The 57,281-nt window shown below is 51.0% G+C and carries 64 protein-coding genes and 1 riboswitch (2 of these 65 cut by a window edge); of the genes, 59 read left to right on the top strand and 5 right to left on the bottom strand.

Features of this window, described 5'->3' with window-relative positions; genetic code table 11:
* On the bottom strand, positions 1–552 hold the 5' portion of the coding sequence (locus tag BLW29_RS05545; protein ID WP_090976927.1) for a 2-phosphosulfolactate phosphatase. Its footprint begins 159 nt before the window's first position; the window shows 552 of its 711 coding nt (coding positions 1–552); it begins with the start codon at positions 550–552; the stop codon falls past the left edge of the window.
* A 29-nt stretch (positions 553–581) separates the two neighbouring features.
* Positions 582–1,421: a phosphosulfolactate synthase gene (locus tag BLW29_RS05540; protein ID WP_090976925.1), complete on the bottom strand. Its 840-nt coding sequence runs from the start codon at positions 1,419–1,421 to the stop codon at positions 582–584.
* Between the two features lie 204 nt (positions 1,422–1,625).
* On the opposite strand from BLW29_RS05540, the gene BLW29_RS05535 reads away from it, so the two are divergent.
* From BLW29_RS05535 to clpP, 29 genes are all read left to right on the top strand, one after another.
* Positions 1,626–1,892 (top strand): YqhV family protein, encoded by a 267-nt coding sequence (locus tag BLW29_RS05535; RefSeq protein ID WP_090976922.1) that lies wholly within the window; start codon positions 1,626–1,628, stop codon positions 1,890–1,892.
* A 149-nt stretch (positions 1,893–2,041) separates the two neighbouring features.
* Positions 2,042–3,052, top strand: a complete 1,011-nt coding sequence (spoIIIAA, locus tag BLW29_RS05530) for a stage III sporulation protein AA (RefSeq protein ID WP_090976920.1) — start codon at positions 2,042–2,044, stop codon at positions 3,050–3,052.
* Positions 3,045–3,563 carry a stage III sporulation protein SpoIIIAB gene (spoIIIAB, locus tag BLW29_RS05525; RefSeq protein WP_090976917.1) on the top strand — a complete coding sequence of 173 codons (519 nt, stop codon included), beginning with the start codon at positions 3,045–3,047 and terminating at the stop codon, positions 3,561–3,563. The genes spoIIIAA and spoIIIAB overlap by 8 nt, the downstream gene beginning before the upstream one ends.
* A 15-nt stretch (positions 3,564–3,578) precedes the next feature.
* Positions 3,579–3,782, top strand: coding sequence for a stage III sporulation protein AC (spoIIIAC, locus tag BLW29_RS05520; RefSeq protein WP_090976915.1), 204 nt, complete (start codon positions 3,579–3,581; stop codon positions 3,780–3,782).
* Between the two features lie 30 nt (positions 3,783–3,812).
* Positions 3,813–4,208 carry a stage III sporulation protein AD gene (spoIIIAD, locus tag BLW29_RS05515; protein ID WP_090976913.1) on the top strand — a complete coding sequence of 132 codons (396 nt, stop codon included), beginning with the start codon at positions 3,813–3,815 and terminating at the stop codon, positions 4,206–4,208.
* Between the two features lie 6 nt (positions 4,209–4,214).
* Complete coding sequence (gene spoIIIAE, locus BLW29_RS05510; RefSeq protein WP_090976910.1) at positions 4,215–5,498, top strand: stage III sporulation protein AE; 1,284 nt, start codon at positions 4,215–4,217, stop codon at positions 5,496–5,498.
* Positions 5,499–5,521: 23 nt separating this feature from the next.
* Positions 5,522–6,247 carry a stage III sporulation protein AF gene (gene spoIIIAF / locus BLW29_RS05505; RefSeq protein ID WP_143044353.1) on the top strand — a complete coding sequence of 242 codons (726 nt, stop codon included), beginning with the start codon at positions 5,522–5,524 and terminating at the stop codon, positions 6,245–6,247.
* Between the two features lie 18 nt (positions 6,248–6,265).
* Positions 6,266–6,904 carry a stage III sporulation protein AG gene (spoIIIAG, locus tag BLW29_RS05500; RefSeq protein ID WP_090976908.1) on the top strand — a complete coding sequence of 213 codons (639 nt, stop codon included), beginning with the start codon at positions 6,266–6,268 and terminating at the stop codon, positions 6,902–6,904.
* A 36-nt stretch (positions 6,905–6,940) separates the two neighbouring features.
* Positions 6,941–7,648 (top strand): SpoIIIAH-like family protein, encoded by a 708-nt coding sequence (locus BLW29_RS05495; protein WP_090976906.1) that lies wholly within the window; start codon positions 6,941–6,943, stop codon positions 7,646–7,648.
* A gap of 273 nt (positions 7,649–7,921) precedes the next feature.
* The gene (gene accB / locus BLW29_RS05490) at positions 7,922–8,419 is read left to right on the top strand and encodes an acetyl-CoA carboxylase biotin carboxyl carrier protein (protein WP_090976904.1); all 498 of its coding nucleotides are present in this window, start codon (positions 7,922–7,924) and stop codon (positions 8,417–8,419) included.
* Positions 8,420–8,474: 55 nt separating this feature from the next.
* Positions 8,475–9,833, top strand: coding sequence for an acetyl-CoA carboxylase biotin carboxylase subunit (gene accC, locus BLW29_RS05485; protein ID WP_090976901.1), 1,359 nt, complete (start codon positions 8,475–8,477; stop codon positions 9,831–9,833).
* Positions 9,834–9,972: 139 nt separating this feature from the next.
* The gene (locus BLW29_RS05480; protein WP_090976899.1) at positions 9,973–10,380 is read left to right on the top strand and encodes an Asp23/Gls24 family envelope stress response protein; all 408 of its coding nucleotides are present in this window, start codon (positions 9,973–9,975) and stop codon (positions 10,378–10,380) included.
* A 99-nt stretch (positions 10,381–10,479) separates the two neighbouring features.
* A complete protein-coding gene (gene amaP / locus BLW29_RS05475) occupies positions 10,480–11,043 on the top strand; it encodes an alkaline shock response membrane anchor protein AmaP (protein ID WP_090976897.1) in 564 nt (187 codons plus the stop codon).
* 11 nt (positions 11,044–11,054) lie between these two features.
* Positions 11,055–11,285 carry a DUF2273 domain-containing protein gene (locus BLW29_RS05470; RefSeq protein WP_371264674.1) on the top strand — a complete coding sequence of 77 codons (231 nt, stop codon included), beginning with the start codon at positions 11,055–11,057 and terminating at the stop codon, positions 11,283–11,285.
* A gap of 106 nt (positions 11,286–11,391) precedes the next feature.
* Positions 11,392–11,844, top strand: coding sequence for a transcription antitermination factor NusB (nusB, locus tag BLW29_RS05465; protein ID WP_090976893.1), 453 nt, complete (start codon positions 11,392–11,394; stop codon positions 11,842–11,844).
* A gap of 124 nt (positions 11,845–11,968) precedes the next feature.
* Positions 11,969–12,829 (top strand): bifunctional methylenetetrahydrofolate dehydrogenase/methenyltetrahydrofolate cyclohydrolase FolD, encoded by an 861-nt coding sequence (gene folD, locus BLW29_RS05460; RefSeq protein WP_090976891.1) that lies wholly within the window; start codon positions 11,969–11,971, stop codon positions 12,827–12,829.
* 11 nt (positions 12,830–12,840) lie between these two features.
* The gene (xseA, locus tag BLW29_RS05455; RefSeq protein ID WP_090976889.1) at positions 12,841–14,193 is read left to right on the top strand and encodes an exodeoxyribonuclease VII large subunit; all 1,353 of its coding nucleotides are present in this window, start codon (positions 12,841–12,843) and stop codon (positions 14,191–14,193) included.
* A 3-nt stretch (positions 14,194–14,196) separates the two neighbouring features.
* Positions 14,197–14,454, top strand: a complete 258-nt coding sequence (gene xseB / locus BLW29_RS05450) for an exodeoxyribonuclease VII small subunit (RefSeq protein ID WP_090976887.1) — start codon at positions 14,197–14,199, stop codon at positions 14,452–14,454.
* A 2-nt stretch (positions 14,455–14,456) separates the two neighbouring features.
* Positions 14,457–15,368: a polyprenyl synthetase family protein gene (locus BLW29_RS05445; RefSeq protein ID WP_371264673.1), complete on the top strand. Its 912-nt coding sequence runs from the start codon at positions 14,457–14,459 to the stop codon at positions 15,366–15,368.
* A 104-nt stretch (positions 15,369–15,472) separates the two neighbouring features.
* Positions 15,473–17,371 carry a 1-deoxy-D-xylulose-5-phosphate synthase gene (dxs, locus tag BLW29_RS05440; protein WP_090976885.1) on the top strand — a complete coding sequence of 633 codons (1,899 nt, stop codon included), beginning with the start codon at positions 15,473–15,475 and terminating at the stop codon, positions 17,369–17,371.
* Between the two features lie 17 nt (positions 17,372–17,388).
* Positions 17,389–18,222: a TlyA family RNA methyltransferase gene (locus BLW29_RS05435; RefSeq protein WP_090976883.1), complete on the top strand. Its 834-nt coding sequence runs from the start codon at positions 17,389–17,391 to the stop codon at positions 18,220–18,222.
* A gap of 232 nt (positions 18,223–18,454) precedes the next feature.
* Complete coding sequence (locus BLW29_RS05425; protein WP_090976879.1) at positions 18,455–18,916, top strand: hypothetical protein; 462 nt, start codon at positions 18,455–18,457, stop codon at positions 18,914–18,916.
* A gap of 63 nt (positions 18,917–18,979) precedes the next feature.
* On the top strand, positions 18,980–19,429 hold the full coding sequence (ahrC, locus tag BLW29_RS05420; RefSeq protein ID WP_090976878.1) for a transcriptional regulator AhrC/ArgR: 450 nt from the start codon (positions 18,980–18,982) through the stop codon (positions 19,427–19,429).
* Positions 19,430–19,491: 62 nt separating this feature from the next.
* A complete protein-coding gene (gene recN / locus BLW29_RS05415) occupies positions 19,492–21,192 on the top strand; it encodes a DNA repair protein RecN (protein WP_090976876.1) in 1,701 nt (566 codons plus the stop codon).
* Between the two features lie 123 nt (positions 21,193–21,315).
* Positions 21,316–22,641, top strand: coding sequence for a SpoIVB peptidase (spoIVB, locus tag BLW29_RS05410; RefSeq protein WP_177186492.1), 1,326 nt, complete (start codon positions 21,316–21,318; stop codon positions 22,639–22,641).
* A 229-nt stretch (positions 22,642–22,870) separates the two neighbouring features.
* Positions 22,871–23,689 carry a sporulation transcription factor Spo0A gene (spo0A, locus tag BLW29_RS05405; RefSeq protein WP_090976872.1) on the top strand — a complete coding sequence of 273 codons (819 nt, stop codon included), beginning with the start codon at positions 22,871–22,873 and terminating at the stop codon, positions 23,687–23,689.
* Positions 23,690–23,815: 126 nt separating this feature from the next.
* Positions 23,816–25,006, top strand: coding sequence for an MFS transporter (locus BLW29_RS05400; RefSeq protein WP_371264672.1), 1,191 nt, complete (start codon positions 23,816–23,818; stop codon positions 25,004–25,006).
* A gap of 83 nt (positions 25,007–25,089) precedes the next feature.
* Positions 25,090–25,767: an RNA polymerase sigma factor gene (locus tag BLW29_RS05395; RefSeq protein ID WP_090976867.1), complete on the top strand. Its 678-nt coding sequence runs from the start codon at positions 25,090–25,092 to the stop codon at positions 25,765–25,767.
* Between the two features lie 27 nt (positions 25,768–25,794).
* Complete coding sequence (clpP, locus tag BLW29_RS05390) at positions 25,795–26,367, top strand: ATP-dependent Clp endopeptidase proteolytic subunit ClpP (protein WP_090976865.1); 573 nt, start codon at positions 25,795–25,797, stop codon at positions 26,365–26,367.
* Between the two features lie 70 nt (positions 26,368–26,437).
* Here clpP and BLW29_RS05385 read toward each other — a convergent pair whose 3' ends face one another.
* Complete coding sequence (locus BLW29_RS05385; RefSeq protein ID WP_090976863.1) at positions 26,438–26,731, bottom strand: DUF2627 domain-containing protein; 294 nt, start codon at positions 26,729–26,731, stop codon at positions 26,438–26,440.
* A gap of 163 nt (positions 26,732–26,894) precedes the next feature.
* Here BLW29_RS05385 and lpdA point away from each other — a divergent pair, with 163 nt between their 5' ends.
* The 6 genes from lpdA to BLW29_RS05355 all read left to right on the top strand — a co-directional run bounded on the left by lpdA (position 26,895) and on the right by BLW29_RS05355 (position 33,930).
* Positions 26,895–28,322: a dihydrolipoyl dehydrogenase gene (lpdA, locus tag BLW29_RS05380; RefSeq protein WP_090976861.1), complete on the top strand. Its 1,428-nt coding sequence runs from the start codon at positions 26,895–26,897 to the stop codon at positions 28,320–28,322.
* 146 nt (positions 28,323–28,468) lie between these two features.
* Positions 28,469–29,500, top strand: a complete 1,032-nt coding sequence (locus BLW29_RS05375) for a thiamine pyrophosphate-dependent dehydrogenase E1 component subunit alpha (protein ID WP_090976860.1) — start codon at positions 28,469–28,471, stop codon at positions 29,498–29,500.
* Between the two features lies 1 nt (position 29,501).
* Positions 29,502–30,485: an alpha-ketoacid dehydrogenase subunit beta gene (locus BLW29_RS05370; RefSeq protein ID WP_090976858.1), complete on the top strand. Its 984-nt coding sequence runs from the start codon at positions 29,502–29,504 to the stop codon at positions 30,483–30,485.
* Positions 30,486–30,524: 39 nt separating this feature from the next.
* Positions 30,525–31,910, top strand: a complete 1,386-nt coding sequence (locus BLW29_RS05365; protein WP_177186491.1) for a dihydrolipoamide acetyltransferase family protein — start codon at positions 30,525–30,527, stop codon at positions 31,908–31,910.
* Positions 31,911–31,927: 17 nt separating this feature from the next.
* Positions 31,928–32,650, top strand: coding sequence for a lipoyl(octanoyl) transferase LipB (lipB, locus tag BLW29_RS05360; protein ID WP_090976854.1), 723 nt, complete (start codon positions 31,928–31,930; stop codon positions 32,648–32,650).
* Between the two features lie 146 nt (positions 32,651–32,796).
* On the top strand, positions 32,797–33,930 hold the full coding sequence (locus BLW29_RS05355; RefSeq protein WP_090976851.1) for a M20/M25/M40 family metallo-hydrolase: 1,134 nt from the start codon (positions 32,797–32,799) through the stop codon (positions 33,928–33,930).
* 91 nt (positions 33,931–34,021) lie between these two features.
* Here the strand turns inward: BLW29_RS05355 and mciZ are convergent, their stop codons facing one another.
* Positions 34,022–34,180, bottom strand: coding sequence for a Z-ring formation inhibitor MciZ (gene mciZ, locus BLW29_RS05350; RefSeq protein ID WP_090976849.1), 159 nt, complete (start codon positions 34,178–34,180; stop codon positions 34,022–34,024).
* Positions 34,181–34,281: 101 nt separating this feature from the next.
* Between mciZ and BLW29_RS05345 the strand changes: the two genes are divergently transcribed.
* The 4 genes from BLW29_RS05345 to BLW29_RS05330 all read left to right on the top strand — a co-directional run bounded on the left by BLW29_RS05345 (position 34,282) and on the right by BLW29_RS05330 (position 37,339).
* Positions 34,282–34,839: an NUDIX domain-containing protein gene (locus BLW29_RS05345; protein WP_090976847.1), complete on the top strand. Its 558-nt coding sequence runs from the start codon at positions 34,282–34,284 to the stop codon at positions 34,837–34,839.
* A gap of 2 nt (positions 34,840–34,841) precedes the next feature.
* On the top strand, positions 34,842–36,065 hold the full coding sequence (locus tag BLW29_RS05340; protein ID WP_256208351.1) for an endonuclease Q family protein: 1,224 nt from the start codon (positions 34,842–34,844) through the stop codon (positions 36,063–36,065).
* Positions 36,066–36,130: 65 nt separating this feature from the next.
* On the top strand, positions 36,131–36,775 hold the full coding sequence (gene spoIIM / locus BLW29_RS05335; protein ID WP_090976845.1) for a stage II sporulation protein M: 645 nt from the start codon (positions 36,131–36,133) through the stop codon (positions 36,773–36,775).
* 99 nt (positions 36,776–36,874) lie between these two features.
* Complete coding sequence (locus tag BLW29_RS05330; protein ID WP_090976842.1) at positions 36,875–37,339, top strand: ferric iron uptake transcriptional regulator; 465 nt, start codon at positions 36,875–36,877, stop codon at positions 37,337–37,339.
* 98 nt (positions 37,340–37,437) lie between these two features.
* Here the strand turns inward: BLW29_RS05330 and BLW29_RS05325 are convergent, their stop codons facing one another.
* Positions 37,438–38,736 carry a S8 family peptidase gene (locus tag BLW29_RS05325; RefSeq protein WP_177186490.1) on the bottom strand — a complete coding sequence of 433 codons (1,299 nt, stop codon included), beginning with the start codon at positions 38,734–38,736 and terminating at the stop codon, positions 37,438–37,440.
* A 208-nt stretch (positions 38,737–38,944) separates the two neighbouring features.
* On the opposite strand from BLW29_RS05325, the gene ald reads away from it, so the two are divergent.
* From ald to ribE (BLW29_RS05225), 20 genes are all read left to right on the top strand, one after another.
* On the top strand, positions 38,945–40,087 hold the full coding sequence (ald, locus tag BLW29_RS05320) for an alanine dehydrogenase (protein WP_090977169.1): 1,143 nt from the start codon (positions 38,945–38,947) through the stop codon (positions 40,085–40,087).
* 119 nt (positions 40,088–40,206) lie between these two features.
* Positions 40,207–40,440, top strand: a complete 234-nt coding sequence (locus BLW29_RS05315) for a DUF4227 family protein (RefSeq protein WP_090976838.1) — start codon at positions 40,207–40,209, stop codon at positions 40,438–40,440.
* A 100-nt stretch (positions 40,441–40,540) separates the two neighbouring features.
* Positions 40,541–41,449: a site-specific tyrosine recombinase XerD gene (gene xerD, locus BLW29_RS05310; protein WP_090977167.1), complete on the top strand. Its 909-nt coding sequence runs from the start codon at positions 40,541–40,543 to the stop codon at positions 41,447–41,449.
* 7 nt (positions 41,450–41,456) lie between these two features.
* Positions 41,457–42,632, top strand: coding sequence for a phosphopentomutase (locus BLW29_RS05305; RefSeq protein ID WP_090976836.1), 1,176 nt, complete (start codon positions 41,457–41,459; stop codon positions 42,630–42,632).
* A gap of 48 nt (positions 42,633–42,680) precedes the next feature.
* Entirely contained in the window at positions 42,681–43,505 is an 825-nt protein-coding gene (locus BLW29_RS05300) for a purine-nucleoside phosphorylase (RefSeq protein WP_371264671.1), read from the top strand.
* Positions 43,506–43,617: 112 nt separating this feature from the next.
* Positions 43,618–43,791 (top strand): aspartyl-phosphate phosphatase Spo0E family protein, encoded by a 174-nt coding sequence (locus BLW29_RS05295; RefSeq protein WP_090976832.1) that lies wholly within the window; start codon positions 43,618–43,620, stop codon positions 43,789–43,791.
* A gap of 48 nt (positions 43,792–43,839) precedes the next feature.
* Positions 43,840–45,168 carry a pyrimidine-nucleoside phosphorylase gene (locus BLW29_RS05290; protein WP_090976831.1) on the top strand — a complete coding sequence of 443 codons (1,329 nt, stop codon included), beginning with the start codon at positions 43,840–43,842 and terminating at the stop codon, positions 45,166–45,168.
* Positions 45,169–45,362: 194 nt separating this feature from the next.
* Entirely contained in the window at positions 45,363–46,553 is a 1,191-nt protein-coding gene (locus tag BLW29_RS05285) for a D-alanyl-D-alanine carboxypeptidase family protein (protein WP_090976829.1), read from the top strand.
* A 209-nt stretch (positions 46,554–46,762) separates the two neighbouring features.
* A complete protein-coding gene (gene spoIIAA / locus BLW29_RS05280) occupies positions 46,763–47,116 on the top strand; it encodes an anti-sigma F factor antagonist (protein ID WP_090976827.1) in 354 nt (117 codons plus the stop codon).
* Entirely contained in the window at positions 47,113–47,559 is a 447-nt protein-coding gene (gene spoIIAB, locus BLW29_RS05275) for an anti-sigma F factor (RefSeq protein ID WP_090976825.1), read from the top strand. Before spoIIAA ends, spoIIAB begins: the two co-directional genes overlap by 4 nt.
* A 20-nt stretch (positions 47,560–47,579) precedes the next feature.
* Entirely contained in the window at positions 47,580–48,335 is a 756-nt protein-coding gene (gene sigF / locus BLW29_RS05270; protein WP_090976824.1) for an RNA polymerase sporulation sigma factor SigF, read from the top strand.
* A 128-nt stretch (positions 48,336–48,463) separates the two neighbouring features.
* On the top strand, positions 48,464–49,138 hold the full coding sequence (locus BLW29_RS05265; RefSeq protein ID WP_090976822.1) for a stage V sporulation protein AA: 675 nt from the start codon (positions 48,464–48,466) through the stop codon (positions 49,136–49,138).
* On the top strand, positions 49,131–49,574 hold the full coding sequence (locus BLW29_RS05260) for a stage V sporulation protein AB (protein WP_090976820.1): 444 nt from the start codon (positions 49,131–49,133) through the stop codon (positions 49,572–49,574). Before BLW29_RS05265 ends, BLW29_RS05260 begins: the two co-directional genes overlap by 8 nt.
* A 30-nt stretch (positions 49,575–49,604) precedes the next feature.
* Entirely contained in the window at positions 49,605–51,329 is a 1,725-nt protein-coding gene (locus tag BLW29_RS05255) for a spore germination protein (protein WP_090976818.1), read from the top strand.
* Between the two features lie 132 nt (positions 51,330–51,461).
* Entirely contained in the window at positions 51,462–52,793 is a 1,332-nt protein-coding gene (gene lysA / locus BLW29_RS05250) for a diaminopimelate decarboxylase (RefSeq protein ID WP_090976816.1), read from the top strand.
* 26 nt (positions 52,794–52,819) lie between these two features.
* Entirely contained in the window at positions 52,820–53,251 is a 432-nt protein-coding gene (locus BLW29_RS05245) for a peptidylprolyl isomerase (protein ID WP_090976814.1), read from the top strand.
* A gap of 132 nt (positions 53,252–53,383) precedes the next feature.
* Positions 53,384–53,586, top strand: a riboswitch (FMN riboswitch).
* Between the two features lie 151 nt (positions 53,587–53,737).
* A complete protein-coding gene (gene ribD, locus BLW29_RS05240) occupies positions 53,738–54,847 on the top strand; it encodes a bifunctional diaminohydroxyphosphoribosylaminopyrimidine deaminase/5-amino-6-(5-phosphoribosylamino)uracil reductase RibD (protein ID WP_090976812.1) in 1,110 nt (369 codons plus the stop codon).
* A 36-nt stretch (positions 54,848–54,883) separates the two neighbouring features.
* A complete protein-coding gene (ribE, locus tag BLW29_RS05235) occupies positions 54,884–55,570 on the top strand; it encodes a riboflavin synthase (protein WP_090976809.1) in 687 nt (228 codons plus the stop codon).
* 41 nt (positions 55,571–55,611) lie between these two features.
* On the top strand, positions 55,612–56,835 hold the full coding sequence (locus tag BLW29_RS05230) for a bifunctional 3,4-dihydroxy-2-butanone-4-phosphate synthase/GTP cyclohydrolase II (protein WP_090976807.1): 1,224 nt from the start codon (positions 55,612–55,614) through the stop codon (positions 56,833–56,835).
* Between the two features lie 86 nt (positions 56,836–56,921).
* A protein-coding gene (gene ribE / locus BLW29_RS05225; protein ID WP_090976805.1) for a 6,7-dimethyl-8-ribityllumazine synthase crosses the window boundary here: on the top strand, positions 56,922–57,281 show its 5' portion. Its footprint extends 111 nt past the window's final position; only the first 360 of its 471 coding nucleotides appear in the window; the start codon lies at positions 56,922–56,924; its stop codon lies off the right edge, out of view.

Raw genomic sequence — 57,281 nt, 5'->3', positions numbered from 1 at the left:
ATAGAGTCCGAGCATGGCAGAGCCGATATCGTTCATCTCAAGCGGAGCAGGGCTGAGCTGCTGTAGCTCGCTAATAAGCAAGCCTGCGCATAAGCCGTCCTCAAGCGCGAATTCATCGTGGCTTCCGGCGCACAGCAGCACAATATCGCGGCGCAGCTCCAGCGCCGTACGCGCACAGGCTGCTGCATTATTGAGGGAACCGACAAGCACATGATCGGCTCGCATCGCTTTATGGATGGCACGCGTGCCATTCGTTGTCGTTAATACAATTCGGCGGCCGAGTACGTTGTCGGCAGTGAACTCCTCTGGGGAATTTCCCAGATCAAAGCCGGGAATTTTGCGGCAGAAGCGTTCGCCCGCAATCAGATTGCCGCCGCTTTGCAGCGCCCTCGCTTCGAGGACGGTTTCGACAGGCACAATGCCGGCTGCCCCGGCTTCCAACGCAGCAACGATCGTACTCGTCGCGCGCAGCACATCAATGACGATAGCTGTCCGATGCGTGAAGCGTTCGGATTGCGCTTCGTTGACGTTGGAAATCACTTCGATATGCATACGTGAAACAACATCCTTCCCAAGCTTCCTTAAATCATATAAATAAACGGCTCAACGCGAGCGCCAAAATGAAACGTATCTGAGCGGAGTCCGCGGCGCATCGTCTCCAGCGCCATTACTTCCGTAGGTTGAATATTGCCTAAATTCACTTCTGAGCCGAACGTTTGCAGGAGCAGAACTTGCTGCTGCTTCAACGGCGTTTCCCACATGATGCGAGAAATATCGCCCAGGGAGTGGCTGACAGCTTCCAGCACACTTTGAGAGCAATCACCGTTACGATCGAATAATCCCACGTCCATCCCCGATTCTCTCGCTTCAATCGTGACCAATGCGGCACCGGCCTGCCAGTCTGCCTCGGCTGTTACAACTAATTCTTGGGCATCCACAAGTGAGCCGGACAGTTTCTTGCCGTATTCGGTAACGACATGCAGACCGTTGGCAAGACCTTCTTTAATGAGATCCGTACGGAGCTTGCGGCTGAGCTCGATGGTACCATCGGAAACCTCGATTCCATTAAATCCGAGTCGGCATACCGTTCGGAAGAAAGCAGGCACAACTTCCTGCTGCACGGCGGTCTCAAGCAGCGTTCCACCGGGCATGATCGTAAGTCCGCATCGTTTGGCCAGTTCGATCTTGCTCAAGAGCAGATCGGTTGGATAGAGGGGGGCTGTACCGAAACCCAGCTTGATGCAATCGATGTACCCAGCTGCTGTTTCGAGCAGATCTGAGAACGCATGACGTCCGAGTCCTTTGTCAATGACCATGGTTTTACCGCGTCCGGAAGTCCGGTGCGCATTCTGGGCGACCTCACGCTGGCCGCTTGGATCGTGTAAGGCCGAAGGCCAAGTAGCCTGTGTAATCGATCTCATGATATCTCCTCGCAATCGTTTCTTTTCCACAGCAATATATGCAGGGAGCCCAGAGCGTGTGCGAGGGGGAATGTGCCTCTTATTCGTAGTTTGCCAAAGTTGTGAGAATGAAAGAGAGACAGGCTTGCATAGGCTGTAGAAGAGCCGGGCGTTCTAGCATTACGTGCTGCGCGCTCCTGTTCACTAGGGAAAGAGGCGATAGAGATGCTTAACAAAATCGTGCTTAGTATGGCGTCGATTCGCATGTTCTCCGGCTCGCTGGAGATCATGGCCGCACTGCTGATGCTGCGTCTGAACCAAATTGATAAAGCGCTTGTTGTGAATTCATCACTTGCACTTGTAGGGCCGTTCGTGCTTATCTCGACGACAATGATCGGCCTCGTAGGTCTCTCGGATAAAATATCGTTTGCCAAAATGCTCTGGATCGTTTGCGGGGTCGCTTGCATTCTGATCGGTGTGCTCAAGAAATGAATGAAGAAGGCTACTGCAAAGGTTCACTATAGCGGGGAATCTAGTCATATTACGCGGTCTTGCGGAATAGAATGGGATACAAAGATGGACAATCACTCATCACTCACTCTATCAATCTAGTAGAAACGAAGAGTCGGGAGGGATGCCGGATGCTCAAAAAAGTGCAGCATTTGCTGCCTTCCGAGCTTACAGAGGTGCTCGGACGAATACCGGAGCGGCTGAAAGATGCCGTAGAAGAGATTCGCATCCGAGAGAACAGACCGCTTGAAATCAGCACAGGACTAGCCTTCTGGTTCGTCACTCCGCAAGGGATCCTCCAGCCGAATCCGGAGAATGCGTACAAGCCATCGCCGGAAACATGCCGCAAGCTGCTGGAGCGTGTAACGAATCACTCGCTCTACGCCATGGAAGAAGAACTGCGTCGCGGTTATATCACGGTAGCCGGCGGCCATCGAATCGGACTGGCTGGGCGCACGGTGCTGGAGCAAGGACAAGTTCGCGGCATCCGCGATATTGCCGCTTTTAACGTGCGGATTGCCAGAGAAGTCATCGGCGCCGCTGCATCGCTGCTGCCGAAGCTGCTGGATCATCAGAGACGCTCCTTGCAGTCAACGCTTGTAATCGCGCCGCCTCAGCAAGGCAAGACGACGCTCGTTCGCGATCTGGCTAGGGCGGTCAGCAGCGGCGCCTGGGGACATCCTTCCGCGATGGACTGGCCCGGCCGCAAGGTAGGCATTGTGGATGAGCGCTCCGAAATTGCTGCATGTGTCAGAGGTGTTCCTACCTTTAATGTTGGTCCTCGAACCGATGTGATGGATGCTTGTCCGAAAGCAGAGGGGATGATGATGATGCTTCGCTCGATGTCGCCGGAGATTATGATCGTCGATGAGATCGGCCGCGAAGAGGATGGCGATGCCATTCTGGATGCGAGCCATGCCGGCGTTACGGTCATCGCGACAGCGCATGCCAAGGATCTGGAGGATGCAAGAGGCCGGCCGGTTCTTGGGAGATTGCTCGCTGCCGGGGCATTCCAGCAATGCGTAGAGCTTAGGCGCAATGGCGGAAGCCTGATGAGCCGAGTGCTCCCGGCCGCGGCGGCTGGAAGAGCGCCGGCGGCTAGAGAGCCGACTGCGTGGAAGGGAGGCGATCACCATGGTTGAGTTGATCGGCGCTGCATTAATCTTGTTCGCCGGCACGATGATCGGCTTCCTCCAGGCGTCGCGCTATGCCGCGCGGCCAATCCAGATCAGGCAGCTCATCTACGCCTTGCAGCGGCTTGAGACCGAAATCGGCTATGGGTACACGCCGCTCCCGGAGGCCATCAGCCGCTGCGCAGCTTACTTGCCAGAGCCGATCGCATCCTTGCTCCAAGATGTTAACAGGCGGCTTGAGCAGTCAGATGAGCTGACCTTCCGCGAAAGCTGGGAAGGGGCAGCAAACGCGTTTTGGCCGCATACGGCCATGCGGCAGCCGGAGCAAGCTGCATTGATTCGACTCGGTTCTGCGCTTGGAATCAGCGACAGGGAAGATCAGATTAAGAACCTGAAGCTTGCCATGCAGCAGCTGCAGTCGGAGGAAGAAGCGGCACGGCACGATAGTGCGCGGTTTTCGAAAATGTGGAAGAGCCTCGGAGTTCTCACAGCCGCGCTAGTCGTCATTTTGATTTTGTAGCGGGGTGCCGGAAGAATGAACATTGATGTGAGCGCCATCTTTCAAATTGCCGGAATCGGCATTATCACGGCGATGATCCATACCGTACTCAAGCAGATGGGCAAAGAAGATATGGCGCACTGGGTAACGCTGATCGGCTTTGTCGTCGTCCTTTTTATGGTTGTGAGCCTCTTGAACGATCTGTTTCAAGAAATCAAGACGATCTTCCTGTTTCAATGACGCTACTGGGGCAAGGCGGGTGAACGAAACATGGAAATCATCCAAATCGTCGGGCTCGGTTTAGTTGCGACGGTGCTCGTCCTCGTCGTACGCGAACAGAAGCCGATGTTCGGTTTCTTGCTGGCAGCCTTTACGGGGCTCTTCATTTTCTTGTTTGTCATCGGCAAGATCGAAGCGGTCATCGCGGTGCTGGAGCAGCTGGCTGATCGTTCCGGCATACCATCCATCTACTTGAAGACCATTCTGAAAATTATCGGAATTGCCTACATTGCGGAGTTCGGTTCTCAAATTGTACGAGACGCCGGGCAGGAGAGCATCGCTTCCAAGATTGAATTTGCCGGTAAAATACTCATTCTCGTGCTGGCCGTCCCGATCATCAGCGTCATCGTAGAAACAGTACTCGGCCTTCTGCCGGTGGGGAGTTGAAGCATTATGCGGCGGCACTGGACCATCCGATTCGCGGTGCTGCAAGCATTGCTCTTACTGGGGCTGCTGACGATTCTGCCAATTGCCGCATTTGCGGATTCGCAAACGATCAGTCAGAACAACACGGCAGCCATCGTGGAACGGGCGGCTGCACCGGAAGCGGACGAACCCTCTTCTAACGACAATGCAGCTTCGGTCAATACCAATTTGGCCGGTGATCAGGTCAAGGAGATCAACACGGAAGATGTAGAGAAATATTGGAACAAGCTGATGTCGGAATACGGGGGATTCTTCCCGGATAACAATGTGCCAAGCTTCGCCGAAATGATCATGCCCGGCGGCGAAGGGTTGAAGCTGACAACGGTGCTTGCGGGACTGCTCAAGTATGTGCTGCACGAAATTTTGTATAACGGCAAGCTGCTGGTCACCATTGTCATTCTAACCGTGTTCAGCATGATGCTCGAGACGATGCAAACCGCCTTCGAACGCAATGCCGTCAGCAAAGTAGCCTACAGCATCACCTACATGGTCATGATTGTCCTAGCCGTAAACAGCTTCAATGTCGCCATCGGCTACGCGAAGGATGCCATCACCGGGATGATCCAGTTCATGCTTGCCATGGTGCCGCTGCTGCTCACGCTATTAGCCACAATGGGCAGCGTTGTAACGGTGTCGGTGCTTCATCCGCTGATTATTTTCATGATTAATGCCGTCGGCACAGTCATCTATACATTCGTATTCCCGCTGCTGTTCTTCTCGGCTGTCCTGCATATTGCGAGCGCGGTGTCGGATAAGTTCAAGGTGACTCAGCTGGCGAATGTGCTGCGCAACTTCAGTGTTGGTTTGCTCGGAGTCATGCTGACCGTGTTCCTTGGGGTTATCTCCGTGCAGGGAGCTACCGGTTCGGTGACCGACGGCGTTACGATGCGAACGGCCAAGTTTATTACGGGTAATTTCGTTCCTGTCATCGGTCGAACCTTCTCAGATGCGGCAGATACGGTCATGTCGGCTTCCCTGCTTGTGAAGAATGCGATTGGACTTGCAGGCGTGGTCATTATTTTGTTCCTGTGTGCGTTTCCTGCCCTCAAAATCATTACACTTGCGCTTATCTACAACGTATCGGCAGCCATCATGCAGCCACTTGGCGATAGTCCAATCGTGAGCTGTCTGCAAACCATAGGCAAAACGCTGATTTACGTGTTTGCCGCACTGGCTGCTGTCGGACTCATGTTCTTCCTGGCTATCACCATCATCCTTACGGCAGGCAACGCAGCAATCATGATTCGGTAATAAGTTAGGCGGTGGAATTCAACATGATGAACTGGCTGGCGGTTTGGCTGCAGCAAATCATCGCGGTAGTGCTGCTGGCGGGGTTTATCGATCTGCTTCTGCCGAACAAAGCGATGCAGCGTTATGTCAGACTTGTAGCGGGTTTAATCATTCTGCTGACGATCCTTACACCGATCATCCGGCTGCTGCAAGGTGATTTTAACGCCAAACTTGATGCGCAGGTGGAGAACTGGGTCCATAACACGAAGTCGGAGCAATTCCACATGCCAACACTTGAGGATATTCAGCAAAATGCCAAGGATCTGCAGCGCAAGCAGCAGTCAGCAGCAACAGCACTAACCGAGCAGAAGCTGGAGGCGGCGATGAAAACCGAACTGGCAGAGAACGCCGGGCTTCATGCAGCGGCTGTCGACGTCAAGCTGGAATTGAATCAAGACGGGCAATCTGCTCAGATTGCCGGTGTTACCGTAACGCTGCTGCCGCCAGAAGAGCAGGCTGCTGCCAATGCTGAGCAGTCAGACGATGCTAAAGCCGTGGATGAGGTCGAAGCAGTTGAAGTCACCGTGAAGCCGGAATCAACATCAGAAGGTGATCGTCAATCCGCACTTGATGATTCGGATACGGTTGAGAAAGAAGCGCCTGGTGCGGTGACGGATGCGGTGAAAGACGTACTCCGATTAGGCTGGGGCGTGGCGCCACGATTAATTGACGTGAAGGTACAGCAGACTGCTCCGGATGCGGCTTACTAATGAAAGGGGAGAACGACGTTGGCCAATTGGCTGAGCGGGTTGGAGTCAACCATCGGCAAAGGGCAGGGCGGACCTAAGCGGGTGAAGACGCTGCGCTGGCTGCTCATTATCGGCTTAATCGGAATAGGGCTAATGGTGGTCAACTCTTTTCTGTCCTATCAGAAGGTGCCTACCGCAGACCAAGCAGCATCCGGGAAGCCGCCGACCGAAGAAGTTTTCCTCGGTAACAACTCATCCGAGCAGCATTCTTCCTTTGACGGCATCGAGCAGCCGCTTGAGGCGAGGCTCAAAGATATTTTGGAGATGATCGTCGGTGTCGGTTTGGTGGATGTGTTCGTTACCATCGATTCGACGGAAGAAGTTACCGTTCATATCGATGAGAAGGAATCGCAGCAAATTACGAATGAAATCGATAAGAATGGCGGCAAGCGCAGCATTACTTCCATCACTAAGGAAGGCAAGGTCGTGCTCTACAATACGAACGGGGATACAGCTCCGATTATCGTCAAACGTATCCAGCCGAAGGTCCGCGGCGTGCTCATAGTAGCGAAAGGCGCGGAGAACGGCGTGGTCAGACGTTTAATTATAGACGCGGTGGAGAAAGGGCTCAATGTCGCGATTAACCGCATTTCGGTCGTTCCACGCAAGCATCAATAATACCAATTGGACAATGAAAAGGGAGGCTGTTCGTTCATGAACAACAAAAGGCAAACGATTTGGTTAGTATCCATGCTGAGCTTGATGGTCATTTTATCGGCCTATTATTTGTTTACGGAAGATGTAAACCCATCTCAGGTGGCAACTGACGGTACGCAGCAGGAACAAGTTAAGGGAGATGCGACTGAAGCATCCGGTACAACGGCGAACGATGAAGGAATTACTGTTACGGACGTAACGGACGGGACAAGCGCAAATGCAACAGATCCGAATGCAGCTGATTCCACTTCAAATGCTGCGCAGGATCAAGGAACGGCAACAGATCCGGCGGCAACGGCAGCCGCGAATCAGGAAGATCAAGCGGTGCTTGATCAACTCGAGAAAGCCGGCGGCTTCAGCGCCAGCGTATTCAGTCAAATGCAAGAGAAACGTGATCAGAAATTATACGATGAGTATAATAAACTGTATGGCACAATCTCAGATACGAAGCAAGACGACAAAGCAGCCGGTTCAGCAGTCGAACAGTTAAATCTGCTTGAAGACAAGAGCTCTAAGATCACGGGGCTTGAGGAAGAACTGGTGAAGCAGTTCAATAACGCCGCAGTTTATCCGGATGGAGATCGCTATAAAGTCGTTGTACAGAGCGACAAACTAGAGAAAAGCCAAGCGGACAGCATCCTTACAATGGTCATTACAGAGCTCGGTGTTTCGCCGGAGCAAGTCACCATTCAGTACGTCAAGTAAGGCAAATGCGGAAGGCCCCGATGCCAAAGTCAGTGGCAATGGGGCTTTTTCCCATCCGTGATGTATAAAAAATGGGTTCGTGTTCCGCGAGGTTTGTGCTATAATGGTTTCGGTATGTGCAGGTTTGGTAAATGTCACCTTTTTGCAGGGTGCCTATTTCGACCTCACAAAAGTAGAAGCAGGCTGATGCATGCAGTAAGTAAGTAAGTAAGCAGCAACGCAATTACGCAGCGTCTCCTTGCATGAGGCGCAAAAACTTATAGGAGTGAAACGATGTTTAAGCTGAGCGAGATTAAAGAATTGATCAAGCTGGTTGATGGGACTTCCGTACACGAACTTGAAATTGAAAACGATGGCGCCCGCCTGATGATCCGCAAGCCCGGCAAAGCGGAAGTGGTGAATGTACAAGCTGCGTCTCTCGTTCCTACATATACGCAGTCTTACCAGCCGCAAGTTCAACCGGCACAAGGTATGCCTGGCGGTGCTCCGGCAGCAGCGGCTCCACAAGCGCCTGCAGCCAAGGAAGAGAATTATCACCAAATCGTCTCTCCGATGGTCGGTACGTTCTACCGCGCATCGTCGCCTGAGAAAGGTCCTTTCGTCAACGTAGGCGACCGCATTAACGAGAAATCGATCGTATGTATTCTGGAAGCGATGAAGCTGATGAATGAACTGGAAGCGGAAGTTCGCGGCGAGATCGTAGATATTCTCGTTGAGAATGGCCAGCTTGTCGAGTTCGGGCAGCCATTGTTCCTGGTTAAACCGGAGTAGCAGAACACAGCTAAGGTGACACCAAGATACAATGCGCACGAGAGGAGCTTTTACCGTGAAATTCAATAAAATTTTGATTGCCAACCGGGGAGAAATTGCCGTTCGTATTATTCGCGCTTGCCGCGAGCTGGGCATTCAAACCGTTGCCGTCTACTCCGAGGCAGACCGTGAATCGCTTCATGTCCGTTTGGCGGACGAGGCATATTGCATCGGTCCTGTAGCTTCCAAGGACAGCTATCTCAATTTAACTAATATTATGAGCGTTGCAACGTTAACCGATTGCGATGCCATTCATCCCGGCTATGGATTCTTGGCGGAGAATGCGGATTTCGCAGAAATTTGCGAATCCTGCAATGTGACGTTTATCGGACCTTCTCCTCAAGCGATCAGCAAGATGGGCGATAAAGCAGTAGCGAAGCAAACGATGAAAGAAGCCGACGTGCCGATTATTCCGGGCTCCGACGGACTCATCGAGGATATGGACGATGCCATTCGCGTTGCACGCGAAATCGGCTATCCGGTTATTATCAAAGCGACTGCGGGCGGCGGCGGCAAAGGCATTCGGATCGCAGAAGATGAGGAAACCCTAATTTCCCAAATCTCGACAGCACAGAACGAAGCGCAGAAAGCCTTCGGCAATGCAGGCGTGTATTTGGAGAAATATTTGACGGGCATGAAGCACGTCGAAATTCAAATCATGGCCGATAAGCACGGCAATGCGGTTCACTTGTTCGAACGTGATTGTTCGGTGCAGCGTCGTCGGCAGAAGCTCGTAGAGGAAGCGCCATGCCCGGTGCTGAGTCCTGCCATGCGTGAACGCATGGGGCAAGCGGCAGTGCGCGCAGCTCTGGCTGTTCAATATTCAGGTGCCGGAACACTCGAGTTCTTGCTTGGTCCGGATGGTAATTTCTACTTCATGGAGATGAACACTCGTATTCAGGTTGAGCATCCGGTAACGGAAATGATTACCGGCGTAGATTTGATTAAAGAGATGATTTCCGTTGCGGAAGGCAATCCGTTGTCAATCAAACAAGAAGAGCTGAAAATCAACGGTTGGTCGATGGAATGTCGGATCAATGCGGAAGATTCGGAACGCGGCTTTATGCCTTCACCGGGTCAAATTTCGTTCTACTTGCCACCTGGCGGATTGGGCGTTCGCGTAGACAGCGGCGCATATCCGGGCTACACGATATCCCCTCATTATGACTCCATGATTGCGAAGTTGATTGTGTGGGGAGCAACACGCGAGGATGCGATTGCACGGATGAAACGAGCGCTCGCGGAGTTTGCCATCGACGGCATTCGCACGACGATTCCGTTCCACATGAAGCTGCTTAATCATCCAAAGTTTCTCAAAGGAAATTTCGACATCAAGTTCTTAGAGGAAAATGACGTCAACAATCCGGAGGAATAATCGGCTCTAATAGCCGTAAACTCCATCGCAACGGTTTGTCATATTTCCCTCAGAATGCTATAGTATAGGAATGAGAAGCGGATAAGCTATCGGTTTTTCGTTCGGTAGGAAGCTACTTTACGGGAGGTGTAGGATAACCATGAGTACGCTGGCAGCGGACTATGAGAAAACAGACATGGGCACTATTCAAATCGCACCCGAAGTCATTGAAGTGATTGCAGGACTTGCGACAATTGAGGTTCGTGGCGTGGCAGGGATGAGCGGCGGATTTGCCGGGGGCATCGCTGAGCTATTGGGCCGTAAAAATTTGTCCAAAGGCGTAAAGGTTGAGGTAGGTCAACGCGAGGCGGCAGTCGATGTGTCCATCATTGTTGAATATGGTCACAGGATTCCGGAAATTGCGGCAGACATCCAAAACAATGTCAAACGATCGATCGAAATGATGACAGGCTTGCATGTCGTTGAAGTGAATGTTCATATTCATGACGTTCATTTCAAAACGGTTGAGAAGCCGGAAGAAGAAGAGATCCAATTACGAGTCAAATAACGGATCAATCGTGAATGTATGACGACATACCCCTTAGTGGTTGGGCTTGCCGCTCGGCACTAGGGGGTTTTATCTAGTCCGCCCGAGGAGGAACTCTCGTTGATAAGAGTGTTGGACAAGCTTCTGCTGTTTCTATACAGCATCGCGATTGGCGCTGTAGCCGTTATCGCGTTTAGTGCAGGCGTATATTGGTTTCCGGAAGAATGGCTGAACAACCTGGTACATAATTTGTACGGCGGAGAGTACCGCTGGCTGCAAGCGACGGTTATTATTGTTTCCACGATTGTGTTATTGATCAGTCTTCGTTTCCTATACTTAGCGCTTCGTCGCAGCAATGCTTCGGCACCTTCGATTGACCAACGGACGGAATTCGGAGATATTCGCATTTCGCTGGAAACGGTGGAGAACTTGGCGCTTAAAGCGGCGAGCCGTCAGAAAGGTGTCAAGGATTTAAAGGCGCGGATCAGAATCAGTGAAGCGGGTATCGAGGTTTCGCTTCGTGCCATTGCAGATGGTGAGAGCTCTATTCCGACATTGACGGAAGAAATACAGCGTGCTGTCAAATCCCATGTGGAAGAGATTACAGGTATTCCTGTAGCAGGCGTGTCCGTATTTGTAGCTAACATCATCCAAACCGCGAACTTCAAAAGTCGCGTAGAATAGGGGTGATGCCGATGTGGAAGGAAATCTGGACAACCTATGGTGGACGGATCGCCGGTGTGTCTGTAGGTATCATTCTCGGACTCCTTTATTTTATCGTTGGATTTTGGGATATGTTGTTTTTCGGCTTGCTGCTTTGGGTCGGTTATACGATCGGGAAAGTGAAAGACGAGCAAAGCGGCCCTATTATTCCATGGCAACGGGTAACCGAATGGCTTATGGAGAGATGGCGGCCGTTCAAATAGTACTATGGTCTCCTCCGTACCCCGGACATCAGCATGATGTTTGTTCGGGGCAGGGAGGAGATCATATTTTGTAGATCGAATCTGTGCGAAATTGTCAGGAGGCCCCATGAAACGTAGGTTAGCGCGGGAGATTGTGGTACAGAGCTTGTACCAAATGGAAATGAATGAAGAAGCAACTGCAGCGTCAGCTGTCGATATGCTGGTTAGCGAAGTGAATGACGAGAACGAGATTGAGGCCGATGCGGCAGACGTGGAACGGATCGATGAGTATGTCCGTGAAATGGTTCAAGGTGTTATTGAACGCAAGACGGCTATTGATGACATGCTGCAGCATTATTTAACGGGCTGGCAGGTTGATCGTTTATCGCGCGTCGACCGTCAAATATTGCGTCTGGCTTGCTACGAGCTGGTGTTCCGCGATGATGTGCCGCCGAAGGCGATTATCAACGAGGCCATCGAGCTTGCGAAGCATTTTGGAACCGATGAATCCGGTAAGTTTGTCAACGGTGTTCTGGGAAGATTGCTTCAAGCATTGGACGAGCTGAAACCGAAGGCTTAAGTGAAATTGCACGAAGTCGATTAGCTCAATAACGAGTAGTACGAGCCCCTTAGAGCCCTCCATCAAGAGGGATTTAAGGGGCTTACAAAAATGTATATTTATAGACAGAAATGGGAGTGAGTACATGACTGCACAACGTATTGAGGGAAAAGTCATTTCAGATGCCATTCGTTCGGAGATTAGTGAAGCTGCGGCGAAGCTTGCTGCAATGGATATTAAACCCGGTCTGGCGGTAGTTCTGGTTGGTGAAGATCCGGCTTCCAAAGTTTATGTGGGAAGCAAAGAGAAAGCATGCCAGCAGCTTGGGTTCTACTCGGAAGTACATAGACTGGATGCAGCGACCTCGCAAGAACAGCTGCTCGCTTTAATCGATAAGTTGAACAATCAAACGAACATTCATGGCATTCTCGTGCAATTGCCGCTGCCTAAGCATATTGATGAGAAAGCGGTCATCGATGCAATCAGCACGGCTAAAGATGTTGATGGTTTCCACCCGGAAAGCGTGGGCAACCTCGTGATCGGCGATGACAGCTTGCTGCCATGTACGCCTGCCGGTGTAATCGAGATGATCAAACGGACAGGACTGCCAATTGCAGGCAAACATGCCGTTGTTATCGGTCGCAGTAATATTGTCGGCAAACCGGTTTCCATGCTGCTGCTTAGAGAACATGCAACCGTGACGATCTGTCATTCCAGAACGGCTAACATGGAAGAGATCGCACGTACTGCAGATATTCTTGTAGTGGCAATCGGCAAAGCCAAAGCAATCGGTCGCCAGTTCGTTAAGCCAGGCGCTATCGTAATCGATGTTGGCATTAACCGTCTGGAAGACGGCAAGCTTGCAGGCGACGTGGATTATGATGATGTTCTCGAAACAGCGGGCTATATTACGCCTGTGCCGGGCGGCGTTGGTCCTATGACAATTACCATGCTGATGCAAAACACACTTAAAGCGGCTAAACAACAACACGCAATTAAGGAGTGAGTAATCCGAAGATGGCTGAACCGGCGCGTATACTTTCGATTAAAGAAATAAACCGCTATATCGGGATGAAGCTGGAATCGGACGAGCTGCTCAGCGATGTTTGGCTGCGCGGGGAAATATCAAATTTTACGCATCATTCCAGCGGACATATGTATTTCACCCTAAAGGACAAAGACAGCCGGTTGAAATGCATTATGTTTGCTTCCTATAATCAGAAACTTCCGTTCATCCCGAAGGAAGGTGCCAAGGTACTGGCACGCGGTAATATTTCCGTCTATGAACGAGATGGCAATTATCAATTTTATTGTACGTCGATGCAGCCGGATGGAATCGGCAGTCTGTATCTGGCTTATGAACAGTTGAAACGGAAGCTTCAAGACGAGGGGCTGTTTGATGGGGCCAGAAAAAGGCCGATTCCTCGTTTTCCCAAAGCGATCGGAATTATTACTTCGCCAACCGGCGCTGCCGTGAGAGACATCATCATTACGCTGCAGCGCCGTCACCCTTCTGTGCCGGTGCTGCTTTTTCCCGTATTGGTTCAAGGGACTGGCGCAGCACCATCGATTGTAAAAGCGATCGAAACCATGAACCGATTAGCCGAAGTAGACGTATTAATAATTGGCCGGGGCGGAGGCTCTTTGGAAGAGCTTTGGGCCTTCAATGAAGAATCTGTGGCAAGAAGCATTGCGAGGTCAGCCATTCCGATTATTTCCGCTGTCGGTCACGAGACGGATTTTACGATAGCTGACTTTGTGGCGGATCTTCGCGCGGCTACGCCTACAGCTGCAGCTGAGCTGGCTGTTACGAGTATGCAAGAGATGAGAACACGACTCGCACAAGTGGAATCCAGACTCGTACAGAATCTTCGCATGACGCTGCAGAACCGGAAGGATCGACTTTCAAGGCTGCGCAAATCACCGCTTTTCTTGAACCCGCGCAAGTATCTGCTCCAGCATGCCGAACGGCTTGACCGAACGGAGGAGAGATTAAAGGCGAGAGCCATTCGTTTCGCGGAGAAACATCGAGAGCGGTACGATGCACTTAATCGAGCATTGACTCGTGTTCATCCCGGAGCTCAAGCCGTGCTTGCAGCCAAACAGCTGGAACGGTTAACCGCTCGATTAGACTCAACCATGCAGCAAGGCTTGAAGGCGCGGCGGGTGCAGCTACTGGCTTCCATTCGTCAGTTGGATGCACTTAGTCCCCTTAAGGTCATGTCCCGGGGATATAGTCTGGTTTACGATGACAAGGATCAGAAGCTCATTAAATCCGTTTCCGATGTACAGCTTGGCGATTTGCTCCACGTGAAGGTAGCCGATGGTCAGCTGGAATGTCAGGTTTGGGGAATGAAAGGGGAGGCCTAACAGATGGCAGCAGCTAAAGAACAAGAAGCGTTGAGCTTTGAGGCGGCAATGGAGCGCTTGGAGTCGATCGTAAATAAGCTCGAGAGCGGCGATGTTCCACTGGAAACGGCAATCGAGCTTTTTCAAGAAGGGATGAAGCTCTCTTCATTGTGCGGCTCCAAGCTCGAACAAGTAGAACGGAAGATCGAAGTTCTAATTGAATCCGAAAATGGCTTACATAAAAAACCGTTTGCGCAAGCAAACGAAGATAGAGGGGAATAACAGTGAAAACTTCGGTTTCTACTGCAGATTATTTAACACGCTCCGTTCTGGAAATCGAAGAAGCGCTGCAGTCATCCCTTCCGCTCGGATGGGATATTCCGTCTAAGCTTCGTGAAGCTATGATGTACTCCCTTCAAGCGGGCGGCAAGCGTCTTCGTCCGATTCTTGTGCTCACGGCTGCCGAAGCAGTCGGCCAAGATCCAAAGGCTCGTAAGCAAGCGATGCCAATTGCTTGCGCGATTGAGATGATTCATACGTATTCGCTCGTACATGATGATTTGCCTGCGATGGATAACGATGATTATCGCCGAGGCAAATTGACGAATCATAAAGTATTCGGCGAAGCAATGGCTATTCTGGCCGGCGACGGGCTGCTCACCCATGCTTTCTACGCTGTGACGCAGGCTTCTGCGCTTGGCGCATCGCCGGAGACAGCACTTGCGATTGTAGCAGACCTCGCTAAGCTTGCTGGTGCTGCGGGGATGGTCGGCGGACAAGTGGCTGATATTCTTGGAGAGCAAGGCGTTACTTCACTCGAAGAGCTGGAATATATCCACTTGCACAAAACAAGCGATTTGATCGTATTCTCTGTGCTGGCCGGTGCTCGAATCGGCGGAGCCAGCGATCAGCAGCTGGAATCGCTGCAGCAATTTGCACGAAAGCTCGGTCTGGCGTTTCAAATCCAGGACGATATTCTCGATTTGATCGGTGACGAGTCGAAGCTCGGCAAGCCGGTTCAAAGCGATGTGGAGCAGCAGAAGGTAACCTATCCTTTTCTGATCGGGATGGATGAAAGCCTTGCACTCGTAGAGCGGCTGACCCAAGATGCGAAGCAGGCGCTTGCAGAAGCAAAACTTGCAATGCCCGATTATTTGCTCGCAATTGCGGATTATTTAATGCGCAGAGATCATTAATATAGCGAGATTTGGGATTTTTGCATCGTTCTATGTTATAATTTAGCCACATTTGGAGTTCGTTGGACAACGGGGATTGCCCACCGGGAAAGCGAGGAAATACCGTGTTACTGGAACACATTCACGATCCTAAAGATTTGAAATCTCTCACGGTTGCACAATTAGAACAGCTCGCAGCTGAGATTCGTGCTTTTCTCATCGAGAAGCTATCGGAGACGGGAGGACATCTTGCGCCGAACTTAGGCGTCGTTGAGCTTACTTTAGCGCTGCATTATTTATTTGACAGCCCTAAGGATAAGTTTCTTTTTGACGTAGGCCATCAATCATACGTTCATAAAATGTTAACGGGTCGTATGGATCAATTCGATACACTTCGTAAATATAAGGGTCTTTGCGGTTTCATCAAACGCTCTGAAAGCCCGCACGATGTATGGGAAGCAGGACACAGCAGCACATCGCTGTCTGCTGCAATGGGAATGGCGCTCGCGCGCGATTTGAAGGGCGAGAAGAACAAGGTTGTCGCGATTATCGGCGATGGCGCGTTAACCGGCGGTATGGCGCTGGAAGCGCTCAACCATATCGGGCATGAGAAGAAGAATCTATTGGTCATTCTCAATGACAATGAAATGTCCATTGCGCCGAATGTAGGCGCTCTACATCATTATCTCGGCAAGATCAGAACCGATCGCCATTATCAGAAGGCGAAGGAAGAATTGAATCAACTGTTGAACAAAATTCCGGCAATCGGCGGCAAACTTGCTAAGACGGCGGAACGATTAAAGGACAGCGTGAAATATTTGCTCATGAGCGGTATTTTGTTTGAACAGTTCGGATTCACCTACTTCGGGCCTGTCGACGGTCACGATCTGGAGCAATTGACGGAGCTGCTGGAGCAGGCGAGCCATGTACCGGGTCCGGTTCTGGTACACGTTATTACGACTAAAGGCAAAGGCTATTCGCCGGCGGAAGCCGATTCTCATAAATGGCATGGCATCTCACCATACAAAATTGAGTCTGGTCAAGTGTTGAAGGCCGTTGGTCCGCCGATGTATACGGAAGTATTCAGCGATGCATTGATGGATCTGGCTGATGAAGATAACCGAATTGTAGCGGTGACGCCAGCGATGCCGGGCGGATCCGGGTTAATCAAATTCGCTGCCAAATATCCGAATCGTATGATTGATGTGGGTATTGCCGAGCAGCATGCGGCAACGATGTGCGCAGCGATGGCACTTGAAGGACTTAAACCGGTTTATGCGGTTTATTCGACTTTCCTGCAACGTGCGTATGACCAAGTCGTTCACGACATTTGCCGCCAGAATACGAATGTCGTATTTGCGATAGACCGTGCAGGCTTCGTCGGACCGGATGGCGAGACGCATCAAGGGGTTTACGACATTCCTTTCTTGCGCCACATTCCGAATATGGTGCTGATGATGCCTAAGGATGAGAACGAGCTGCGCCGCATGATGAAGACGGCGATCGATTATAATGAAGGGCCAATTGCGATTCGATATCCTCGAATTAACGGAGTTGGCGTACAAATTGATAAAGAAATGAAGCCGATTCCTTTTGGTACTTGGGAAACCGTGCGTGAAGGTGACTCAGCAGTCATCGCGGCGATCGGTCCAATGGTTCAAGTCGCGGAAGAAGCTGCCGAACTGTTGAAACGCGAAGGCCTCAATGTACGCGTGGTTAACGCGAGATTTATTAAACCGATGGATGAAACGATGCTGCTGCAGATCGCTAAAGAAGGTTTGAATATGCTTGTCTTGGAGGAAGGTGCTGTACAAGGCGGCTTGGGCAGTGCGGTGTTGGAATTCTATTCATTGCATAATGAACATAATATTTCGGTTCGCATTATGGGCGTTCCGGATCTATTTGTGGAACATGGGTCAATTAAAGAACAGCGGCAGGAAGTCGGCCTTACTGCCGAACATGCGGCTGCTGAACTGAAGACACTGCTGCCGCGGCTTCGCAAACGCGTAACCGGCCAAGTGTAGAAGAGCAGGAGAAACCGATGACGATCGCGAAAGAACGAATTGATATTTTGTTAGTAGAGCAAGGCTTCTACGACAGCCGCGTGAAAGCGAAGGCGGCACTGATGGCAGGACTTGTCATCGTTGACGGTGAGCGTATCGAGAAGAGCGGCATGAAGGTGCCTAGGACGGCTTCTATCGTTGTTAAAGGTGCGCTGCATCCCTATGTCAGCCGCGGCGGTTTGAAGCTTGAGAAGGCGATCAAGCAATTCCAACTGGAGCTGGGTGGAGCGGTTATGCTCGATATCGGCGCTTCCACCGGCGGTTTTACGGATTGTGCACTGCAGAACGGAGCGGCGTATGTGTATGCTGTCGACGTCGGCTACAATCAATTGGATTGGTCTCTGCGCCAGGATGAACGCGTCAATGTAATGGAGCGTACCAACTTCAGATATACGGTTCCGGAAGATCTGCAGGGGCCTCAGCCGACATTTGCGACTATTGACGTTTCCTTCATCTCACTGAAGCTCATTCTGCCAACGCTTGGCACGCTGCTTAAACAAGGAGCGGGAATTGTAGCACTCATTAAACCGCAATTCGAGGCAGGTCGCGAGAAGGTGCCTAAATCCGGCGTCGTGCGAGAATCTGCCGTACACCGAGAAGTGCTTGGGCAAGTACTCGGAATGGCAGCTTCAGAAGGTTATGTGCTGGAGCAGCTCACTTACTCACCGATTACCGGCGGAGAAGGCAATATTGAATTTCTGGCTTATTGGCGATGGGAACCGGGCAGTCAATCGGAGCCTCCGGGCGAAGACGCTATTGCGGCCGTCGTGAAAGAAGCTGCTGGGACATTCTCGCAAGAGAGTAAAGTGTAAGGAATGAAAGCCTTTCTTCATGGCAGCAGCCGTGATGAAAGGCTTTTTATGTTTTTTTGGGCGGCCCCTCTTTGCAGGATGGATATAATTTGGTACACTAGGAACGAAACCAAACAAACGTTCGGTATTAGACCGAAACCTCTGGCAGATGGAGTCATCTTGTTAGAGGAAAACCTTCCGATAAAGCGAAATGAATAGGGGTATACCTTATCATCATGCTGGAGGGATCCTGATGGGAAACTACGGGGACTGGCTGGTTATGGTCGTCGCTGGCGGGCTGATCTTGTTCTGGCTCTATCGCATGTTTTACCGCTGGCTTCACGAACCGCCGGGAATGAATACGAAGCTTCTAATTAGCGATGCAGAAGATGTACGCGATGATGATATCAACGTACAGTTTCTGGAGAAAGCCGGTTATGAGGTCACGCATGGCAAGTACCGAATCCCGATCGAGATCGATTTAGACGGGACTAAATTGCACAGCCGATTATTTATCGATTTATTTGCAGAGAAAGATGGCAAACATTATATTGTAAAAACAGCGCGTGAACGGATGCCGATTGATTGGACAGGCAGCGGCGTTCGGGACCGATTGCTTGTCTACGCACTGCTATTGCCTGAGTGCGAAGGGGTGCTGTTTGTGGATCATAAGGAGCTTACCATTCGCATCATCACATTTCGATTCGGGTCCTAACAAAGTAATGGCACAAGTTCGAATGCATAGGTCGATTCAATCTTGTGACAACAGGAGGAAATTATGAAGAGTGTCCGTCAAATGAAAATACGCGAGTTAATCACAAGCCAAATCGTAGAGACGCAAGACGAGCTTGTCGATACATTACGTTTAGAAGGCTTACAGGTCACGCAAGCGACGATATCGAGGGATATTAAGGAAATGCAGCTGATCAAGGTTCCTATCGAGGATGGACGCTATAAATACTCACTGCCTCAGGAGACGAGATCCAATTCCATTCACAAGCTGAAGCGGACATTGTCCGATCACTTTCTTCATATCGATTACACGGATAATCTAGTCGTCATGAAGTGCTTGCCAGGTACGGCAAACGCGATTGGAGCGATGATTGACAATATGGAATGGCCTGAAGTAATGGGGACAATCTGCGGGGACGACACGATCCTGTTGATTTGCCGGACGAAACAACAGAGCGGGGAAATTGTAGAACGACTGCTTGGTCTGATGAATTAACATGAAGTAATTCATGCAGTATTTCCAGAAGGCGCGGAGAATCTTTAAGGAGGAGAGCAACTATGCTAAGCGAGCTGTCTATACGTAATTTGGCTGTTATTGAGAAGGTTTCGGTGAAATTCCATGATGGGTTTCACGTATTAACGGGTGAAACCGGAGCGGGGAAATCCATTCTAATTGATGCGCTGAGCCTTGTGGTAGGGGGAAGAGGCGCATCCGACATGGTCAGGTACGGCTGTGACAAGGCTGAAATCGAAGCCATGTTCGAGCTGCCGGCTTCGCATCCGGTTTGGTACACGCTGAAGACTTTCGGCATTCAAGCTTCGCCGGAAGAAGGACTCGTCATTAGACGGGAGCTCTCCTCTCAAGGCAAGAGCATCAGCCGCGTCAATGGACATATTGTAACCTTGTCGATGCTCCGTGAAACCGGAGAATGTTTAGTCAATATTCATGGTCAGCATGAACATCAGTCATTGCTTCGTACAGAGAAGCATTTGGAATGGCTGGATTTATATGCTGGCGGAGCAGTGGCTGAAACTTTGAATGCTTATCGAGCCGTTTACAGAGACTATGAGAAAGTCCGTATTCAACTTAAAGATCTGGAAGATACTTCGCGTCAGAATATGCAAATGCTGGACTTGTTCCGATTCCAAATCGAGGAGATCGCATCGGCTCGGCTCAAGGCAGGAGAAGATGAAGCATTGGCAGAAGAGAAGCAGAAGCTCATGTATGCGGTCAAACGCAGAGATTCGGCTTCCGAAGCGTACGCACTGCTGCACGGCAACAAAGGCTTGGATGCAATCAGTCGTGCGGTCAGCCGAGTATCCGACATTCGCGAGTATGATTCCGTCATTCTGGAACCGCTGCTCGAACAGCTGCAATCGGCCTTTTATCAGCTCGAGGATGCGGCATTCCAGCTTAGAGATTATCGTGATTCCGTTGAATCGGATCCGGAGCGGTTAACTTATATTGAAGATCGTCTAGACTTAATTCACAGCTTGAAACGGAAGTACGGGGAAACAATCCCTGATATTTTGTCCTATCTGAGCGGAATCAAATCGGAAGCCGACAAAATCGAGAATCGCGACGAGCATTTGGCGCGTTTGCAAGCAGAGCAATCCCGTTTGTTTGCTGAAGCTGTTGTTCTGGGTATTAACCTTTCGGAATACCGCAAGGAGGCCGCTGACAAGCTGTCAGGAGCGATCGAGAGTGAACTGCGTCAGCTCCAAATGGAACGCACCACCTTCCACGTTCAACTGCAGCAAAGTAAAGACGGAGAATCGTACAAGCTGCACGCAAACGGAATTGATGAAGCGGCATTCCTCATCGCACCGAACCCTGGTGAGCCGTTGAAGCCGATCAGCAAGATCGCCTCCGGCGGTGAAATGTCGCGTATCATGCTCGCACTTAAGACCATATTCGCTTCTATAGATGAAGTACCTGTACTTATATTCGACGAGGTCGACACAGGTGTCAGCGGCCGTGCTGCTCAAGCGATCGCCGAGAAGATGTCCAGATTGTCATCGCATTGTCAGGTATTCTCCATTACACATTTGCCTCAGGTTGCTTGTATGGCTGATCATCATTATGAGATCAAGAAAACGATCGTGTCCGAACGGACTTCAACCATGGTCACTGAGCTTAGCTCGCCGACACGAATTGAGGAACTTGCCCGAATGCTGGGTGGCGTGGAAGTAACGGAAAAGACCCGCCATCATGCACAAGAAATGCTTGACTTGGCAGATAGACAAAAGGGGGCGTAATGGAAGGCAATCAGGGAATGTTTTTGGCGACATAAAACTGTTGGGGCAGGGATACCTTAAAGGTACGCAAATGGCGAACCACCTTTCTCGTCAAGCGATTTTGCAACAGGGAGCGTGAAGTCATTGAATGCCAATCAGCGGAAGCGGTGGCTGGGTTTACTTCTCGTTATCATCGTTTGCATGCTTGGTCTATCCTCTCCAATTCAACATTTCGCCGCATTTCCGAACGAAGTTCGTTTGTTCTCCGGCCAGTTGAAGCAATTAGACTATGGTATGCCTGTACATGCTCAAGTTACCGTTGATCCGCAAATGCTGCAAGTCAACGGTTCATCTGACCGTTCACTGTCCATTAATTTGAACAAACCGCTCTCCATTCAGTCGTCGCACAGCGGAAAAACTACGATGAAATTGAAATTATTTGGAAAAATTCCGTTCAAGACTGTCAAAGTGAATGTTGTTCCTGATTTACGTGTCATTCCCGGTGGACAAACCATCGGCGTTAAAGTGAAATCAGCCGGTATTATGGTTGTTGGTCATCATCAAGTCACAGATGCTAAAGGCGCTCGGGTATCTCCCGGTGAGCAGGCTAATTTGCAACTTGGCGATCTTATTATCCGAATTAATGGCAAGTACATTAATGAGGTGCATAAAGTGGCTCAGATGGCAGAAGAAGCAGGCGGCGCTAAACAATCGCTGCAGCTCACAGTGAAACGAGGTACACGATTATTTGAAACGAAGCTTGCACCTGTATTTGACTCGGAGGACCGCGCTTGGCGGTTAGGACTGTACATTCGAGACTCAGCGGCAGGTGTTGGAACCTTAACCTTCTATGCGCCTGATCAAGGCGTTTACGGAGCTCTTGGACATGTGATTACTGATATGGATACTCAAACTCCGATTGAAGTTGGTGAAGGTCAGATTTTACAGTCCAATGTGACGTCCATCAACAAGAGCCAGAATGGCGAACCCGGAGAGAAAAGAGCACATTTCATTAAAGAAAGTAAAGTGCTTGGCAATATAGAGCGCAATACGTCGTTTGGCATCTTTGGCAAAATGAAGGAGCTGCCGTCGCACAGCTACAATCAGCAGTCACTTCCTGTAGCATTTGCGGAAGAAGTAAAGGAAGGTCCTGCTCAGCTTCTCACCGTAGTGAATGGTCAGAAAGTAGAGCGGTTTAATGTGGAAATCGTTCATGTCACCAAACAGCAATCCCCGGCAACCAAAGGTATGGTTATCAAAATTACGGACAAGCGTTTACTGGAACAAACAGGGGGTATCGTGCAGGGGATGAGCGGCAGTCCGATCATTCAAGACGGCAAGCTAATCGGCGCTGTTACTCATGTATTCGTTAATGATCCGACATCCGGTTATGGCTGTTTTATTGAATGGATGCTGCAAGATGCAGGTGTTCTTCTCAAACCAGCAAGCGTAAATCTTAAGGCGGCTTAGCCACCTTAAGATTTTTATTTTTTGTCGAATTATTGCGAATCCTGATAAATGTTGTAGTAAATTATCCATTATAAAACAGATCAAATTAATAATAAAGAAAAATATTATTCGACAGAAGGAATTTCATCCATCATGTCGAAAATGTTAGTTAGACAAGCAGGATCCACACAGAAGGCTTTTAAGCGTCAACTACAATAGAGTGAATTACTAGTCTAAGGAGGACTATACCTTGCAAAGAATTGAAGTATTGTTGGCTGATGACAATCGGGAATTTACGAATTTGTTGTCCGAGTATATTTCTGAACAAAACGATATGGTCGTTACCGGTGTCGCCTATAACGGCGAGGAAGTGCTTCGCTTATTGGAAGAAACGCGGGAAGTGCCGGACGTTCTGATTTTGGATATTATTATGCCGCATCTTGATGGACTTGGCGTATTGGAAAGGCTTCGTGAAATGAATTTGCCTCAAATGCCGAAGATCATCATGCTAACTGCATTTGGTCAAGAGAACATTACTCAAAAGGCTGTACAACTGGGCGCATCCTACTACATATTGAAGCCATTTGACATGGAAATACTCGCGAACCGCATTCGCCAGTTGGTTGGTAACCCAACTGTTATTTCATCTTCTTATTCGTCTTCAGCTTCTTCATCTATTTTGAATAAATCCAATGTTGTACCGATTGCCAAAGGCAAGAATTTGGATGCAAACATTACGAGCATCATTCATGAAATCGGAGTGCCTGCTCATATTAAAGGGTATCAATATTTGCGTGAAGCCATCACGATGGTGTACAACAATATTGAAATTCTAGGCGCGATTACAAAGACGCTTTATCCCGCGATTGCCGAGAAGTTTAAGACGACGCCTTCGCGTGTTGAGCGTGCTATCCGTCATGCGATTGAAGTGGCATGGACGCGCGGCAATATTGACAGCATCAGTCACCTCTTCGGTTATACTATCAATATCAGTAAATCAAAGCCGACAAACAGCGAGTTTATCGCGATGGTAGCCGACAAGCTGCGGATCGAGCATAAGGTTTCCTGAGAGCACCCGAAATGATGGTAAAGATGATGAATACATGATAAGCGCCACTTTCGTGCAAGCTGCGAATGTGGCGTTTTTCTTGGCCAGAATTAAACATGTCAGAGAAGTACATTCAGGAGGATTGTTTTGTCACCAATAGAATTAACTGCAGCTCCTTCACGGAAGCGACTATTTATTCTGCTCTCAGTCACACTCGTCTCAGGTTTTAATCAAGGATTGATTCTGCCGCTGTTGTCCATCTTATTGGATCGGCAGGGGGTATCGTCGGATGTAAACGGGATAAATTCCATGGCTCTATACATCGGTACCTTCAGTACGATGTTCTTTATCGAGAAACCGATCCGCAGCATGGGCTATAAGAAAGGCATTATTATCGGTATCATTCTCGCAGCAATTGGAACGCTGTTATTTCCCTTTCTTACATCCATTTGGGTATGGTTTGTACTTCGCATTATAGTCGGCGTTGGCGACAGTGCCCTTCATTATTGCACGCAGCTCTGGATCGTGAGCAGCAGTCCCGCAGAGAGCAGAGGCCGATATATTTCGCTCTACGGCATGGCTTACGGAATCGGGTTTAGCTTAGGGCCCACCGGAATCAATTTATTGCCGATGGGAGACTGGGTTCCATTCTGTTTAAATACGGCTCTATTCGCACTCATTCTTCTGTTTGTCAGAACGCTGCATCCGGAATATCCGGAACATTCGGAGAAGCTTGCATCGGCCACTTCGAATCGATATGCCAGGGTGTACCGCATTGCCTGGTTTGCGCTTCTGCCGGCTATTCTGTATGGATTAATGGAAGCAACGATGAATAGTAATTTCCCGTTGTACGGACTGCGCATTCATCTAAGTCAAGCATCTATCTCGCTGCTGCTGCCGGCTCTAGGCGTAGGAAGCTTGCTGCTCATGTTCCCGCTTGGGATGCTTAGCGACCGAATCGGACGAAAGCCGGTTCTGATGGGTTGTGCAGCCATTGCTGGTTTGCTGTTTCTGGCTGTTCCGCTGGCAGGAGACAATGTATTCGTATTATTCGTACTGCTGGCGATGATTGGCGGATTTATCGGTTCATTCTTCTCGCTTGGCCTTGCCTACGCGGCAGACTTGCTGCCTCGCGAATTGCTGCCGTCCGCGAATGTAACGGCATCTATTCACTTCAGCATCGGCAGCTTGCTCGGTCCCGGCATCAGCGGTTTCGGCATACAATATGTATCAACGAATAGTATGTTTATCATGCTCGGCGGTGCGTTTACTTTGTTTGCACTCATCGGACTTTTCACTCGAGAGGCGCGGCATCGTCAATTGCAATCTGATCTATAATTATTTATAAACAGCGCGTATCTTTTTGACGCTCTCATTCGTTTACGTCATGAATCTACGCTAACAGATGAGGAGGTGCCACGATGACAATCCAACCAACTGTCGATGAAATGCGGGTTACGCTTTACCGCTACTGCCTTTCGCTCACGCGTTCTACATGGGATGCAGACGATTTGGTTCAGGAAACCTGTTTACGAGCGCTGCCGGTCATGAACGGCGCGCTTGAACATCCGAATCCGACTGCTTATTTGCTGCGCATTGCGAAGAATATATCAGTCGATCAAGCACGGCGAATGAAACGCTCCAGACGTGTTCTGGAACAGCAGGAAGCGGTGCTCGACCGTTTGTTCGGGGAATCGCATGAGCTTGAATATGCGCTGCGGCTGCTGATTTATCATTTATCGCCGTTGCAGCGGACAGTGTTTCTTCTCAAAGAGGTATTCGGTTATAAAGGCCATGATGTAGCTGCTAAGCTGACCATGTCCGAAGGAGCGGTGAAAGCTGCGCTTCACAGAGCGAGAGCAGCTATTGCAAAGCTCAAAGAGCATTCGGATCTTGCGCAAATCTCAAACCTGGCGGAGCGTAAAGTGGAGGACAGCCAGTTATATGCCTATGTTCATGCCGTTCGCGCAGGCGATGCCCAGGCGTTAGTGCTGCTCGCTAACGTGGAGGAGCAGCTTATGGATCCGGTACAGGCAATTGGTCAGCTTCACGCGTCACAAGGCAACCGCTCATCCGTTAGCATGATGTATGCAGCCTAACGGCAGCGAATGAGGAGGTTTCCGGCTATGAGTTTAGTGCCTTATATTGTGGAATCCACGAATCGAGGCGAGCGCAGCTATGATATTTATTCCAGGCTGCTCAAAGACCGCATCGTCATGGTAAGCGGAGAAATTGAAGATCAAATGGCCAATGCGATTGTGGCCCAGCTGCTCTTCCTCGCTGCGGATGATCCGGATAAAGACATTCAGCTGTACATTAACAGTCCTGGCGGCTCGGTAACGGCGGGATTCTCGATCTTCGATACGATGCAATTTATTAAACCGGAGGTTTCGACGATTTGTACAGGGTTTGCGGCGAGCTTCGGTGCAATTCTGTTAGCCGGGGGAGCCAAAGGGAAACGATACGTTCTTCCCAACAGTGAAGTGATGATTCATCAGCCGCTGGGCGGTGCAAGAGGGCAGGCTTCCGACATTCAAATTCACGCCAGTTGGATCTTGAAGACGCGAGAGAAAATCAATGCATTGCTTGCGCTGCACACGGGACAGTCGAAAGAACAGATCGAACGAGATTCCGACAGAGACTGCTTCATGAGCGCTGAGGATGCGGTGGCGTACGGGATTGTAGATAAGATTCTATAACAGGAAAGGGCGAGCATCTCCATCACTGGAGGGCTCGCCCTTGCTACTTTATGATGCAGTTTGACTTCAATTAAACGCCCGGCCGAGGCGGACGAGGCCGCTTCTCACGAAAGCGGGACGAGACATAATTGCGTTTGCGGTCGCGGAAGAAGGTCCAGCCTCCGATAAACCCGACTCCAAGCAGGAACAGGACCATGCCAAGAATAAAGGTCCACCATTCAAAATTATGGACAGCGGCATCGTCGCCGAAGGATGAGAAATAATGAAAGATTGCATCCTTCATAAGAAGAAATCCATAAGTTGCGGCGATTCCCGGAATAACGAGCAATAAAACGGCAATTAAACGAATAGTAACTTGCTTCATGCGAATAAATCCTCCTGTACAGAAACAACGACAATAATGCTTTAATCATACCTTTTTCAAGGGAGGCTGTCCATTTCATCCCTTGTGGCAGTTTCAAGGAGCTTTGAAAAAAGGTACAATAGTCATATGTAACGGCTTTTAGATCTGGAGAGGAGCATCACCTATGACGATTCAATGCGATTTGGCCATAATCGGCGGTGGCATTGCAGGATATACAGCAGCGATCCGAGCAGCGCAAGCAGGGAAGAAAGTGATCGTGGTGGAGCGAGAGAAGCTGGGAGGAACCTGTTTACATAAAGGTTGTATTCCAAGTAAAGCGCTGCTTCGTAGTGCAGAAGTGTACGCTACGATGCGTAAGGCTGATACATATGGCATTCTTGTGACTGAGGGAGCCATCTCGCTGGATTTCCCTAAAGTACAACAGCGCAAAGAAAACACTGTTGAAGGACTGTACAAAGGGCTTCAATATCTGATGCGCAAGCATAACATCACCGTCATGCAGGGCAGCGGCAGAGTAATCGGTCCTTCCATCTTCTCGCCGAAGAGCGGAAGTGTAGCGGTGGAACTCCCGGATGGTGAAATGGAAACGATCGTTCCGACGAATCTGATTATCGCAACGGGCTCACGTCCGCGTTCGCTGCCGGGTCTGGAACCGAAACAAGGCGAGATCATGTCAAGCGATGAAGCATTGACGATGGACGAGCTTCCGCAATCCATCTTGATCGTGGGAGGCGGCGTCATTGGTGTGGAGTGGGCATCGATGCTCATCGACTTCGGAGTCGAGGTGACATTGATCGAAGCGGCATCCCGGCTGCTGCCAGGTGAAGATGTTGAAGCATCTGCAGAGCTTACGAAGCAGCTGCGCCGCAGAGGCGTACGTATATTGACAGGTATTCAACTGAAACTTGATACGTATACCTATAAGGACGGACAAGCCTCCATCACAGCAGATACAGCAGATGGCCCGGTAATCCTGAATGCAGAGCGGCTGCTTGTTTCCGTTGGTCGTCAAGCGAACGTAGAGGAGATCGGACTCGAAAATACAGACGTCCGCGTGGAGAAAGGCGTTATCCGCGTCAACGGGTTTTTTCAAACGAATGAACCTCATATTTATGCGATCGGCGATGTGAACGGCGGCTTGCAGCTGGCTCATGCGGCAGCCCATGAAGCTATTGTGGCTGTAGACCATATGCTTGGCGGCAAGGAGCTAGCGCCGGATCACTCCCGCGTGCCAAGAGCGATCTATTCCAAGCCGGAGCTGGCTTCCATCGGACTGACGGAAGACGAAGCACGCAAACAAGGGCATGATATCAAAGTCGGCAAAGTTCCGTTCCAAGCCATTGGCAAGGCGCATGTACTGGGTGAGACAGATGGATTCGCGAAAGTCATTGCAGATGCCAAAACCAATGACGTACTAGGCGTACATCTTATCGGACCTCATGCAACAGATTTATTGTCTGAAGCGTCGCTTGCTATGCTGCTTAATGCGACCCCTTGGGAAGTGGGCCAGGTCATTCATCCGCATCCAACGCTATCCGAAGTGCTGGGCGAAGCCATGCTGGCAGTTAATGGTAATTCATTGGCATTTTAGGTCGGAGCTGCATCTTTATATAGTAAGCAACAACGCTTTTGGCAGCAGTGGATGGAGCATTTCTTTTTCGGTAAAAGTCGGTTATAATGGGTATAGGCAAGTCTTAGTACCTGGTTATAATAGCAGCTAAAAGGAGGGCATCCCTCATGACACAATCCGAATCTGCCGTGCAGCAAACCAAACATGCCGCACTAGGGCTAACGGACGATCAAGCCATTGAAATGTACACGCTAATGACAACCGCTCGTCGGTATGATGAGCGCTGTCTGCTGCTTCAACGGGCAGGCAAAATCAAATTCCACGTATCCGGTATCGGTCAAGAAGCCGCACAGGTAGGCGCAGCTTTTGCACTCGATCGGAATCAAGATTACTATTTGCCTTATTATCGCGACTACGCATTTGTGCTTGCAGTAGGTATGACTTTGCGCGAGCTTATGCTTTCCCTATTCTCCAAAGCGGCAGATCCTAACAGCGGCGGTCGCCAAATGCCGGGACACTTCGGTTCGAAGCGTCTGCGCATCGTGACGGGCTCAAGCCCTGTTACAACGCAAGTCCCTCATGCAGTCGGTTTTGCACTGGCAGCCAAGATGAAGAAGCAAGATTTCGTATCTTTCGTTACCTTTGGAGACGGCTCCAGTAATCAAGGAGATTTCCACGAGGGTGCCAACTTTGCCGGAGTGCATAAGCTGCCGGTTATTTTCATGTGCGAGAACAATCAATATGCGATTTCGGTGCCGATTCATAAACAAATAGGCGGAAAAATCGCTGACCGTGCCCTTGGATACGGTTTCCCTGGTTATAGCGTAGACGGCAACGACCCGCTTGAAGTGTACCGTGTCGTTAAAGAAGCACGTGAACGTGCGGCTAACGGCGAAGGTCCAACTCTGGTAGAGGCCGTTATGTATCGCTTATCCCCGCATTCCACATCGGATGAGGATCTTGCTTACCGGACAAAGGAAGAAGTCGATTCGCATCGCGACAAAGACGGCTTGCCGAAGTTCAAGCAGTATTTGATCGACAGCGGAATATGGGATGAAGAGCGCGACGCGGCCTTAATGCAGCAGATTAAAGCGGCTCTGGATGATGCGACCTCCTATGGAGATCAATCAGCCTTCCCGGAACCTGAAGATATATTGAAACATGTATACGCCGAAGATCATGGCGAAGGAGGACGCTAACATGCCGAAAATGGACTATATTGATGCGATCCGCTTGGCCATGAAAGAAGAAATGGAACGCGACGAGGATGTGTTCGTGCTCGGCGAGGATGTTGGCCACAAAGGCGGCGTGTTCACGACGACGAAAGGGCTGATCGGCCAGTTCGGCGAAGAGCGCGTACTGGATACGCCGCTTGCGGAATCCGCCATTGTCGGCGCTGCTATTGGTGCGGCTATGTATGGCATGAAGCCTATTGCCGAGATGCAATATTCGGACTTTATGTTCCCGGCTACGAATCAAATTATTAGCGAAGCGGCCAAGATCCGTTATCGCTCCAATAATGACTGGACATGCCCGCTTGTCATCCGTGCGCCAATCGGCGGCGGTATCTTCGGCGGCTTGTATCACTCTCAATGTCCGGAGTCGGTGTTCTTCGGAACACCGGGTCTTAAGATTGTAGCGCCTTACACGGCGTACGATGCGAAAGGTCTTCTGAAAGCAGCTGTTCGCGATCCGGACCCGGTTATCTATTTTGAAAATAAGAAATGCTATAAGCTAGTAAACGGTGATGTTCCGGAAGGCGATTATATCGTGCCGATCGGAGAGTCCAACGTCCTTCGCGAAGGCGACGACATTACGGTCATTAGCTACAGTCTTCCGCTTCACTTCGTGCTCGAAGCAGCAGAGGAGCTTGCAGAAGAAGGCGTCTCCACTCATGTACTCGACTTGCGTACACTCCAGCCGCTTGATAAAGAAGGCGTTCTGGAAGCTGCCCGTCGTACTGGTAAAGTGCTCATTATTCATGAAGATAATAAATTCGGCGGCATTGGCGCAGAAGTATCAGCTATCATTGCAGAAGAAATGCTGTATGAGCTGGATGCTCCGATTATGCGTTTATGCGGGCCGGACGTTCCGGCAATGCCGATTAATCCACCGGGCGAGAAATTCTTTATGTTGAATAAAGATAAAGTGAAAGAAGCGATGAAGAAACTGGCGTTATTCTAGAATCGAAGTCGCTTCGCAAAACATTTAGGAGTGGTCGGAATGAAGAAATTGACGGAAGTCGTCATGCCACAGCTCGCAGAATCGCTTGTCTCCGCAACGATCGACAAATGGCTCAAGCAGCCTGGCGATTCAATCGAGATGTATGAGCCGATCTGTGAAATTCTTACGGACAAAGTAAATGCAGAACTACCCGCGACCATTCAAGGGACGCTGATTCGAATATTAGTCGGTGCAGGCGAAACCGTACCTGTGGGCACGCCACTTTGCCTGATCGAGGTTCATGAAGAGGGAGCGGGTACTGCTGCCCCAACTGCTACACCTAACGGAGGCAGCGTAAGTACCCCCGCAGCTCCTGCCCGAAACAACGATCGTGCCGCTGTTCGTGCTCAAGGCGCGGCGGCTGAAGCCGGAGCCGATGGCAATGATCATATGCGCTACCGTTACTCGCCTGCGGTTCAATCTCTTGCGGCTGAACATAACGTGAACCTGTCTGCGATTGAAGGAACAGGGCTTGGAGGACGGATCACACGCAAAGATGTGCTTGCTTTCGTGGAGTCTGGACGCGGTGCCAGAGCGACTGGAATGGCAGCCGGAATTGTAGGCAGTACCCAACAAACACCGCAGCCGAATAAGAGCGGCGGAGAGCAGGTTCGTTCTTCGGGACTTCATTTGTCCGAAACGCCGCGCATTCCCGGTGTTGAAGTGCAAGGGCAGCAAGTGCCGGGCAGAAGCGAATATTTTATCGATGTTACGCCTGTTCGTAATGCCATTGCCCGTAACATGCGCCAGAGCGTCACGGAAATTCCGCATGCTTGGATGATGATGGAAGTGGATGTGACCAACCTCGTCTCCCTGCGCAACAAGTTGAAGGATGACTTCAAGAAACGCGAAGGCGTGAACCTTACTTATCTCGCATTCTGGGTGAAAGCCGTCGTTAACGCGATCAAAGACTTCCCGATCATGAATTCGGTTTGGGCCGTTGACAAAATCATCGTGAAGCGCGATATTCATATCGGCCTTGCGGTGGGTACGGAAGATGCGGTTAAAGTACCTGTCATTAAGAATGCCGATCAGAAGAATATCGCCGGCCTCGCTCGGGAAATCGAAGATCTGGCTCGCAAAACGCGTGAAGGCAAGCTAACGCTTGCAGATATGGAAGGCGGAACGTTCACCGTTAATAATACGGGGTCGTTCGGATCGATCTTGTCCTACCCGATCATTAACTATCCGCAAGCCGCAATCGTAACCTGCGAATCCATCGTGAAACGTCCTGTCGTCATTAACGATATGATTGCCGTTCGTTCGATGGCGAATATTTGTTTGTCGTTGGATCACCGGATTCTGGACGGCGTCATTTGTGGACGGTTCTTACAGCGGGTGAAAGAAAATTTGGAAAGCTTCAATTTAGAAACGAAGCTGTATTGAAACGGGGCTTACATGTTATGACAACGAACGTGAAAGCGATCGATGTTCACTATACGCCCATGCTCGGCTATGCCGAAGCATGGGATTTACAGAAGGCATACGTCAAACAAATCGACAAGGAGGAGCGACGCGAAACGCTGCTCCTTCTTCAGCATCCGCCGACCTATACGATCGGCTCGCAGCGTCATCCCGAGCATTTGCTCTATTCGGAAGAAGAATTGGCTGCTCGCGGCATCGGCGTGTTTCAAATTGACCGCGGCGGGGATATTACGTATCATGGGCCGGGGCAACTTGTTGGTTACCCGCTGCTTTATCTGGATGGAGCAGGGCTTGATTTGCACGGTTACTTGCGACAGCTGGAGCAGGCAATCATGGACTGGCTCGCCGGTTATGGAATTGAAACGAATCGGAAGTCGGAATATACCGGTGTTTGGGTAGGCGATGCGAAGATCGCGGCAATCGGCGTGAAGTTTAACAAAGCAAGGACTCGCCGCGGTTTCGTGACGAGCCATGGGTTTGCGCTGAATATTAAAGCAGGCATTGCGCAGGATGGATTTCGAGGCATCATTCCTTGCGGCATTCAGGAATATGCGGTTACTTCCTTCGCTGATGTAACAGGCATTAACCTAAGTGTGGAACAAGCGGCAAGAGAACTGCTGCCGCATTTCTGCAAACAATTTGGTTGTGAAGTAGAAGAAGAAAACGGACTATTCGAAGATCCAGCCGATGCTAATCAGTAAAGTAGAGATCAGCATTGAAGCGATGAGCAGCCAGATGAATATTTTCATCAATCGGTTGGGACGCACGCGAGCATGCTCCTTTCGTATGGGGAATGTACAAGTCTAAGTCTATTGTAAACGAAATCAATGAACGGAGGAAAGCCGCGATGATTAATAACGAGCGAATAATTGATGAATTTATGGCGCTTGTCCAGGTAGACAGCGAAACGAAATATGAACGTGAAATTTGTGATGTACTTACAGGAAAACTGAAAGAGCTTGGCTTCTCTGTTGAAGAAGACGATGCGGCAAGCATCACCGGTCACGGAGCAGGCAATTTGTTCGCGATGCTTGAAGCAAACGGCAGTGAGCAGGCACCGACGATTTTCTTTACCTCCCACATGGATACGGTAGTGCCGGGCAAAGGCATTAAACCGCGCCTTGATGCAGACGGCTACATAAGAAGTGATGGAACGACGATTCTCGGAGCGGATGATAAGGCGGGACTTGCCGCGATGTTCGAAGCGATTCGTGTCATTAAGGAACAGAATCTTCCTCATGGTCCTATTCAGCTTGTCATTACGGTTGGAGAAGAGAGCGGACTTGTAGGAGCGGCTGCAATCGACAGCAAGAGGCTCAAAGCGAAGTTCGGCTATGCGCTGGATTCCAATGGTCCGATTGGCGATATTGCCGTTGCTGCGCCGTCACAAGCGAAGATCACGATCAAGATTCACGGTAAATCGGCACATGCCGGCGTTAATCCGGAGGATGGCATCAGCGCGATCCAAGTGGCGGGTAAAGCGATTTCGCGCATGTCCCTTGGTAGAATCGATCACGAAACCACGGCGAACATCGGACGTTTCGAAGGCGGCGGCGCAACGAATATCGTCTGTGATTTCGTGAAGCTGGACGCGGAAGCGCGCAGCATCGTGCAGGATAAGCTCGACAAGCAGGTTGAAGCGATGCGTGAAACCGTTCTGGCGGTAGCGAGCGAGTTCGGCGCGAAAGCGGAGTTTGAGAGCAAACTGATCTATCCGGCATTTAACTTTACGGACGGAGACCCGGTCGTGGAGCTTGCGAAGGCTGCAATTGTGAAGATCGGCAGAACGCCGAAGCTGTTTCACTCCGGCGGCGGAAGCGATGCGAATATATTCAACGGACATGGCGTGCCGACTGTGAATCTTGCAATCGGGTATGAGCATATCCATACGACCAATGAGCAAATTAAGGCAGAAGATTTAGTGAAAACGGCTGAGCTGGTCGTTTCGATTATCGAACAGGCTGCGGAGCTGAAGGAATAAGCTTTGCCTATATGAATAAGGGTTGCCGGCTGTAGAGTAATCTACGGCGGCAACCCTTTCTATTGTTAGTGAGCGTGTATTTGCCCTTATCTTATTGAGACGATTGCAAATATTCACCGAGCGTCCGTCCGGATTTGCCGTCCGATGGGCTTGTCTTCGTGCTCGCTTTGGCTAACAGCTTCAGCTGGTGACGGATTTCCCAAGCTTTGCCGACAAGTTTCATGGAGCTTTTACCCGTGTATTGTTTCATGAATGATCTCCCCTTTTGCTATACTGATAGATAGATATGAGAGAGTCATAGAACATATGCCAACTGATTTGCCGAATTGCCATTAAAGGAGCCGATGACAAATGTTAGAGAAAACCGATCAATTCCGCGAGAGAACAATCAAGACGGAACCGATTTTCGATGGGAAAATCATTTCGCTGCAGGTGGATACGATAGAGCTGCCTGACGGTAAAACGGCCACGCGCGAAATTGTCAGACATCCCGGTGCAGCGGCCGTTCTGGCGCTAATCGATGATAAAATGCTCGTCGTCGAGCAATATCGCAAGCCAATGGAGAAGTTCCAAATCGAGATTCCGGCGGGCAAGCTGGATGCCGGTGAAGATCCGATGGCAGCTGCAGCGCGGGAGCTGGAAGAGGAAACGGGGTATCGCGCAGGCAAGCTTCGCCCACTGAGCGCGTTCTATACTTCGCCGGGATTTGCCGATGAGAAGCTGTACGTGTATCTCGCAGAGGACCTTGTCAAAGGCGAAAGCGCGCCGGATGAGGATGAGTTTCTGGCGGTTGAAGCGATTACGTTCGAGCAGGCCCAGCAGTATATGAAAGAAGAGCGGATCAGCGATGCGAAGACGATTCTAGCCGTCTATGCATGGCATATCTACAGGCTTACAGGAGAGATTTAGAGGTGACCACTGTGAAAGCGGCCGGACAAGAAGGGAAGCTGAGCCGCGTATTTGCCGATCTTCATCTGCATATCGGGCGGACGGAGCAGGGAGAGCCGGTTAAGATTAGCGGTAGTAAAGATCTAACCTTCCGTAACATCGCCTATGAGGCGGCGGTTCGCAAAGGCATCGGACTGCTCGGCGTGATCGACTGCCACTCTCCCGGCGTTCAGCGTGATATCGAGTCCTTGCTGGACTCCGGAGAAATGACCCAAATTAGCGGTGGAGGCATTCGCTACCGGGATACGACCATTCTCCTTGGATCCGAAATCGAGGTTCGCGATGCCGGCTTCGGCACGGCTCATCATTTGATCTATCTGCCGGACTTTGCAGAAATGCAATCATTCACGAAGTGGATGTCCCGTTCGATGCGCAATGTGCAGCTCAGCTCCCAGCGGTTATATGTGCCATCCCGAGAGCTGCAAGCAGAAGTGAAGGGACGAGGAGGGCTGTTCATTCCTGCGCATATTTTCACGCCTCACAAGAGCTTATTCGGCAGCTGCTCCGATCAGCTTCAAGATACACTCGATCCGTTGCTTGTAGACGCCGTTGAGCTGGGATTAAGCTCAGACAGCGAGATGGCGGGACTTATTCCCGAGCTCGATACACTCCCGTTCCTGACGAATTCAGATGCACATTCCTTATCCAAGATCGGCCGCGAATATAATGAATTGCATCTTCAAGAGCCGTCCTTTCAGGAGCTGAAGCTTGCGCTCGAAGGCGCTGAAGGGCGGGCAATCAAGGCGAATTACGGGCTAAATCCCGTCCTCGGCAAATACCATCGCACGTATTGTATGAACTGCGGTTCCCTCGCCGAGGATACGCAGGATGCGCAGCGATGCTTGCAATGCGGCAGCCTGAAGCAAGTACGAGGTGTATGGGACCGGATCATGGAGCTTGGGGCAAAGGCGGGTCGAAGCGAACCGCATGTTCCCCAGTCTCGTCCTCGCTATATCTATCAAGTGCCGCTCGAATTTATCCCGGGCATCGGTCCGAAGACATTGTCCAAGCTGCTGGATCAGTTTGCTACGGAAATGAACATTCTTCATGATGCACCCATAGAGGCAATTGCTGTTATCGCAGGCGAATCGGCGGCAGCGATTATCGCGGAAGCACGCAATGGCTCATTGAAGCTGCAAGCGGGCGGTGGAGGGAATTACGGCAAAGTCGCAAACCGTAAGCAATAAGGGGACCGTCATAGCGGCGGAGGCTTGGACATACACTGAACCATCTGGGTTTAGGGGGATATGCCATGCGATCATCCGTGCTTCAGCCGAATATGAAGGACCAGCTGACGCTTTATGTGTTCGTGTCTGTTTTATTTGTCGTAGGGGTCGTGTTCGGCGCTCTGCTCGTAAATGCGTTGACCTTGGATCAACAGCAGAATTTAGCCGGGGATGTGCAGCAATTCATCCATCATATCCAAGAAGGCGTCTTACAGAGCGGCAATGACTCGTTCTGGGATCGGGCATGGTTCCATGCCAAGTGGATGATACTCATCTGGGTGCTGGGACTCACCGTCGTAGGGATGCCGCTTGTACTGGCGCTTGATTTTCTGAAAGGCGTGTTGGTTGGTTTTGCGATAGGAACGCTGGTGAGGCAGTTTGCGTGGAAAGGTCTGATCTTCTCGCTGGCATCCGTCGCACCGCCGAACTTGCTGGCAGTTCCTGCCTTTCTCATCCTGAGTGTGTCAGCCATTTCATTCGGTCTCTACGTGGTGAAGAACCGCCTCTTAGGTCGTTTCGGAACGTTAAGCCAGCCCTTGGTTACGTTTACGTCGAGCGCTGCCATGATGCTGCTGATCATTCTTGGAGCCGCGGCGATAGAGTGTTATGTCACGCCGATGCTGCTGAAATGGGCCGCTCCGCTAATCGTCGGCGTTAGCGCTGGATTGTAATGATTCTAAAAAGAATTGACTTTGTTCGTAATGTACACCTATAATAAAAGCAAACCGATTCCGTGATGATGGCACAAGTCAGGTATGAGGGGGGAAGCCATGGAATCCCGGATTGATAAGATTAAGCAACAGCTGCAGTCGCAGGGGTACAAGCTGACCCCACAGCGAGAAGCTACAGTTCGTGTGCTTCTGGAGAACGAAGAGGATCATCTTAGCGCGGAAGACGTGTTCATGCTCGTTAAGGACATCGCGCCTGAGATAGGATTAGCAACCGTATATCGGACATTGGAGCTGCTGAGCGAGCTGCATGTTGTGGAGAAGATGAATTTTGGGGATGGCGTTGCTCGTTACGATTTGCGGGCAGACAACAACAAACATCATCATCATCACCTTATCTGCGTGCAATGCGGCACCATGAGTGAAATATTGGAAGATTGGCTGGGGCCGCTCGAAGAGCGACTTGAGCGGGAATATGGGTTTACGGTTCTGGACCATCGCCTTGATTTTCAAGGCATATGCGTCAATTGCAAAGCGAAGAACGATGCGCTAAAGGTCGAAAACTAAACACTCCCTTCTGCAGTGTTCTCAGCACTCATGCTGAGCAACACTGTCAAAGGGAGTTTTTTGTGCGCGTTTCTATGATTACTTGATATCCGGACCTATTAGGATCTCTTCCTTCTGGACTTATGACCGGATTTGGATTTGCGAGCTGCCGCTTCAGTCGATTGATCGGTGGAGGAACTAGCAGCTGCTCCTGCGAGCTGCATAATCCCATACCCTTGCGCTTTATAGGAGTAGTTCGAGATTCGTTTCGCTGAAGCGCGCAGCCGCTTCGTGATCGTCGAAGGTCCAATAGAGGGATCAAGTGATTTCAGCAGCGCAACGCCGCCTGCCACGTGCGGGCTGGACATGCTCGTGCCGGATAACACTTGATAACCGCCGCCCAGTGATGTTGATTTAATATAGCTGCCCGGTGCGGTGACATCGATGCCGTAACCGCGGCTGCTATAATTGGCGACCTTCCCATTGCGTGTAGAAGCAGCAACTGCGAGTGCCGATGAATACCGGGCAGGCTGATCAATGCGGCCAGTGCTTGTTCCGCTGTTTCCCGCTGAGGCAACGACAATAATGCCGTTTTGTCTTGCCCGCTGTACGGCTTCCTTCAGCGCGCTGCTCGTTTCGCCTTCCAGTCCGAGGCTCATATTGATGATGGGAATCTTCTTGCTGATGCACCAGTCGATTCCTTTAATAATGTCGGACACATAGCCGGCGCCGCTGGCATCCAGAGCTTTGACGGCGTACAGCCTCGCACGTGGCGCTACGCCCTGAATGATCCCGTTCGCACCGATTGCCGCCGCGATGCCTGCTACATGCGTACCATGGCCATTGTCGTCTTTGTAGGAAGACCCGCCCATCGTATTGACGCCGCCGTAGATGCGGAGGTCGGAATGTTTGGCAATGCCTGTATCGATAATGGCGATTCCTGCGCCTTTGCCTTTCGTGGATGACCATACCTTATTCGCTTCAATTTGCGAGAGATTCCAGCCTAAATTGCTTGAGGACGTATCCGAGTGCAGCTTTGCTTTCCTTGCGGCATGCGTTCGCGAGTTAGTTCTCGTTCTCGTGGAGAGAGAAGCTTTGGCGCTAATGCGGACCTTCGAGTTCTTCAGCCTGGGCTTCGTCTCGAAACCATGTGCATGGAGCTTGAAATCGGGTTCGACGTAGCTGACATTCGGATGTTCGGCTAGCGATTGCAGCTGCTGGGTACGGCGGCTGTCGACGTGACAGCAAATGACGCGGTTGCGGCGAATGCTCTTCACCGGTCGTATGCCGTATTTGGCAAGCTCCTTAAGACATTGCGTATACTGCGATTGCGATTTAAATCCGATTAACTTACGCGTAGTATGGCCTGATGATCTGCCTTTTGAGCAGCTGAGCAGCAGCCGTTCAACATTTGGCAAAAGATGCTCCTCCTTTAACGATAGACTGAACTCCCAATCGGTGCAGGAACCAATACTCCAGTGTATGGAGACATTCGTACAAGGGCATGGGTAGATGCTGATACACGGGTACATATTTTCCGTTCCGCGAGAGAAAGTATCAGGGAGGACTGTCAACCCGTCCTCTGCCTGCATATGAAGAATCAAGGAGACGGAGAGGGAGATGCATATGATTATCGGCGTGCCGAAAGAAATCAAAGCAAGCGAGTATCGAGTTGCGCTTACCCCAGCAGGAGCGGGAATGCTGAAGGCTGCCGGACACGAGGTCGTGGTCGAAAGCGGTGCCGGTGAAGGAAGCAGCTTTACAGATGAAGCTTATGTAGCAGAAGGGGCCGCCATCTTGCCGACAGCAAAGGAAGTATGGGCAAAGGCCGGAATGATTATGAAAGTGAAGGAGCCGCTGCCGGAGGAATTCGGTTATTTCCGCGAAGGACTGCTGCTGTTCACCTACTTGCATTTAGCCGCAGCACCGGATCTGACGAAAGCGCTCATTGAAAAGGATGTTTCGGGGGTTGCTTATGAAACGATTCAGATGCCGAACGGCAGCTTGCCGCTGCTCACGCCGATGAGCGAGGTAGCAGGGAGGATGGCCGTACAAGTTGGGTCGCAATTCCTGGAAGCCTTCTACGGAGGCCGCGGCATATTGCTGGGCGGCGTACCGGGTGTTCCTCCTGCGGAAGTCATCATTCTTGGCGGCGGTATCGTGGGTACGAATGCTGCTCGGATTGCCCTTGGAATGGGAGCAAGCGTCGTGATCTTGGAGCGTAGCGCGGATCGGATGCGATATATCGATGAGGTGTTTGAAGGCCGCATTCGCACCTTAATGTCGAACCCCTACAATATTGCGAGCGCAGTGAAGAAGGCAGACCTCTTGATTGGAGCCGTTCTGATTCCAGGTGCCAGAGCACCTCATTTGGTCACCGAAGAAATGGTCAAGACGATGAAGAAAGGTGCCGTCATCGTGGATGTTGCCGTTGACCAAGGGGGAACGATTGCGACAATTGACCGTGTAACGACACATAAAGATCCTGTCTACGAGAAACATGGTGTTCTCCATTATGCGGTTGCCAATATGCCCGGAGCCGTTCCACGGACCTCTACACTAGCACTTACGAACGTAACTATGCCTTATGCGCTGGAGCTTGCCAGTAAGGGCTTAGAGGAAGCAGTGCGAGCTAACGAGCCGCTTCGTAAAGGTGTGAACACGTACAAAGGCCGCGTTACTCATCCACAAGTAGCCGAGGCTGTGAATATGCCGTATATCAGCATGAGTCAATTGCTCGAAAGCGTGCCTTTCGATAAACTAAGCTAGCTAGGCGCCTATGCATGATTCATCGTCCCGGCTCATAAGGTGTTGTAAAGGACAACCATTTGCCCGTATATAGAGGGAAAGGCTGCCCATTCTTCGTCTTAGGAAAAGGGGTTTTCGCGATGGTCGTGTCGGTTCGAAGGTGGCTGAGACGGATAATTTTTATGCTGCTGCTCTGTTTCCTCACAATTACGATGTATGGCGGCTGCAGGTTTATCGCCGTTTGGATAACGCCTGAGGACCCCTACCGCGTACCGCAGGGCCAGGCGTTGAAGGTGTTTAACGAGGAACCGTTTCAGGTGGATGCAAGCAGCATTTATGACAAGCTTCGGTTATTTTACTGGTATGGCGAATAGGATGCAGGTGATTTGGCTTCCTTTGGCAGGAGATTAAGCGGCTTTGTGGAATATAGCAGGGATACCTGTTGAAGCTGTTTATCCGGGAAAGGAACGACCCATGAGAGTGCATCTGCGAACATTTATTCAGTATTTACAGGAAGGGCGGAGGCTGTCTGCCAATACATTGTCATCCTATGAACGGGATTTGTCCTTATTTCTGGATTATGCGGAGAGTCAGGGCATCTCGGTTGTGGACGGCATACAGAAACACCACCTCTCTCTCTACATGCTTCAGCTGAAGCAGCAGGGACGGGCGGTTGCGACTGTTTCCAGACATATGGTCTCGATACGTGCTTTTTTTCACTATTTAATTATGCAGCGGCACATGCTGAGCGATCCGTCGATCCATTTGGAAATGCCGAAGCAAGAGAAACGGCTGCCCAAAATCGTCACGATCACGGATGTGGAGAGGCTGCTCGCCGCGCCGGATCCCGAAACGAATGCCGGCATTCGCGATCTTGCCATGCTGGAGGTACTCTATGCAACGGGGATCCGCGTATCTGAACTTATCTCTTTAGATGTTGAGCATATTAACCTGTCCATGGGCTTCATTCGTTGCATCGGTTCGGCAACCAAGGAGCGGATCATTCCGCTTGGCAGCGTGGCGACAGATGCTCTCACCCATTATCTGGAACAGGTGCGCGCGAAGCTGCTCAAGAATAATGAAACCGCTTTGTTTGTCAATCAACAAGGGGCCAGAATGACCCGGCAAGGCTTCTGGAAAATCCTGAAGAAATACGCTGCAGAAGCGGGCATCGAAGGCGAAATGACGCCGCATACGCTGCGGCATTCCTTCGCCGCTCATCTGCTGGAGAACGGCGCAGATTTACGTGCCGTGCAAGAAATGCTCGGCCATGCCGATATTACCACAACCCAGGTGTACGTGCAGGTGACCAAGCCGCGCATTAAAGAGGTGTACAACCTGGCACATCCGCGGGCTAGAAGTAAACAAACGAATTCGGAGTGATCACGCTATGAAGTTTGACCGTATTACAGTTATCGTGCTCGACAGCGTCGGGATCGGTGAGCTTCCGGATGCGCCGGCATTCGGCGATGCAGGCTCCCATACGCTGGGTCACATTTTGCAAGAGGTGCCGGCGCTTCAGATGCCCCATCTTCGCAGCTGGGGACTGGATCGAATCGCTCCCCTTGGCAGCTGGAAGACGGAAGCAGACGCATTAGCCTACTATGGCAAAATGGCCGAGGTTTCCGTGGGCAAAGATACGATGACCGGCCACTGGGAAATCGCAGGCTTGAAGGTGACCGTGCCATTCCGGACGTTCCCGGACGGTTTCCCTGATGATCTGCTGAGCGAGTTTGAGGCTCGTACAGGCCGCGGCGTGCTTGGCAACAAGTCGGCCAGCGGCACGGATATTATGGACGAGCTGGGCGAAGAGCAGCTGAACACTGGCAAATGGATCGTCTATACGAGTGCGGACAGCGTCTTCCAAATAGCAGCGAACGAAGACATTATTCCACTGGAGGAGCTGTACCGTGCCTGCGAAATCGCACGTGAACTCACGCTGGACGAGCGGTACGCCGTTGGGCGTGTGATTGCAAGGCCTTTCGTGGGCAAGCCGGGTTCCTTCAAACGAACGACGAATCGGCATGATTACGCGGTGAAGCCGCCGGCGCCTACCGTACTGAATGCGCTGAAGGACGGCGGATTCGACGTCATAGCCGTTGGCAAGATCGATGATATATTCGTCAGCGAAGGCATTACGGAGGCCCTTCATACGAAGAGCAACGAGGATGGCGTCAATAAGACGATCGCCGCGCTCGATAAGCCGTTCAAAGGCATGCTCTTCACGAATCTGGTCGATTTCGATTCGCTTTATGGCCATCGTCGCGACCCGCAAGGATACGCCGGTGCGCTTGAAGCGTTCGACCGCAGTGTGCCGGAGTTAACGAAGCGGCTTGGGGAGAGGGATTTGCTCATCGTGACCGCGGATCATGGCAACGATCCGACCTATTCCGGTACCGACCATACGAGAGAGTATGTGCCCTTGTTGGTATTCGGTCCGGCATTGAAGACGCCGGGTTCGCTTGGCATTCGTTCCACCTTCGCTGACATCGCAGCCACCATTGCCGACAATTTCGATGTGACGCGTCCTGATCATGGTGTGTCATTTTTGAATGAGCTTAACTAGAATACGCAACGACTGCAAGTCGACTACAACTATAGGAGGTTCATCAACGTGAACACACTCAATGCATCCCATATTCAAGAAGCGGCAGCCTACATTAACGCCAAAATTTCCATTAAACCTGAGGTTGGCCTTATCATGGGCTCAGGTCTTGGAATCCTGGGCGATTATATCGAAGAGGCTGTCGTGATTCCTTATCATGAAATCCCACATTTTCCGATCTCAACCGTAGAAGGACATGCAGGCGAGCTGATGATCGGGAAGCTTTGCAGTCGTCCGGTTGTCCTCATGCGTGGACGTTTCCACCTGTATGAAGGCTATGGTCCTGATCTGACCGCTTTCCCCGTACGCGTAATGAAAGCAATCGGCGCTTCGAAGCTTGTGGTTACGAATGCCGCAGGCGGCGTTAACACGACCTTCAATCCGGGCGATCTCATGCTTATCAGCGATCACATTAACTTCCAAGGACACAACCCGTTGGTGGGACCTAATGACAAGGAGCTCGGCGTTCGTTTCCCGGATATGTCGCAGCCTTACAGCAAACGTTTGCGCGAGCTGGCTAGAGATGTGGCCTTGGATCAAGGGTTCTCTCTGCAAGAAGGCGTGTATATTGCGGTGCTTGGACCCTCTTACGAGACGCCTGCAGAAATTCGCATGATGCGTATATTAGGAGCAGATGCTGTCGGCATGTCGACGGTATCCGAGGTTATTGCCGCAAGTCATTCCGGCATTGAAGTGCTCGGCATTTCCTGTATCAGCAACATGGCTTCGGGTATTTTGGATCAGCCGCTGTCGCATGATGAAGTCATGGAAACGACGGAACGTGTAAAATCCAGGTTTCTCGGCCTAGTAAACGGCATTATTCCACTGATGTAGGCTGTAACAAAAATGTAACAATGGCCTCGACTGATTATGACATTCTTTGTCCGCTTGTCGTCGTATAATGTCCGTGACAGATAGTACACAATAAAGCGGGGAATTGATTTCCATGGACAATCACAGTTATCAACGATTGGAACGACTGCGAGGACAATTGGTGGCGGCTGCAATGCGGAAGGAAACGTTTCTTCACCGTGATGTGATTCAGCTCAGCCAAACGCTTGACCAACTAATTGTCAAAGTGCAGGCAGAGAAATGTAAATCGTCGAGTGCCCAAAGATGAACCTAAGCAAGTAACGTACATGGTTAATACATAAGGAGGCTCATCCGCTTGCGAGCAGTCGATATTATTCAAAAAAAACGAAATGGCGGAGTGCTGTCTAAGGACGAGCTGTCATTTCTTATACAAGGCTATAGCCAAGGCGACATCCCGGATTATCAGCTTTCCGCCTGGGCTATGGCTGTTTTTTTTCGCGGTATGAACGCGGAAGAAACGGCTAACTTGACGATGGCTATGGCAGAATCGGGCGATCAAGTCGATCTGACTCCGATTCACGGCATTAAAGTAGATAAACACAGCACTGGCGGTGTTGGTGACAAAACAAGTCTGATCGTCGGCCCCCTTGTTGCATCATGCGGTGTTCCGGTAGCCAAGATGTCAGGTCGCGGACTTGGGCACACAGGCGGTACGATCGACAAAATGGAAGCGATGGCAGGGTTCCGCACGGAGCTGACGAGCGAGGAATTTATCGCGCAGATGAACGATATCGGTCTTGCGATTGTCGGTCAGAGCGGGAATATGACGCCTGCTGACAAGAAGCTCTATGCGCTGCGCGACGTAACGGCAACCGTCGAGTCCATACCGCTAATTGCGAGCTCGGTCATGAGCAAGAAGATCGCAGCCGGTGCGGATGCAATCGTGCTTGATGTAAAAACAGGCAGCGGCGCTTTCATGAAGACGCTGGAGGATTCCGAAGAATTAGCCAAAGCGATGGTTGCGATCGGAACCGAGGTCGGCAGAAAGACGGCGGCATTGATCAGCGATATGGATCAGCCGCTTGGTTATGCGATCGGCAATGCGCTTGAAGTACAGGAGGCCATTGATACGCTGCACGGCAGAGGGCCAGAGGATTTGACTGCCCTATGTTTGGCGCTCAGCTCTCATATGGTTGTACTCGGCGGACAAGCGAGCAATCTGGCGGAGGCGGAGTCGATGCTGCGGGATCGCCTGTCTTCCGGAGCAGCTCTGGAGAAGTTTAAGGTCTTCGTGGCCGCACAGGGCGGTAATCCGCAGGTGGCTGAAGATCGGTCATTGCTGCCGCAGGCACCGATTGTGCTTGAAGTGCCCGCTGAGCAGGATGGATATGTGTTGGCCATTCAAGCAGAAGAACTTGGACTTGCTGCGATGCTGCTTGGTGCAGGTCGTGCCACGAAAGAATCGGTCATCGATTATGCAGTGGGCGTCGTGATGCAGCGTAAAGTCGGCGATAAGGTGAAGCAAGGCGATGCGCTTGCACTGCTTCACGTACGTGAGGATAACGCTTCTGTCCGTGAGGTCGTCAAACGTGTACAGCAAGCGTACACGTTCAGCAGCGAGCAGGTAGCACCATCGCCGCTTCTGCTGTCCGTAGTGACAGAGCAGGGCGTACAGCGGTTGTAATGAGGAGCAAGTCGGAATACTAGAGCGGCTATTCGGGATTTTATCCTGAATAGCCGCTTTTTTGCATGATCATTTTGATTTTCACGCTATGAAATGGAATATTTTGCTGTTCACTCGTCCACACTAGGAAGGAGATATTAGCCGATTTGCGGCCATAGCTATGCCGCGGGCATCATTCAGGAGGAGAACAACCTATGATTATCAAATGGAAGAAATTGTTCGCCATCAGTTTAACGGCGATATTCGTTCTATCGGCACCTGCCGCAGCCTTCGCCAAAGAAGGAGCGGCGCCGAATGCGGCACCTGCTGCCGCTGCGGATCTGGCACCATCTGCCCGCTCCGCCATTCTTATGGACGCAGACAGCGGGACGATTATTTATGAGAAGAACAGCCATGCCGCTTTGCCGCCAGCCAGCATCACGAAGGTCATGACGATGCTGCTCATCATGGAGTCGCTGGACGAAGGCCGCATCAAGCTGACGGACAAAGTCGCCACGAGTGATTATGCCGCTTCGATGGGAGGCTCGCAAATTTTCCTAGAGCCGGGCGAGCAAATGAGTGTCGATGAGATGCTGAAGGGCATAGCGCTTGCATCTGGCAATGATGCTTCTGTTGCCATGGCAGAGAAAATCGCCGGAACGGAAGCCGCTTTTGTCGACATGATGAATAAACGCGCTGCCGAGCTTGGCCTGAAGAATACCCATTTTAACAATTGTAACGGGCTGCCAGCCACTGATCATTACTCATCTGCCCATGACATTGCGGTGATGTCGAGAGAGCTGCTGAAGCATTCCGAAATAACGAAATATACAGGGCTGTATCAGGATTACTTGCGTAAATCCAGCGAGAAACCGTTCTGGCTGGTCAATACCAATAAGCTTGTCCGTTTCTATACAGGAGCGGATGGCCTCAAAACCGGGTTTACCAGCGAAGCGAAATTCTGCTTAACTGCTACTGCCCGCCGTGACAATTTGCGTGTAATCGCAGTCGTGATGGGAGAGCCGAATACGAAAACGCGCAATGCCGAAGTTTCCCAAATGTTCGACTTCTCGTTCGCGCAATATATGAACCATACGATCTTCCAGAAAGGCGACGCGATGGGCGTTGTACCTGTCGAGAAAGGCGTAATGCCGGAATTGAAACTGACGGCGAAGCATTCCTATAGCGTGCTCCTGAAGAAAGGCAGCTCGGTGAAGGATATCCGTTACCAGCTGCAGCTTAATCCGCTTAAGGCGCCTGTGACCATTAACGACCCCATCGGGAAGTTGATCGTATTCCAAGGCGACCAAGTACTGACCGAGTTCGCTGTGGATTCCCCTGCTACTGTGGAGCGGGCCGGCTGGTGGACGTTGTTTAAACGGTCTTGCGGCAGTTTATTTAAGTAATTTTGTCGTTTGCAGACTGTGCTTCGGCGCGGTATTTGTCTGCTTCTAGCGCTCTGCTTCTAGTTTTGTCGGGGGGCAGGAAATGAAAGCTGAGGCGTAGAATTGCTTGTTCAACACTAACTTATCCATCGACGCTTGTCTTAGAGTCGCAGGTGGATAGCTTGTGCTCCGCAATAGCAGGGCAATAATCGTTAGGAGTGAACAACAGTATGAGCCTTCAGATTGAATTGGAGCATTATCGAAATGTACTGATCGTTAGACTGCGGGGCGAGCTTGATCACCATACCGCAGATGTTGTCCGGTTCAAGATGGAAGAAGCGATTCTGCATGGCAACAGCGCCCATATCATTCTCAGCCTGAAGGATCTGCAGTTCATGGACAGCTCAGGACTTGGCGTTATTCTCGGCCGGTATAAGCAGCTTAAGGCCAGAGGCGGCAAGATGGTCGTTTGCGACGTGAATCAGAGCGTCTATCGACTGTTCGAGCTGTCGGGATTGTTCAAAATATTGCCGATTCACGAGAACGAGCGGCTCGCGCTCACAAGTTTGGAGGTCGTTTCATGAACGGAAGAAATGAGATGACACTGTCGTTCTCCGCACGTTCGGAGAATGAAGCGTTCGCGCGTGTTGCGGTTGCGGCTTTCGTATCTCAACTGGACCCGACAATGGAAGAATTGAATGATCTGAAGACGGCTATCTCCGAAGCGGTAACCAATGCGATTATTCACGGCTATGACGGCGATCCAAACGGTGTCGTTACGATCGAAGGCTTCATTGACGGCGATATCGTGAAGCTTACCGTCCATGACAAGGGCAGAGGCATTGAAGATCTGGACCTTGCGCGCCAGCCTCTTTATACCTCCAAACCGGAAATGGAGCGCTCCGGAATGGGCTTTACGATTATGGAGAACTTCATGGATGGCTTCGATGTGTACAGCGAGCCGGGCAACGGAACGTCGATCGCGATGACAAAGCGCATTGAATCGAAAAAAGCGCTTTTTAATTAGGCGCATAGGGGTTGGACCGCATGGATGTCGATATGAAACAAACGGCGCAGCCTTATTTGGATGACTCCGAGGTCAAGCGGCTCATTGCGCTTAGTCAATCGGGAGACACGCTCGCGCGCGATACGCTCGTGCAATGCAACATCCGGCTCGTATGGTCCGTAGTTCAGCGGTTTATGGGGCGAGGCTATGAACCGGAAGATTTGTTCCAGATCGGCTGCATCGGCTTGCTTAAATCTGTCGATAAGTTCGATCTCTCCTATGAGGTGAAATTTTCCACCTATGCGGTGCCGATGATTATCGGCGAAATTCAGCGCTTCCTTCGGGATGACGGCACATTAAAGGTTAGCCGCTCGTTGAAAGAGACGGCCAATAAAGTGCGCAAGACCAAGGATGAGCTGTCTAAGGTGCTGGGTCGTCTTCCCACGATTAAGGAAGTGGCGGAACGGCTCGGGATCACGCCGGAGGATGTCGTCTTCGCACAGGAAGCGAATAAGCCGCCAACGTCTATTCACGAGACGGTATTCGAGAACGACGGTGATCCCATTACGCTGATGGATCAGATTGCTGACGAATCCCAAGAGCGATGGTTCGATAAGCTGGCGCTGAACGAAGCGATCGGCGGTTTGTCGGAGCGGGAGCGGCTCATCGTATTTCTCAGATACTATCGAGACCAAACCCAGTCGGAGGTCGCCTCGAGGCTCGGTATCTCGCAGGTGCAGGTATCCCGGCTTGAGAAAAAAATATTGCAGCTCATTCGCAATCAAATTGCGCAATGAATGCGGCTGACTAAAGTCAAATTGTCCAAAAGGGCAATTTGGCTTTTTTTGCTGTGTTTGTTCCGATTATCCTGCCCCTCCTTTAATCATACTAACAAGGAAATTCCGACTGGAAAGGGGGTGCCGGCATGAACGCTGACATGCAGCCCAACTTGTATTTGCGCCTACGCAAGCGGATTGGCATACGTCCGGGCGAGCACGTGACGCTGGGTCATGCCGCCCGCTTATTCTCAAGCGATGCTGAGCTGGAAAGCAGGCTTACGTCGCTCGTTCTTCACCGTCATTCAAGGAAGGACGGCAACCGCGTCGTCATTGATCTGCTCCAAATCGTCAAGCTGATCCGAGAAGCAGAACCAGGAACGCTGGTTGATTCGTACGGGGATCCGCAGGTGCTGGTCATCGTCGCAGACGCGCCGAGAAAGCCTCGTTATGTCATTCTCATCGTCACTTGGCTGCTGCTGTTCTTTGGCTCCGGTTTGGCGATTATGAATTTTCATACGGACGTCAGTATGAAGGAAGTCCATTCCCGTATCACGGAGATGGTCACAGGTACGAAATCGGAGCATCCGCTGTGGTTCCAAGTGCCATACTCCTTTGGGATTGGCATCGGGATGATGGTGTTCTTCAATCATCTGTTTCGCAAACGATTTAATGAAGAGCCTAATCCGCTCGAGGTGGAGCTCTATATGTATGAGGAGAATGTGAATGCATACGTCATAGCCGATGAAATGCGCAAGAAAAGCGAATCCGGTGAGGGCAGCTCTGCTTCAAAGCAGCCGGGAGCGGGGATTGACGATGGCTAGTGCAGCAGCGAATCTATTTGTCGCTATACTCGGTTTTGCTGGGGGACTTGGGGTAGGAAGTGCGCTTGTCGCATTGCTGATTGTTCTGGATGTGATCCCTAGGCTTGCTCAGCTGGCTTATGCGTACCGAAAGTCCATTTGGTTCGAAACGGCTGTCGTTTGCGGCGCCGTATTCTGGTCGCTTGCCGACTTCCTCGATTGGCGGATGATGCTGCCGAGGTCAGGGACATTGGTTGTTATTGGCAGTTTTGACGGCATATTTGTTGGGATGCTCGGTGCCGCGCTGACAGAAGTTATGAATGTGATTCCGATTTTGGCCAAACGAATGAGATTAAGCCGCTACATGGTTAGTTTGGTCATGGCCATGTTGCTTGGCAAAGTGACCGGATCCTTATTTGATTGGCTCGTATTTCAATGGATGGACGATGCATCGTAATACCGATTGGAAGGGAAGGAAGGGTTTGATATGAGTGGACGCGATACTGGCGACAGTGAAGAGCAAACAGGCTCTGGATTTAAGAAGCCCGTTCATGTTTTCTGGTATGACAACGAGGGCAAGTTGAACGAAAATGACGGGGAGAAGGAGGCGAGCGCGGATTCCCGTACCGGTGCTGATCAGCATGAGGATGACAGTGGCATCCAGTTCTCGGAGCCTCCGTTTGCGGAAGAAGATCAGCCGATTATCAGCCATCGCAAACGGCCGCAATTAAAGACCGAGAAACCTAAAGTCCCGATTCCTCTGAAGATGGACGAGTTCTTGCAGCAGCTGGAGGATGAAGTTGGCTTCAAAATGAGCTTCGATATTGTGGTCCGCGAAATGACCTTTGCAAACAAGAGGACCGCATTCTTCTTCATCAACGGCTTTGCGAAGGATACGGTGCTGACTGAAATTATTAAACGGTTGACCTACTTGGAATCGGAGGATCTCTCCACGGATGTCCTTCATGATTTTCTCGATCTCTATGTGTCGGCCGTACAAGTAGCGCAAGAGAATGACTGGGAATTGATGTTGAACAATGTACTCGCAGGCGGAACTGCGATGTACATAGAAGGTCAATCCACCGTACTGCTCATTGATGCCAAAGCCTTTCCGGCTCGGAATCCCGAGGAGCCATCGCTAGAGCGCGTCGTTCGCGGTGCACGGGACGGGTTCGTCGAAACGATGCTCGTAAACGTGACGCTTGTCCGCCGCCGGCTGCGGGATAAGAAGCTGCGCTATGAGATTATGCGAGTCGGGGAACGGACGCAGACGGATGTTTGTATCGCGTACATCGACGATATCGTTGATAAAGAGATGCTTAGCGCCATCAAGAAGAAAATCCAACAAATCAAGCTCGACGGATTACCGCTTGCAGACAAGCAGCTTGAGGAAGCCACGGTGAAGCGGGGCTGGAACCCGTTCCCGCTCGTGCGCTATTCGGAACGCCCGGATACGGTAGCTGTCCATCTGATGGAAGGGCATATCGCGCTATTCGTGGATACAACGCCGAGCGTGATGATTTTGCCGACGACGTTCTTTGATTTGACGCAGCATGCGGAAGAAAATCGGCAAACGCCGTTTATCGGCACCTATTTGCGCTGGGTCCGTTTCTTCGGGATTGCAGCCTCTTTGTTCCTGCTTCCGTTATGGTTTCTGTTCACGCTCAAGCCGGAGCTCAAACCGCCGGCGCTGGATTTCATCGGAGCGCAGAAGCCGGGCAAACTGCCGATGGTTGCGCAATTCCTCCTCGCAGAAGTCGGAGTCGATTTAATGCGGATGGCATCCATCCATACGCCGACTCCGCTTGCTACTGCGATGTCGTTGATCGCGGCTATCTTGATCGGCGATATCGCGGTCAAGACGGGATTGTTCGTCAATGAGGTCGTGTTGTATATGGCGATTGCTTCGATCGGAATGTTCGCGACGCCAAGCTATGAGCTAGGCCTTGCCAACCGAATCATCAGGCTGCTTCTTATCGTCGCAGTGGCGATTTTCAAGGTGCCGGGATTTATGGTCGCTACGACGGTCACCTTTATTATGCTGGTTCTGAGCCGCTCCTTTAACAGACCCTATATGTGGCCTCTTATCCCGTTTGACCCGAAAGGACTGCTCAGCATTATTATCCGCGTGCCGGTGCTGTCGAACCGGACTAGGCCGAATTTGCTGAAGCCGCAGCAGCGGGATCGAATGCCTACTGACAAGCATCGCTAAACGCTTTTGCAAAAAATGCAAATGAAATGTGGATTTATCCATTTCGGCCATTGACCGAATGCGCTATACTGATGTTAAATGGTGCAAACATAATCATTGGGAATTTCATGGGAGAAAACGGAGGAATATTACATGTACTTACACGGTACCAGCAAAATTAATGCACAAGGCCATCTGGAAATCGGCGGCTGCGATACGGCTGATTTGGCCGCACAATTCGGAACACCCCTATATATCGTCGACGAGGCGCTCGTTCGTCAGAGAGCACGTGAGTATGTCGAGTCTTTCCGCGCTTCGGGCCTTAAATTCCAAGTAGCTTACGCTAGTAAAGCATTCAGCGTAATGGCTATGTGCACGATCGCCGAGCAAGAAGGTCTGTCGCTGGACGTTGTTTCCGACGGCGAGCTGTACACAGCGATTAAAGCCGGCTTCCCGGCTGCACGGATTCACTTCCACGGCAACAACAAAACGCCTGAAGAGATCAACATGGCGCTTGATGCGAACATTGGCTGCTTCGTAGTCGATAACTTCAACGAATTGTACCTGCTTAACGCGCTGGCGGGCGACAAAGGCAAGAAAGTTAACGTATTACTTCGTATCACGCCAGGTGTAGAAGCACATACGCATGAATATATCACCACAGGCCAAACCGATTCCAAATTCGGCTTCGACCTTGGCAATGGCACAGCTTACACAGCGATTCAAGAAGCGGCTGCACAGCCTAACCTTGAGCTGCTCGGCGTTCATTCCCACATCGGCTCGCAAATCTTCGAAGTTGAAGGTTTTGCAATGGCGGTTGATAAAGTTGCCGGCTTCGCAGTGAAAGTACGTGAAGAGCTGAGCATTACGTTCCGCGTAATCAACCTTGGCGGCGGCTTCGGCATCCGTTATGTAGAAGGCGATACTCCGCTTCCGGTTTCGCAATACGTGAAAGCTATCACCGATTCCATCAAAACGAACTTCTCGGCAGCCGGCTACCCGTTTCCTGAGATTTGGGTTGAGCCCGGTCGCAGTATGGTTGGCGATGCGGGTACGACGCTGTATACGGTTGGGACAAGCAAAGATATCCCTGGCGTACGCAAGTATATTGCCGTTGACGGCGGTATGACTGACAACCCTCGCCCAGCGCTGTATGAGTCCAGATACGAAGCGGTTCTAGCTAACCGTGCTAACGATCCGCTTGAAGAAACCGTTACCGTTGCAGGCAAATGCTGCGAGAGCGGCGACAAATTGATCATCGATTTGGAGCTTCCTAAAGCCAATAGCGGCGACTTACTTGCTGTATTCTGCACAGGCGCGTACAATTATGCTATGGCGAGCAACTATAATCGCATTCGCCGCCCAGCTGTCGTCTTTGTAAAAGACGGTGCAGCTGACGTAGCTGTCAAACGGGAATCGCTTGACGATATTATCGGCAATGACGTCATTCCTGCGCGTATGCAGCAAACGTCGGCAGCTAAATAATAGGGTTTTGAGGAGGAAGCAATACAATGGCTAAACAAGCTAAGATCACAATGGAAAACGGTGCAGAGGTTCTTATCGACCTGTTCGAGAAGGACGCACCGAGAACAGTAGCAAACTTCGAGAAGCTGACTAACGAAGGTTTCTACAACGGTTTGAACTTCCACCGCGTCATTCCCGGCTTCGTCGCTCAAGGCGGATGCCCGAGCGGGACAGGCACAGGCGGTCCCGGCTACCAAATCGATTGCGAAATCAATCCGAACAAGCATGAGCGCGGATCGCTCGCAATGGCGCATGCCGGCCGTAACACCGGCGGCAGCCAGTTCTATATCGCTTACCAGCCGCAGCCGCACCTTGACGGCGGACATACCGTATTCGGTAAAGTGTCCAAAGGCATGGAGCATGTCGATGCATTCAAAGGCCGCGACAAAATGAGCAAGGTTGAAATCGTAGAAGTGTAAGAAATAAAGGGGCTGTCCCAGATCATCATTATGATGATAGGGACGGCCTTTTTTTGTCTCAAACCAGACACTCAACGGAAACAAGTTGCATTTTCCATGGCGAAGTGGTAACATTTCTTCAAAGTATTTGCGTTTTTCCTTCGGGGTCGGGTGAAAGTCCCAACCGGCGGTGATCAAAGGGCTGTGCTGCTCGTTCGACGAATGGCAGCCATCACTTTGTCAGTCCGTGACCCGGGTTACATTGTTCCAGACGCCTAGTGGCATGGAGCATGTGAAACGGTGGACCTGGTGTAAATCCGGGACCGACAGTAAAGTCTGGATGGGAGAAGGAGACAGTACGCGAATTCCATTTTTTCATTTCTCGCCAACTTTGTTCTTTTTTTCACAATGTTGCTGAGTTTGTTTAAATGTGTCTTCGAATACGTCCCTTTATGGTTTTTCACACCCATCACCCCGTTGGCCAACTGCCAAGGGGTGATTTTTGTTATGTCAATCGCAGTATTGAACGACGAAATGTATATGCGGCTCGCACTAGATATGGCGTCAAAGGCACAGGGGCAGACGGACATCAATCCGGTTGTCGGCTGTGTGGTCGTGAAGGAAGGCCGCATCGTTGGGCTTGGCGCGCATCTACGGCGAGGCGAAGGTCATGCAGAAGTACATGCGCTCAACATGGCCGGTGATCAAGCAGAAGGTGCGACCGTTTATGTCACGCTGGAGCCGTGCAGTCATCATGGCCGAACACCTCCTTGCTGCGACCGATTAATCGCCGCCAAGGCTGCAAGAGTAGTCGTAGCCTGCACGGATCCGAATCCACAGGTTGCCGGCCGCGGAATCGCGAAGCTGCAGCAGGCGGGCATTGAAGTCGAGGTTGGCATTCTCGGCGAAGAATCAACACGCATGAACGAAATGTTTAATAAATTCATCGTCACTCGACTGCCCTTCGTCACCATGAAATCAGCGATGACCTTGGATGGGAAGCTGGCAGCGAAGACGGGCGACAGCAGGTACGTCAGTGGTGCGGCGGCCAGAGAGTTGACGCACACGCTGCGGCATCGGCACATGGGTATCATGGTGGGAGTCGATACCGCGCTGGCCGATGACCCTGAGCTTACAACTCGGCTAACGGTACCTGCCGTGCATCCTGCTCGCATCATCGTAGATTCAACGCTTCGGCTGCCGCTTGAAGCCAGAACGATTCAAGACCGCTCTTCACGTGTCATTGTTCTTACGACTGAAGGCGCTGATTCGGCTAAAGAAGCTGCACTCGCAGAAGTCGGCGCTCAAGTGATCCGCTGCGGAAGCGGGAGCCGAGTAGATCTGAAGCTCGCCATGCATAAGCTCGGTGAACTGGAGATCGGCTCGATTCTGCTCGAAGGCGGCGGCAAGCTGAACGGGGCTATGCTGGAGCAAGGGTTAATCGATAAGCTGCTGCTCTTTATTGCGCCGAAGCTAATCGGAGGATCCGCCGCACCCGGCGTCTTCCAATTCGAAGGCTTCGACAAGATGTCTGAGGCCATCAGCTTGGAGGAGATGGCCATGGAAAGAGTCGGAGACGATGTGCTGCTCAGCGGCTATCTGCGCAATCGAAATTGAAGAGTGAAAGAGTGAAAGGGAGAGGGGGAGAAATCGTTGTTTACCGGACTTATTGAAGAAATCGGCACGCTGAAGAAGACGCATAAGCAAGGTGAAGCGATGGTCCTGACGATCGAAGCACCCCAAATTCTGAAGGATGCCGCTATCGGCGACAGTATTTCCGTCAATGGCGTGTGTCTAACGGTAACGGAGCTCAGTCCCACGATCTTCACGGCAGATGTCATGCCGCAAACGTTCCGGCACACGAATCTGAAGGATATCCGCCCCGGCGAACGCGTGAATCTGGAGAGGGCTATGCAAGCAGGCGGTCGCTTCGGCGGTCATATTGTACAGGGTCATGTTGATGGAACAGGCGAAGTGCTCAGTCGAGAGAATAATGTCAACGCGGTTGTGTTTACAATTAGGCCGCATGATTCCGGACTAATGCGCTATGTCATTCCACAAGGCTCCATTACGCTGGATGGCATTAGCTTGACGGTCGTGAATGCCAGCGTGAGCAGCTTCTCGGTTTCCATCATTCCGCACACGCTTCGCGAGACTGCTCTGCAATTGAAGCAAGCCGGCAGTGTCATAAACGTGGAGTGCGACGTGCTTGGCAAGTATGTCGACCACCTGCTTCATTTTAAAGGTGATCGCCCAGCTGATGGTTCAGGAGACAACAGGTCCGCGGAACCGAAGAGCAGCCTAACGGCAGCTTTTCTGGCAGAGAACGGATTTATGTAATAAATAGAGACAGACAGCCTTGATAAGGAGAGTGAGAAAATATGACTACAGAAGCATTTGATACAATCGAGGAAGCCATCTATGATTTGATATTAGGCAAAGCGATCATTGTCACGGATGACGAAGACCGCGAGAACGAAGGCGATCTAATTGCCCTTGCCAGTAAAGCAACGCCCGAGATCATTAACTTCATGATCACGGAAGCGCGTGGACTCGTCTGCGTACCGATTACGGCAGAACGTGCCGAGGAGCTGGATCTTCCGCCGATGGTGCAGCGCAACACGGACTATCACGGAACAGCTTTCACGGTGTCGGTTGACCATGCTTCAACGACAACAGGCATTTCCGCCTATGAGCGTTCTCAAACCATTCAAGCGTTAATGGACGGTTCAGGCGCGAAAGCGGACGATTTCAGAAGACCGGGTCACATTTTTCCGCTGATTGGCAAGAAAGGCGGCGTCTTGCGCCGGGCCGGTCATACGGAAGCAGCGATCGATTTGGCTCGCATGTGCGGTTCCAAGCCGGCAGCGGTCATCTGCGAAATCATTAAAGAAGACGGCTCCATGGCTCGCCTGCCGGATCTCATCGAATTCAAAGCGAAACATAATTTGAAGCTGATTTCCATTCAGTCGCTGATTCACTACCGCAATGAGAAAGAGAAGCTGGTTGAGCGCGTCGTGGATGTGAAGATGCCAACGGATTACGGCGTGTTCCGCGCAGTTGCCTACACCAACGAAGTAGACAACAAGGAGCATGTTGCTCTCGTTAAAGGCGAAATCGATCCGACGCAGCCCATCCTAGTACGCGTCCATTCCGAATGTTTGACCGGAGACGTGTTTCATTCCCATCGTTGCGACTGCGGTCCACAGCTCGAAGCGGCGCTGCGTCAAATTAATGAAGCCGGCAATGGCGTGCTGCTCTATATGCGTCAAGAAGGCCGTGGCATTGGCTTGATTAACAAATTGAAAGCTTATCAGCTGCAAGAGCAGGGATTAGATACCGTCGACGCGAATATTAAACTGGGCTTTGCCCCGGATTTGCGCGAATACGGTATCGGTGCTCAGATTCTGAAGGATCTCGGCATCCGCAAGATGCGGCTCCTAACGAACAACCCGCGTAAGATACGCGGATTGGAAGGTTACGGTATCGAAGTGGTCGAGCGTGTTCCGATTCAGATGGACGCGAACGAAGACAACAACGGCTATTTGCACACCAAAAAGTCAAAACTCGGCCATTTGCTGAAATTTGACGATTTGCCTCAATAAATCGCAATAACTCGCAACAACTCGTAATAAGTCTCAACAAACAAACTAACCTTGCTAACAAGGAAAACCGAGAGGATGAATTTTCAATGCCGCAAGTTTTTGAAGGACATTTAATTTCTGAAGGATTACGATATGGTGTAGTAGTAGGACGTTTTAACGAGTTTATTTCCAGCAAGCTGCTTGGCGGAGCACTCGATGCATTCAAACGTCACGGCGCAGCCGACAGTGAAGTGGATGTAGCATGGGTACCGGGCGCATTTGAAATTCCTTTGATCGCGCAGAAGATGGCCGAAAGCGGCAAATACGACGCGGTAATCACGCTTGGCGCCGTTATTCGGGGGTCAACACCTCACTTCGACTACGTGTGCAACGAGGCTGCGAAAGGCGTTTCCGCTATAGCTCTGAAAACAGGCGTGCCAACGATCTTCGGCGTTCTGACAGTAGAT

It is taken from the genome of Paenibacillus sp. CF384, assembly GCF_900106745.1.
Classification (GTDB): Bacteria; Bacillota; Bacilli; order Paenibacillales; family Paenibacillaceae; genus Paenibacillus_Z.
This window is presented reverse-complemented; position numbering and strand designations above follow the sequence as displayed.

Coding starts and splice junctions, on each gene's coding strand:
- BLW29_RS05540 (WP_090976925.1), bottom strand. CDS start 1,421: ATGAGATCGATTACACAGGCTACTTGGCCTTCGGCCTTACACGATCCA.
- BLW29_RS05535 (WP_090976922.1), top strand. CDS start 1,626: ATGCTTAACAAAATCGTGCTTAGTATGGCGTCGATTCGCATGTTCTCC.
- spoIIIAA (WP_090976920.1), top strand. CDS start 2,042: ATGCTCAAAAAAGTGCAGCATTTGCTGCCTTCCGAGCTTACAGAGGTG.
- spoIIIAB (WP_090976917.1), top strand. CDS start 3,045: ATGGTTGAGTTGATCGGCGCTGCATTAATCTTGTTCGCCGGCACGATG.
- spoIIIAC (WP_090976915.1), top strand. CDS start 3,579: ATGAACATTGATGTGAGCGCCATCTTTCAAATTGCCGGAATCGGCATT.
- spoIIIAD (WP_090976913.1), top strand. CDS start 3,813: ATGGAAATCATCCAAATCGTCGGGCTCGGTTTAGTTGCGACGGTGCTC.
- spoIIIAE (WP_090976910.1), top strand. CDS start 4,215: ATGCGGCGGCACTGGACCATCCGATTCGCGGTGCTGCAAGCATTGCTC.
- spoIIIAF (WP_143044353.1), top strand. CDS start 5,522: ATGATGAACTGGCTGGCGGTTTGGCTGCAGCAAATCATCGCGGTAGTG.
- BLW29_RS05495 (WP_090976906.1), top strand. CDS start 6,941: ATGAACAACAAAAGGCAAACGATTTGGTTAGTATCCATGCTGAGCTTG.
- accB (WP_090976904.1), top strand. CDS start 7,922: ATGTTTAAGCTGAGCGAGATTAAAGAATTGATCAAGCTGGTTGATGGG.
- BLW29_RS05480 (WP_090976899.1), top strand. CDS start 9,973: ATGAGTACGCTGGCAGCGGACTATGAGAAAACAGACATGGGCACTATT.
- BLW29_RS05470 (WP_371264674.1), top strand. CDS start 11,055: ATGTGGAAGGAAATCTGGACAACCTATGGTGGACGGATCGCCGGTGTG.
- nusB (WP_090976893.1), top strand. CDS start 11,392: ATGAAACGTAGGTTAGCGCGGGAGATTGTGGTACAGAGCTTGTACCAA.
- folD (WP_090976891.1), top strand. CDS start 11,969: ATGACTGCACAACGTATTGAGGGAAAAGTCATTTCAGATGCCATTCGT.
- xseA (WP_090976889.1), top strand. CDS start 12,841: ATGGCTGAACCGGCGCGTATACTTTCGATTAAAGAAATAAACCGCTAT.
- xseB (WP_090976887.1), top strand. CDS start 14,197: ATGGCAGCAGCTAAAGAACAAGAAGCGTTGAGCTTTGAGGCGGCAATG.
- BLW29_RS05435 (WP_090976883.1), top strand. CDS start 17,389: ATGACGATCGCGAAAGAACGAATTGATATTTTGTTAGTAGAGCAAGGC.
- BLW29_RS05425 (WP_090976879.1), top strand. CDS start 18,455: ATGGGAAACTACGGGGACTGGCTGGTTATGGTCGTCGCTGGCGGGCTG.
- ahrC (WP_090976878.1), top strand. CDS start 18,980: ATGAAGAGTGTCCGTCAAATGAAAATACGCGAGTTAATCACAAGCCAA.
- recN (WP_090976876.1), top strand. CDS start 19,492: ATGCTAAGCGAGCTGTCTATACGTAATTTGGCTGTTATTGAGAAGGTT.
- BLW29_RS05395 (WP_090976867.1), top strand. CDS start 25,090: ATGACAATCCAACCAACTGTCGATGAAATGCGGGTTACGCTTTACCGC.
- clpP (WP_090976865.1), top strand. CDS start 25,795: ATGAGTTTAGTGCCTTATATTGTGGAATCCACGAATCGAGGCGAGCGC.
- BLW29_RS05385 (WP_090976863.1), bottom strand. CDS start 26,731: ATGAAGCAAGTTACTATTCGTTTAATTGCCGTTTTATTGCTCGTTATT.
- lpdA (WP_090976861.1), top strand. CDS start 26,895: ATGACGATTCAATGCGATTTGGCCATAATCGGCGGTGGCATTGCAGGA.
- BLW29_RS05375 (WP_090976860.1), top strand. CDS start 28,469: ATGACACAATCCGAATCTGCCGTGCAGCAAACCAAACATGCCGCACTA.
- BLW29_RS05370 (WP_090976858.1), top strand. CDS start 29,502: ATGCCGAAAATGGACTATATTGATGCGATCCGCTTGGCCATGAAAGAA.
- BLW29_RS05365 (WP_177186491.1), top strand. CDS start 30,525: ATGAAGAAATTGACGGAAGTCGTCATGCCACAGCTCGCAGAATCGCTT.
- lipB (WP_090976854.1), top strand. CDS start 31,928: ATGACAACGAACGTGAAAGCGATCGATGTTCACTATACGCCCATGCTC.
- BLW29_RS05355 (WP_090976851.1), top strand. CDS start 32,797: ATGATTAATAACGAGCGAATAATTGATGAATTTATGGCGCTTGTCCAG.
- mciZ (WP_090976849.1), bottom strand. CDS start 34,180: ATGAAACAATACACGGGTAAAAGCTCCATGAAACTTGTCGGCAAAGCT.
- BLW29_RS05345 (WP_090976847.1), top strand. CDS start 34,282: ATGTTAGAGAAAACCGATCAATTCCGCGAGAGAACAATCAAGACGGAA.
- spoIIM (WP_090976845.1), top strand. CDS start 36,131: ATGCGATCATCCGTGCTTCAGCCGAATATGAAGGACCAGCTGACGCTT.
- BLW29_RS05330 (WP_090976842.1), top strand. CDS start 36,875: ATGGAATCCCGGATTGATAAGATTAAGCAACAGCTGCAGTCGCAGGGG.
- ald (WP_090977169.1), top strand. CDS start 38,945: ATGATTATCGGCGTGCCGAAAGAAATCAAAGCAAGCGAGTATCGAGTT.
- BLW29_RS05315 (WP_090976838.1), top strand. CDS start 40,207: ATGGTCGTGTCGGTTCGAAGGTGGCTGAGACGGATAATTTTTATGCTG.
- xerD (WP_090977167.1), top strand. CDS start 40,541: ATGAGAGTGCATCTGCGAACATTTATTCAGTATTTACAGGAAGGGCGG.
- BLW29_RS05305 (WP_090976836.1), top strand. CDS start 41,457: ATGAAGTTTGACCGTATTACAGTTATCGTGCTCGACAGCGTCGGGATC.
- BLW29_RS05295 (WP_090976832.1), top strand. CDS start 43,618: ATGGACAATCACAGTTATCAACGATTGGAACGACTGCGAGGACAATTG.
- BLW29_RS05285 (WP_090976829.1), top strand. CDS start 45,363: ATGATTATCAAATGGAAGAAATTGTTCGCCATCAGTTTAACGGCGATA.
- spoIIAA (WP_090976827.1), top strand. CDS start 46,763: ATGAGCCTTCAGATTGAATTGGAGCATTATCGAAATGTACTGATCGTT.
- spoIIAB (WP_090976825.1), top strand. CDS start 47,113: ATGAACGGAAGAAATGAGATGACACTGTCGTTCTCCGCACGTTCGGAG.
- sigF (WP_090976824.1), top strand. CDS start 47,580: ATGGATGTCGATATGAAACAAACGGCGCAGCCTTATTTGGATGACTCC.
- BLW29_RS05265 (WP_090976822.1), top strand. CDS start 48,464: ATGAACGCTGACATGCAGCCCAACTTGTATTTGCGCCTACGCAAGCGG.
- BLW29_RS05260 (WP_090976820.1), top strand. CDS start 49,131: ATGGCTAGTGCAGCAGCGAATCTATTTGTCGCTATACTCGGTTTTGCT.
- BLW29_RS05255 (WP_090976818.1), top strand. CDS start 49,605: ATGAGTGGACGCGATACTGGCGACAGTGAAGAGCAAACAGGCTCTGGA.
- lysA (WP_090976816.1), top strand. CDS start 51,462: ATGTACTTACACGGTACCAGCAAAATTAATGCACAAGGCCATCTGGAA.
- BLW29_RS05245 (WP_090976814.1), top strand. CDS start 52,820: ATGGCTAAACAAGCTAAGATCACAATGGAAAACGGTGCAGAGGTTCTT.
- ribD (WP_090976812.1), top strand. CDS start 53,738: ATGTCAATCGCAGTATTGAACGACGAAATGTATATGCGGCTCGCACTA.
- BLW29_RS05230 (WP_090976807.1), top strand. CDS start 55,612: ATGACTACAGAAGCATTTGATACAATCGAGGAAGCCATCTATGATTTG.